Origin of the sequence: Paenibacillus hemerocallicola (genome assembly GCF_006265175.1) — a bacterium.
GTDB lineage: Bacteria > Bacillota > Bacilli > Paenibacillales > NBRC-103111 > Paenibacillus_AB > Paenibacillus_AB hemerocallicola.
Genome location: NZ_VDCQ01000015.1, coordinates 79051 through 136721, shown reverse-complemented (window position 1 = coordinate 136721; position 57671 = coordinate 79051). Strand labels below are relative to the sequence as shown.

At 53.4% G+C, this 57671-nt stretch carries 57 protein-coding genes, 1 pseudogene and 1 riboswitch (2 of these 59 only partly in view); of the genes and pseudogenes, 37 read left to right on the top strand and 21 right to left on the bottom strand.

Annotation, left to right across the window (positions count from 1 at the left end; all coding sequences use genetic code 11):
• From ctaG to FE784_RS13345, 7 genes are all read left to right on the top strand, one after another.
• A protein-coding gene (gene ctaG / locus FE784_RS13375) for a cytochrome c oxidase assembly factor CtaG (RefSeq protein WP_139602703.1) crosses the window boundary here: on the top strand, positions 1-462 show its 3' portion. It extends 444 nt beyond the left edge of the window; 462 of the gene's 906 nt are visible here — the last part of the coding sequence; the start codon falls outside the window, past its left edge; it ends in the stop codon at positions 460-462.
• Between the two features lie 21 nt (positions 463-483).
• Positions 484-936, top strand: coding sequence for a DUF420 domain-containing protein (locus tag FE784_RS13370; RefSeq protein WP_139602702.1), 453 nt, complete (start codon positions 484-486; stop codon positions 934-936).
• Between the two features lie 189 nt (positions 937-1125).
• Positions 1126-1848: a hypothetical protein gene (locus FE784_RS13365; protein WP_139602701.1), complete on the top strand. Its 723-nt coding sequence runs from the start codon at positions 1126-1128 to the stop codon at positions 1846-1848.
• Between the two features lie 35 nt (positions 1849-1883).
• A complete protein-coding gene (locus FE784_RS13360) occupies positions 1884-2312 on the top strand; it encodes a GntR family transcriptional regulator (RefSeq protein ID WP_139602700.1) in 429 nt (142 codons plus the stop codon).
• The gene (locus FE784_RS13355; RefSeq protein WP_139602699.1) at positions 2309-3196 is read left to right on the top strand and encodes an ABC transporter ATP-binding protein; all 888 of its coding nucleotides are present in this window, start codon (positions 2309-2311) and stop codon (positions 3194-3196) included. The genes FE784_RS13360 and FE784_RS13355 overlap by 4 nt, the downstream gene beginning before the upstream one ends.
• A 21-nt stretch (positions 3197-3217) precedes the next feature.
• Positions 3218-4117 (top strand): ABC transporter ATP-binding protein, encoded by a 900-nt coding sequence (locus tag FE784_RS13350; RefSeq protein ID WP_139602698.1) that lies wholly within the window; start codon positions 3218-3220, stop codon positions 4115-4117.
• A gap of 1 nt (position 4118) precedes the next feature.
• Positions 4119-5396, top strand: a complete 1278-nt coding sequence (locus FE784_RS13345) for an ABC transporter permease (protein ID WP_139602697.1) — start codon at positions 4119-4121, stop codon at positions 5394-5396.
• Positions 5397-5824: 428 nt separating this feature from the next.
• Here FE784_RS13345 and FE784_RS13340 read toward each other — a convergent pair whose 3' ends face one another.
• Positions 5825-6598, bottom strand: coding sequence for a phytanoyl-CoA dioxygenase family protein (locus FE784_RS13340; protein WP_176706191.1), 774 nt, complete (start codon positions 6596-6598; stop codon positions 5825-5827).
• 126 nt (positions 6599-6724) lie between these two features.
• Between FE784_RS13340 and FE784_RS13335 the strand changes: the two genes are divergently transcribed.
• Positions 6725-7636: an AraC family transcriptional regulator gene (locus tag FE784_RS13335; protein ID WP_139602695.1), complete on the top strand. Its 912-nt coding sequence runs from the start codon at positions 6725-6727 to the stop codon at positions 7634-7636.
• A 251-nt stretch (positions 7637-7887) separates the two neighbouring features.
• Here FE784_RS13335 and FE784_RS13330 read toward each other — a convergent pair whose 3' ends face one another.
• Positions 7888-8742 (bottom strand): AraC family transcriptional regulator, encoded by an 855-nt coding sequence (locus FE784_RS13330; protein WP_139602694.1) that lies wholly within the window; start codon positions 8740-8742, stop codon positions 7888-7890.
• A gap of 163 nt (positions 8743-8905) precedes the next feature.
• On the opposite strand from FE784_RS13330, the gene FE784_RS13325 reads away from it, so the two are divergent.
• Positions 8906-9616, top strand: a complete 711-nt coding sequence (locus FE784_RS13325; RefSeq protein ID WP_139602693.1) for a phytanoyl-CoA dioxygenase family protein — start codon at positions 8906-8908, stop codon at positions 9614-9616.
• Positions 9617-9892: 276 nt separating this feature from the next.
• Here the strand turns inward: FE784_RS13325 and FE784_RS13320 are convergent, their stop codons facing one another.
• From FE784_RS13320 to FE784_RS13295, 6 genes are all read right to left on the bottom strand, one after another.
• Positions 9893-11197: an ABC transporter substrate-binding protein gene (locus FE784_RS13320; protein ID WP_139602692.1), complete on the bottom strand. Its 1305-nt coding sequence runs from the start codon at positions 11195-11197 to the stop codon at positions 9893-9895.
• 88 nt (positions 11198-11285) lie between these two features.
• Positions 11286-11477 carry a hypothetical protein gene (locus FE784_RS13315; protein ID WP_139602691.1) on the bottom strand — a complete coding sequence of 64 codons (192 nt, stop codon included), beginning with the start codon at positions 11475-11477 and terminating at the stop codon, positions 11286-11288.
• Between the two features lie 122 nt (positions 11478-11599).
• On the bottom strand, positions 11600-13000 hold the full coding sequence (locus FE784_RS13310; RefSeq protein ID WP_139602690.1) for an ADP-ribosylglycohydrolase family protein: 1401 nt from the start codon (positions 12998-13000) through the stop codon (positions 11600-11602).
• A gap of 72 nt (positions 13001-13072) precedes the next feature.
• Positions 13073-13942 carry a helix-turn-helix domain-containing protein gene (locus FE784_RS13305; RefSeq protein WP_139602689.1) on the bottom strand — a complete coding sequence of 290 codons (870 nt, stop codon included), beginning with the start codon at positions 13940-13942 and terminating at the stop codon, positions 13073-13075.
• Between the two features lie 49 nt (positions 13943-13991).
• The gene (locus FE784_RS13300; RefSeq protein WP_176706190.1) at positions 13992-14888 is read right to left on the bottom strand and encodes an AraC family transcriptional regulator; all 897 of its coding nucleotides are present in this window, start codon (positions 14886-14888) and stop codon (positions 13992-13994) included.
• A 28-nt stretch (positions 14889-14916) separates the two neighbouring features.
• The gene (locus tag FE784_RS13295; RefSeq protein ID WP_139602687.1) at positions 14917-15660 is read right to left on the bottom strand and encodes a phytanoyl-CoA dioxygenase family protein; all 744 of its coding nucleotides are present in this window, start codon (positions 15658-15660) and stop codon (positions 14917-14919) included.
• Positions 15661-16016: 356 nt separating this feature from the next.
• Between FE784_RS13295 and FE784_RS13290 the strand changes: the two genes are divergently transcribed.
• Positions 16017-17111 (top strand): amidohydrolase family protein, encoded by a 1095-nt coding sequence (locus FE784_RS13290; protein ID WP_176706189.1) that lies wholly within the window; start codon positions 16017-16019, stop codon positions 17109-17111.
• Positions 17112-17146: 35 nt separating this feature from the next.
• Here FE784_RS13290 and FE784_RS40845 read toward each other — a convergent pair whose 3' ends face one another.
• On the bottom strand, positions 17147-18010 hold the full coding sequence (locus tag FE784_RS40845; RefSeq protein WP_176706188.1) for an AraC family transcriptional regulator: 864 nt from the start codon (positions 18008-18010) through the stop codon (positions 17147-17149).
• 123 nt (positions 18011-18133) lie between these two features.
• Here FE784_RS40845 and FE784_RS13280 point away from each other — a divergent pair, with 123 nt between their 5' ends.
• A complete protein-coding gene (locus FE784_RS13280; protein WP_246132014.1) occupies positions 18134-19426 on the top strand; it encodes an ABC transporter substrate-binding protein in 1293 nt (430 codons plus the stop codon).
• Positions 19427-19448: 22 nt separating this feature from the next.
• Positions 19449-19823: a Rieske (2Fe-2S) protein gene (locus FE784_RS13275; RefSeq protein WP_139602684.1), complete on the top strand. Its 375-nt coding sequence runs from the start codon at positions 19449-19451 to the stop codon at positions 19821-19823.
• A gap of 58 nt (positions 19824-19881) precedes the next feature.
• Here FE784_RS13275 and FE784_RS13270 read toward each other — a convergent pair.
• From FE784_RS13270 to FE784_RS13240, 7 genes and pseudogenes are all read right to left on the bottom strand, one after another.
• Positions 19882-19968, bottom strand: a pseudogene (locus FE784_RS13270) (hypothetical protein); the annotation flags it as partial.
• A gap of 105 nt (positions 19969-20073) precedes the next feature.
• Complete coding sequence (locus tag FE784_RS13265; RefSeq protein ID WP_139602683.1) at positions 20074-20454, bottom strand: Rieske (2Fe-2S) protein; 381 nt, start codon at positions 20452-20454, stop codon at positions 20074-20076.
• Complete coding sequence (locus FE784_RS13260; protein WP_139602682.1) at positions 20451-21581, bottom strand: amidohydrolase family protein; 1131 nt, start codon at positions 21579-21581, stop codon at positions 20451-20453. The genes FE784_RS13265 and FE784_RS13260 overlap by 4 nt, the downstream gene beginning before the upstream one ends.
• 432 nt (positions 21582-22013) lie before the next feature.
• A complete protein-coding gene (locus tag FE784_RS13255; RefSeq protein WP_139602681.1) occupies positions 22014-23420 on the bottom strand; it encodes an ADP-ribosylglycohydrolase family protein in 1407 nt (468 codons plus the stop codon).
• 85 nt (positions 23421-23505) lie between these two features.
• Entirely contained in the window at positions 23506-24360 is an 855-nt protein-coding gene (locus FE784_RS13250; protein ID WP_139602680.1) for a helix-turn-helix domain-containing protein, read from the bottom strand.
• A gap of 203 nt (positions 24361-24563) precedes the next feature.
• Positions 24564-25307 (bottom strand): PHP domain-containing protein, encoded by a 744-nt coding sequence (locus FE784_RS13245; RefSeq protein WP_139602679.1) that lies wholly within the window; start codon positions 25305-25307, stop codon positions 24564-24566.
• On the bottom strand, positions 25279-26352 hold the full coding sequence (locus FE784_RS13240; RefSeq protein WP_176706186.1) for an ATP-grasp domain-containing protein: 1074 nt from the start codon (positions 26350-26352) through the stop codon (positions 25279-25281). Before FE784_RS13240 ends, FE784_RS13245 begins: the two co-directional genes overlap by 29 nt.
• Before the next feature lie 206 nt (positions 26353-26558).
• Here FE784_RS13240 and FE784_RS13235 point away from each other — a divergent pair, with 206 nt between their 5' ends.
• From FE784_RS13235 to FE784_RS13225, 3 genes are read left to right on the top strand one after another with little or no spacing between them, the layout of a single operon-like run.
• A complete protein-coding gene (locus FE784_RS13235; RefSeq protein WP_139602677.1) occupies positions 26559-27227 on the top strand; it encodes a PIG-L deacetylase family protein in 669 nt (222 codons plus the stop codon).
• 36 nt (positions 27228-27263) lie between these two features.
• Positions 27264-27989, top strand: a complete 726-nt coding sequence (locus FE784_RS13230) for a glycosyltransferase family 2 protein (protein WP_139602676.1) — start codon at positions 27264-27266, stop codon at positions 27987-27989.
• A 14-nt stretch (positions 27990-28003) separates the two neighbouring features.
• Entirely contained in the window at positions 28004-28732 is a 729-nt protein-coding gene (locus FE784_RS13225; RefSeq protein ID WP_139602675.1) for a glycosyltransferase family 2 protein, read from the top strand.
• Positions 28733-28932: 200 nt separating this feature from the next.
• On the opposite strand, the gene FE784_RS41895 is transcribed toward FE784_RS13225, so the two are convergent.
• Entirely contained in the window at positions 28933-29349 is a 417-nt protein-coding gene (locus FE784_RS41895) for a hypothetical protein (RefSeq protein ID WP_246132010.1), read from the bottom strand.
• A gap of 160 nt (positions 29350-29509) precedes the next feature.
• On the opposite strand from FE784_RS41895, the gene FE784_RS13215 reads away from it, so the two are divergent.
• Genes FE784_RS13215 through FE784_RS13205 form a run of 3 tightly spaced genes read left to right on the top strand, consistent with a single transcriptional unit; the run spans position 29510 to position 34983 of the window.
• Positions 29510-31441, top strand: coding sequence for a putative thiazole-containing bacteriocin maturation protein (locus tag FE784_RS13215; protein ID WP_139602673.1), 1932 nt, complete (start codon positions 29510-29512; stop codon positions 31439-31441).
• The gene (locus tag FE784_RS13210; protein ID WP_139602672.1) at positions 31441-33384 is read left to right on the top strand and encodes a TOMM precursor leader peptide-binding protein; all 1944 of its coding nucleotides are present in this window, start codon (positions 31441-31443) and stop codon (positions 33382-33384) included. The genes FE784_RS13215 and FE784_RS13210 overlap by 1 nt, the downstream gene beginning before the upstream one ends.
• Positions 33385-33405: 21 nt before the next feature.
• On the top strand, positions 33406-34983 hold the full coding sequence (locus FE784_RS13205; RefSeq protein WP_139602671.1) for a SagB/ThcOx family dehydrogenase: 1578 nt from the start codon (positions 33406-33408) through the stop codon (positions 34981-34983).
• Between the two features lie 105 nt (positions 34984-35088).
• Here FE784_RS13205 and FE784_RS42620 read toward each other — a convergent pair whose 3' ends face one another.
• Positions 35089-35223, bottom strand: coding sequence for a sporulation protein YjcZ (locus tag FE784_RS42620; RefSeq protein WP_342779100.1), 135 nt, complete (start codon positions 35221-35223; stop codon positions 35089-35091).
• A 131-nt stretch (positions 35224-35354) separates the two neighbouring features.
• On the opposite strand from FE784_RS42620, the gene FE784_RS13200 reads away from it, so the two are divergent.
• The 7 genes from FE784_RS13200 (at position 35355) to FE784_RS13175 (ending at position 41700) form a co-directional block, all read left to right on the top strand.
• Positions 35355-37256, top strand: a complete 1902-nt coding sequence (locus FE784_RS13200) for a TOMM precursor leader peptide-binding protein (protein WP_139602670.1) — start codon at positions 35355-35357, stop codon at positions 37254-37256.
• A 419-nt stretch (positions 37257-37675) separates the two neighbouring features.
• The gene (locus tag FE784_RS13195; RefSeq protein ID WP_139602669.1) at positions 37676-38398 is read left to right on the top strand and encodes a LamG domain-containing protein; all 723 of its coding nucleotides are present in this window, start codon (positions 37676-37678) and stop codon (positions 38396-38398) included.
• 410 nt (positions 38399-38808) lie between these two features.
• Positions 38809-38931 (top strand): hypothetical protein, encoded by a 123-nt coding sequence (locus tag FE784_RS42390; protein ID WP_281287093.1) that lies wholly within the window; start codon positions 38809-38811, stop codon positions 38929-38931.
• Positions 38932-39017: 86 nt separating this feature from the next.
• Complete coding sequence (locus tag FE784_RS13190; RefSeq protein ID WP_139602668.1) at positions 39018-39599, top strand: sulfurtransferase TusA family protein; 582 nt, start codon at positions 39018-39020, stop codon at positions 39597-39599.
• A 72-nt stretch (positions 39600-39671) separates the two neighbouring features.
• Complete coding sequence (locus FE784_RS13185) at positions 39672-40820, top strand: MBL fold metallo-hydrolase (RefSeq protein WP_139602667.1); 1149 nt, start codon at positions 39672-39674, stop codon at positions 40818-40820.
• 57 nt (positions 40821-40877) lie between these two features.
• Positions 40878-41363, top strand: coding sequence for a DsrE/DsrF/DrsH-like family protein (locus tag FE784_RS13180; RefSeq protein WP_139602666.1), 486 nt, complete (start codon positions 40878-40880; stop codon positions 41361-41363).
• Between the two features lie 76 nt (positions 41364-41439).
• Positions 41440-41700 (top strand): metal-sensitive transcriptional regulator, encoded by a 261-nt coding sequence (locus FE784_RS13175; protein WP_176706185.1) that lies wholly within the window; start codon positions 41440-41442, stop codon positions 41698-41700.
• Between the two features lie 72 nt (positions 41701-41772).
• Here FE784_RS13175 and FE784_RS13170 read toward each other — a convergent pair whose 3' ends face one another.
• Entirely contained in the window at positions 41773-42312 is a 540-nt protein-coding gene (locus tag FE784_RS13170; protein WP_139602665.1) for a DUF420 domain-containing protein, read from the bottom strand.
• A gap of 173 nt (positions 42313-42485) precedes the next feature.
• A complete protein-coding gene (locus tag FE784_RS13165) occupies positions 42486-43364 on the bottom strand; it encodes a phytanoyl-CoA dioxygenase family protein (RefSeq protein ID WP_139602664.1) in 879 nt (292 codons plus the stop codon).
• Between the two features lie 199 nt (positions 43365-43563).
• Between FE784_RS13165 and FE784_RS13160 the strand changes: the two genes are divergently transcribed.
• Together FE784_RS13160 and FE784_RS13155 are read left to right on the top strand one after the other, a co-directional pair.
• Positions 43564-44448, top strand: coding sequence for an AraC family transcriptional regulator (locus FE784_RS13160; protein WP_176706184.1), 885 nt, complete (start codon positions 43564-43566; stop codon positions 44446-44448).
• A gap of 119 nt (positions 44449-44567) precedes the next feature.
• Positions 44568-44716: riboswitch (cyclic di-AMP (ydaO/yuaA leader) on the top strand.
• Between the two features lie 2 nt (positions 44717-44718).
• A complete protein-coding gene (locus FE784_RS13155) occupies positions 44719-45570 on the top strand; it encodes a C40 family peptidase (RefSeq protein ID WP_246132009.1) in 852 nt (283 codons plus the stop codon).
• A gap of 81 nt (positions 45571-45651) precedes the next feature.
• Here FE784_RS13155 and FE784_RS13150 read toward each other — a convergent pair whose 3' ends face one another.
• Entirely contained in the window at positions 45652-47256 is a 1605-nt protein-coding gene (locus FE784_RS13150) for an S-layer homology domain-containing protein (RefSeq protein WP_176706183.1), read from the bottom strand.
• Positions 47257-47453: 197 nt separating this feature from the next.
• Between FE784_RS13150 and FE784_RS13145 the strand changes: the two genes are divergently transcribed.
• The 10 genes from FE784_RS13145 to FE784_RS13100 all read left to right on the top strand — a co-directional run.
• Positions 47454-48863 (top strand): ATPase domain-containing protein, encoded by a 1410-nt coding sequence (locus FE784_RS13145; RefSeq protein ID WP_139602661.1) that lies wholly within the window; start codon positions 47454-47456, stop codon positions 48861-48863.
• Positions 48864-48897: 34 nt separating this feature from the next.
• Positions 48898-49149, top strand: a complete 252-nt coding sequence (locus tag FE784_RS13140; RefSeq protein WP_139602660.1) for a hypothetical protein — start codon at positions 48898-48900, stop codon at positions 49147-49149.
• Positions 49134-51278, top strand: coding sequence for a LuxR C-terminal-related transcriptional regulator (locus tag FE784_RS42385; protein ID WP_139602659.1), 2145 nt, complete (start codon positions 49134-49136; stop codon positions 51276-51278). Before FE784_RS13140 ends, FE784_RS42385 begins: the two co-directional genes overlap by 16 nt.
• Before the next feature lie 239 nt (positions 51279-51517).
• Positions 51518-52924, top strand: coding sequence for a peptidoglycan-binding domain-containing protein (locus tag FE784_RS13130; RefSeq protein WP_176706182.1), 1407 nt, complete (start codon positions 51518-51520; stop codon positions 52922-52924).
• A gap of 400 nt (positions 52925-53324) precedes the next feature.
• Positions 53325-53987 (top strand): HD-GYP domain-containing protein, encoded by a 663-nt coding sequence (locus FE784_RS13125; protein WP_139602657.1) that lies wholly within the window; start codon positions 53325-53327, stop codon positions 53985-53987.
• Complete coding sequence (locus FE784_RS13120) at positions 53953-54129, top strand: aspartyl-phosphate phosphatase Spo0E family protein (protein ID WP_139602656.1); 177 nt, start codon at positions 53953-53955, stop codon at positions 54127-54129. Before FE784_RS13125 ends, FE784_RS13120 begins: the two co-directional genes overlap by 35 nt.
• 125 nt (positions 54130-54254) lie before the next feature.
• Positions 54255-54953, top strand: coding sequence for an ABC transporter ATP-binding protein (locus tag FE784_RS13115; protein WP_139602655.1), 699 nt, complete (start codon positions 54255-54257; stop codon positions 54951-54953).
• Between the two features lie 14 nt (positions 54954-54967).
• The gene (locus tag FE784_RS13110; RefSeq protein ID WP_176706181.1) at positions 54968-56185 is read left to right on the top strand and encodes an ABC transporter permease; all 1218 of its coding nucleotides are present in this window, start codon (positions 54968-54970) and stop codon (positions 56183-56185) included.
• An 88-nt stretch (positions 56186-56273) separates the two neighbouring features.
• Positions 56274-56693, top strand: a complete 420-nt coding sequence (locus FE784_RS13105) for a hypothetical protein (RefSeq protein ID WP_139602653.1) — start codon at positions 56274-56276, stop codon at positions 56691-56693.
• Between the two features lie 559 nt (positions 56694-57252).
• Positions 57253-57671, top strand: partial view of an amidohydrolase family protein gene (locus tag FE784_RS13100; protein ID WP_176706180.1) — the start only. 640 nt of this gene lie beyond the right edge of the window; only the first 419 of its 1059 coding nucleotides appear in the window; the start codon lies at positions 57253-57255; its stop codon lies beyond the right edge, outside the window.

The window sequence follows — 57671 nt, the reverse complement described above, 5'->3', positions numbered from 1 at the left end:
TACACGATACATTCGATCTTTTTTATAGTTTTACTGGTGACGGCTTTCATGATGTGGTGGCCGATCGTGACGCCTGCGCCGGAAGTGAACGGCTTGAGCGAATTGAAGAAGATGGGTTATATTTTTGCCAACGGAGTATTGATTACTCCCGCATGCGCCCTGATCATCTTTGCTTCCACGCCGGTGTTCGCGACGTATAATGATCCTCAGATGTGGGCGCAAGCGATGGGGTATTGCGTCCCCGCCAATTCGCAGCTATTGCTGGAAAATTTCTCGGGTCCGGAATTTTTCGCGCTGCTCGATCCGCAGGAAGACCAGCAGCTGGGCGGCGTCATTATGAAAATTTTGCAGGAAATAACGTACGGTGCCGCACTCGCCTATATATTTTTCAATTGGTATATTCGCGAAAGGGCGAAGGACGATCAGGACCCCGATCCGATCTTGCCGAACCCGATCGCGTAGCGGAAGGGATGTCGAGAAGCCATGCATACCGTTTTACCCGCGTTCAGCACATCGTTCATCGTGATCAGCGCCATATTGGTAGCTCTCGGATGGGTGCAAATTGCCAAGCGCAATATTGCCAAGCACCGGAGACTGATGACATGGGCGGCGATATTCGCCACATTGTTCTTTATCGTATATATGTCGAGAACGATATTCGTCGGCAATACGGAATTCGGCGGACCGCACGATATTAAAATGTTTTATTTGATTTTCCTGCTCTGCCACATCTTGCTCGCCACGATCGGCGGCGTCATGGGAATCGTGACGTTGGTGTGGGGGTACAAAAATCAATTGGCCAAGCATCGCAAAATCGGACCGATCACTTCGATCGTATGGTTCATTACGGCCATTACGGGAACGACGGTCTATGTGCTCCTGTACTGGATATATCCGGGCGGGGAGACGAAGCCGCTGCTGGATGCGATTTTTTAGACGCTCCGAAGCAGTTGGTTCGATAGGGTTAAACAAAAGCGAAAGCCTTTCTTGACGGATGCTGTCAGGAAGGCTTTTTTTGTCTTTCTCCTTCTCAAGCGAAATACTACTTGAAAAGGAACGGTGCCATGTGTATACTGTTAATATAAATATACACAGTAAGCACACTGTGCGGAAAGGTGATGCCGGATGTGGCGCAACGCCTGGTTTATCGTAAAAGTCGATTTGAAAAGAACGAGATGGGGGCTAATCGTTTCTACTCTCATGTACGCTTACTTTAGCGTGTTCGGCTCCTTTATCGTGAACGAGCTGGTTCAGGATTCCGTCAAGCCGGGAAGCTTGCATACCAGTTTTTTGGCCGACATTATGTTTTTGTGCAGCTTGAGCTGCATCGGCTTTTTCATGACGGGGGAATATCGGAACTATTGGCGGAGCGACGTGTTCTCCAAGCGGCTTATGTATATGAGGTCGCTGCCGATCGGCACGAAGGAGCTTGTGCTGGCCCGCTACATGCAGATGGGGATCAATTTGTTGTATTTGTCTCTCATCTACTTCGTTCCGTTTTATTTCCTCTGCGTACTGGGAGAACGGTTTACGCTGACGGAATACTTCTCGTTTACGATATTTTGGCTTTGCTTCGGAGCATGCATGTCGATCGTGTTCGCCTATAAGGAAATGGGCGGCTCGGGCAGATCGTACTTCTTGTTCAGCATGGTATGGGTCGTCGTTTACTTCATCGCGAGCGGAGCGGCTTGGTATGGGGGCTTCGGCTTCGTGCTCCTTTCCGTCGAATGGGTGGAGCGCTTCGGATTGCTCGTACCTCTTGCGAGCTTGCTCGTGACGATCCTCTGGTTGCGGGTATGGGGCGGAATGACAATTAACAAAATATCCAGGCGGGATTACGCCAGATGACGATAGCGCATTTAGGACGGAAGGAGGCGAATACGGTGCGCATCCCGATACAGGTTTCGGCCGAATCGGCCGAACCGATGTACCATCAGATTGAAGTGCAGCTGCGCTCTCTCATATGGAGCGGAAGACTGCCGGAAGGCACGCTGCTCCCCTCGATTCGGGAGTTCGCTCAAGAGCTCGGCTGCAGTATCATTACGATCCGCAGAGTGTATCAAGATTTGGAGAACGAGGGGCTGCTCCGCACCCGGCAAGGAACGGGAACGTTCGTAGCCGCCGTCGGAGCGTCGGAGCGGGAGCGGTACCGGGTAGATGCCGTCATCGAGGCGTTTCGCGCCGCGATCGAAACGGCCAAGCAGGTGCAATGCTCGAGGGAAGAGACGATCGCGATATTCGAAAGGTGCCTGAACCAATGGATGCCGCGTGATGCCGCGAAAGACGGAGAAGAGGGAGGAGAACGGGAATGAGCGTATATGCGGTATCGATCGAAGGGGTCGAGAAGCGTTACGAACGATTTCAGCTGGGACCGATCCGTCTGACGGTCGAGCCGGGCGTTGTCGTGGCCATTGTCGGTTCGAACGGCTCCGGAAAAACGACGCTGTTCCATATGCTGATGAATACGGTGCAGCCCGATCGCGGGGACATTCGTCTGTTCGGGGAGAGCTACGCGGAACGCGAAGTGGAGATGAAGCGGAGAATCGGCTTTATGGCGGAATCCTCCTATGCCGAGGAAGCGGGCTGGCGAATCCGCGATATCGTATCGTTCACGTCGCATTGGTATCCGAACTGGGATGCCGGCAAATGGGAAGCATTGGCGGAACGGTTCGAGCTGGATCCGAAAGCGAAGGTGAACCTGCTATCCAAAGGGATGAAGCGCCGGCTTATGTTCAGCTTATGCATCGCGCAAAGTCCCGAGCTGCTGCTGCTGGACGAACCTTCTTCCGGTCTCGATCCTTCCGCCTGGCGAATCATGCTGGACGAGATCAAGAAGTTCATGACCGCCGGAGACCGTACGGTACTGATGGCGACCCATACGATGGAAGAGGTGCGACGCCTTGCCGATTATGTGGCGTTCGTCCACGACGGGAAGCTGCTGGAGTACAAAGACAAGGACACGCTCAGCTACGATTGGAAGACCTTATGGATCGGGGCGGCCATCGAGGAAGCCGAAGCGGTTCAATTGCCCGGCGTCGTCGATTGCGAACCGGGGGGGACGACGAGACTTACGACCCGCGACGTCTCGGCTACGGAGCAGGCGCTGGAACAAGCCGGAATCGAGATTGTGAACCGACAGCCGGTGGAGCTGGACGAGATGCTGCATCATCTGATCGCCATGAAGAAGCAGAAATAGAACGAAGGAGCTGACAGGACGATGAATCCTTTACGCATAGATCGCGTGACGAAAAACTACGGCGACAAAACCGCCGTCAATGGTATCGATTTCGAGGTCGGGCAGGGCGAAATATTCGGGCTGCTCGGAGCGAACGGCGCCGGGAAGACGACGACGATGAGGATGGTGCTCGGTCTCATTTATCCCGACGAAGGCGCGATTTACTGGAAAGGCAAAGGATATTCCGACGAGCTGCGCAGCCTGATGGGCTATTTGCCGGAGGAGAGGGGCTTGTATCCGAAGGTGAAGGTAAGCGATCAGGTGCTGTATTTGGCCGAGCTGCGCGGCATGAAACGGTCGGCTGCGGAAAAAAGCTTGCGCCGCTGGCTGGAGAGGTTCGAGGTGCCGGAGTACTATAACAAGAAGGTCGAGGAGCTGTCCAAAGGCAACCAGCAAAAAATCCAGTTTATCGCCGCGGTCATCCACGATCCGGATATCCTTATTCTCGACGAGGCGTTCAGCGGTCTCGACCCCGTCAACGTGGAGCTGCTGAAGGCGAACGTTCTCGAGCTGCGCCAGGACGGCAAGACGATTTTGTTCTCGAGTCACAGAATGGATCATGTCGAAGAGCTGTGCGAGAACATTTGCATGCTTCACAAATCGAATACGGTGCTGAAAGGGAATTTGAAGTCGATCAAGCGCTCGTTTCCGCGGGAGCGGGTGCTGCTCGATGCGGAACGCGACGTACAAGGGTTGGATCGGATTCCCGGCGTCAAGTCGGTGAAGAAGGGCGAAGCTTGGACGGAAATCCGCATCGACAAAGCGGAAGCCGCCCAGGAAGTACTGAAGACGGCCTTGGCCCAATCGGAAGTGTACCGTTTTCAGATTATGGAGCCGACTCTGAACGAAATATTCATTAAAACGGTAGGAGGTCAGGGCTAGCATGAATAAACTATCGACAGTTATCAAATTTACGTTTATGAATCGCGTCCGGGCGAAAGCATTTGTCGTGACGACGCTTATCTTCGCGATTATTTTGACGGCGATGATCAATTTGCCCGCCATCATCTCGAGATTTTCCTCATCGGACGGTCCGGCGAAGCTCGGTATCGTGGGCAAAGAGACGGAAGTAACGCGGGCGCTCAAGAGCTTCTATGACAATCAGAAGGAGCCGGAGCTGCAGATTGTCCTTCTCGGCGACGCCGGCTCGAAGGAAGCGAATGCGAAGCTGGGCAAGGAAAAGCTGGAGGCGAAAGAGGTTAAGGGTTATCTCGAGTTTACCGACGATGCCGCGGCCGGTTTCCCGAAGGCGACGTACAACGCGAAGAGCTCGATGGATTTTTCGATGGAATCGAAGCTGAAAAGCACGCTGCAGGCGATTAAAGCCGAATTGGTCGTCAAAGATATGGGTCTGACCGCCGACCAGCGCGCCAAGCTGAACAGCCCGGTGTCGATCCAGACGGTGCAGATCCAGGAAGGGACCTCAGGCAAGACCGAGTCGCAAATGGTACTCGCCTACGTGCTCGTCTATGTCCTGCTGTTCCTGCTCTATATGACGGTGATCGGCTACGGCAACATGGTGGCTACGGAAATTACGGCGGAGAAGAGCTCCCGCGTCATGGAGGTGCTCATCTCCAGCGTGTCCCCGCTGAAGCAAATGTTCGGCAAAATTATCGGCATCTGCCTGCTCGGACTCGTTCAGATCGTCGTATTCGTCGTTGTCGGCGCCGCCAACTTGCTCGTCCCGCAAAACTTGGATAAAATCAAAAGCTTCAACATCGATTTGGGCGATGTGCAGCTTTCGCTGCTTGGCTATTTCGTCATTTTCTACTTGCTCGGCTATTTCATCTATGCGACGATTTTCGCCGCCGTCGGCTCGCTCGTAAGCCGCACCGAGGAAGTCGGGCAAGCGATCATGCCGGTCACGTTCCTCATTATAGCCGGATTCATGATTGCCATGTTCGGGCTGCAAAACCCGAACGCCCCGTTCGTCGTGGCGATGTCGTTCGTACCTTTTTTCTCGCCGCTCATCATGTTTCTGCGTATCGGCATGAGCGACCCTGCATTATGGGAGATTTGGCTGTCGATCGGGATTACGGCGGTTACGATGTTCGCCCTCGGCTGGCTGGCCGCGAAAATTTACCGCGTCGGCGTGCTTATGTACGGCAAGCGGCCGTCGTTCGCGGAGCTGCGCAAGGCCATGAAGGCTTTTAAGGTGTAAGTGAGTGTTTTGTATTTGTTGTGAGTAATGGTTATAGTTGAGACTCATCAGGTTGATAACTGAGACATTCTAGGCGATATGTTTGAGACAATTTGAAGCCGGTAACAGCAAGATTTCTTGCTTTTACTGGCTTTTCAGTTGGAAGTTCAGGTAAAATACACCTCGCATTTGCGAGTAAGTAAAAGGTTTGAATTGATACGGCCATTATTGTTGCTGCAAAAGATAAAGGATGGCAATATTCAAGCAATTGCGCAATTTCATGATAAATGCAACGATCTTCTTCAATTATCGTCGAGCGGAATTGGAAGAAGAATCTCGCGGCCTAGTTGGATTGTTTTCGAATACACGAACAATTGTACATCATCAACTACATTGCGATGAACCGCTATCGGAACCTCCGCTTCAACCCGCTCGCCGCACCTGCTTCGTTACCGCTTGGCCAAAACCGGAAACATTCTCCCTTTCAGCAAATCGCCCTCGCGAAAAGCCGTGCCGGCCGTCACAATATGCTGGCGGCCCGAGAACGTGGTCCCGTCCGGCATGTAGATGACGGCAAGCACCCGTCTCGGCTTGTCGGTGCCGTTCGCGTGCGCGTAATGGAACGTCAATCCGTGATGGAAGGTCGCGCTGCCCGCCTTCATGCGCACGATAACCGGCTTCGTCTGATCGATGCCCGTTCCTTTCGCGTAATCGAACAAATTTTGCGGCTCCACCAGGTTGATGCCGGCCAGCTTGCCGACTTTGTGCGAGCCCGGCACGAACATCATGCAGCCGTTATTCTCGTCGACATCGTCAAGCGTCAGCCAAATCGACAGCGCCCCGGGCTTGTTCATCGGCCAGTACGGCATATCCTGATGCCACGGGGTCGGCTTGGAATCCCCCGGCATTTTCCATAACGCGTGGTCGTGGAACAGCCGGATGCCGTCCGCACCGCTCAACCGGCGGGCGATTTCCGCAAACCGCGAATGAAGCGTAAATTTCGCTACCGCGGCCGAATCCCGCCATGCGTTGACCTTTTGGTTCAGCACTTTATAATAGGCGCCGTTCGGCGATTGGCCTGTCGACCGTTCGCTGTCCGCCGCCATCACGTCGCCTACCGCTTCCCTCAGCTCCTCCAGCTCCTCGGGCGTCACGACGTCGTCGAATTGCACGAAGCCGTTCTCGCGGTAAAAGTCAATCTTGTCCTGGGGTACCTCAAACATGTTTACTTCAGCTCCTTTTTCTGTTATGACATTGATTATAAAAGACGGGGCGCGGCGAATCGTGGCTGATTTTGCCAACGCATTGAACGATCTTGCAAAGCGCGGCGGAAGGCGGGGCGAAGCGGAATGACGGAGCATGAAGTGAAAATAAGCCGGGGAGCGGGCTATTTCCGCGAAGAGTTTCCGTTTTTTACGAACAAGTACAATATAGTCGCCGGACAGACGATCGAGCGGCATGCGCACGATTTCGTCGAGCTCGTATACGTGCTGGAGGGCGGAGCGCTTCACGAAATGGGCGGCCACCTGTATACGCTGCGGCAGGGCGATTTGTTCGTCATCGAGCCCGGCGCGGCTCACAGCTACAAGGGGGCGCCCGACCACAGGACGGTCGTGTACAACGTGCTGTTCGACCGGAATTTGCTGTACCGCGAGCTGGCCACGATGGAAGACGTCGTGCCGATGCTGGAGTTTTTATACTTATCGCCTTTTTTGCGCAAATCGTCCGTATTCCGGCCCCACCTGCACGTCGAGGGCAAGCAGCGGCTGCAATTGGAAAATCATTTGGAGACGCTGCTGCAGGAGACGAAGCGGAAGGAGCCGGGCTACCAGCTTGTCGTAAAGGCGAGGATGATCGAATGCCTGGTCGTCTTAAGCCGGCAATGCGCGCCGGACACCGTCACTGTCGCGGAGCCGACCGACCGGCAGTGGATGGAAGCGGTTGTTCTGCTCATCAAGGAAAATTTCGACAAGCCGCTCGCGCTCGAGCAGATCAGCCGGCTGTGCGGCATGAGCGTCACCTCGTTCTCGCACAAGTTCAAAGCGCACACGGGCAAGACGTTTCTCGAGTTCAAGCACGAAGCGCAAATCGAAGCGGCCTGCGGCCTGCTGGCGCAAACCGATCATAAAACGATCGTCATCGCCCATGAGGTCGGCTTCGAGGACGTCAGCTTCTTTTATCGGGTGTTTCGCAAAAAGATGGGCACAACCCCGAGCGGCTATCGCGCCTCGCTGCGCGCAGGCTCCGGGCCGGGGCATTGACGGAAATAAAGGATATAAAAAGAAATTGCGTCCATGTACGATTCGATTTGTTTTTACTATTCTTCAGAAGGATTCAATAAACAGGGGGAGCATGAAGGAGATGGAGGGAACATCCAAACCCGGGCTGCCGGCTTTATCGAATTCCAGACATGTTCCACCCGAGCGAGGAACGCATCCGCGGAATTATTGAGGATCGAAAGTCGATCTAAACAACAAATAGCCAAGAGTGGAGCTGCCATCAAAGCAGTTCCTTATTCATTCGGTACTTTTAACTTGGCCCTATGTTCTCTCGGAGCTACGCCCCTAAACTGCTTGAATTGCTTATTGAAATAGCTTAAGGAGTGGAAGCCGCATTCATAAGCGATTTCGGTAATCGATTTGTCGGTATGATCCAAATAATAAAGGGCCGATTGCAGCCGAAGTCGACTAATAAACTCATTGGGAGAGAGACTTGTAAGCTCTTTAAATTGTTTGAAAAACATCGTTTTCCGCATATTCGACATGACGATCAGTTGATCCATTTCGATCTCTTCCGTAAAATGAGACAGAACGAATTCTATGACTCGAATCATCGCCTCGTTCGGCTTTCTCCCCAAAGAGGAAAGATCCCGAAAACCTTCTAAATAATAACGGAATATCGAAACGAGAATATCGACAAAGTACAAATATTGCTTGGCCTGCCATCCGGGAAGCTTCTGTTCCTCCTCAGCGACTGCTTGCTTTGCAGCAGCATGAATCAAGCCGGCAAATGGCGATTGTGCCGGTATTAACGGGGAGAAGCGGCCGGCGGCCGTATAAAACGGCTGGAGCAATTTACTTCCTTCCGGAATGAACTTGACGATTGACGGGGAAAACAGCAGCATAATCCATTTCACCGGTTTTTCCGTGCTTTGCGCAAGATTATAGTGCGGTTCAAAGGGACGGAACACAAAGACGTCTCCAGGCTTCCCGTAATAGTCGCGGTCAACAAGACGGTATTTTGCGTCGTTCTCCAGTAATATGCTCACTTCCAAAGCGTCGTGCAGGTGCATGTCATGCTCGGTTAAAGCTCCTATCTTTTGCACAAAGTTCAATTCACGTTCCAGTCGGACATCATCGTAATACATATAATCCTCCGTGAAATCCCATCATCGTTAGGTTACTAATATCGTCAACTAATTGTATCCTAGCTTCTTATGAACAAAAATACAATTTATTGGTTGCTTTCGAGCAGTTTTTCCGTCGGGCTTGCAGTACATTGAAATCATAACGAATAAGGAGGAGAAGCTGTTGACACAAGCCATTTCTAATTTTGTACTAACGGAGCAAATGATCGAAGAGTTTTATCGCGAGGGCTATTTCTATGCGCCGGGATTGATTACTCCCGAAACGGTAGAAAAAATCAACCTGGAGCAGGCGGATTTCGTGAGCAAATCCGAAAGCGGGGAATGGAAATCCAATGGCTTCATTCATTTTGACAAAAGCGCCGCGCAGTTCCCGGAAACGGCAAACATGCTTTCATCCGCAGCCTTGATCGATATTTATGAGAAAATACTTGGCGACGAAGTAAGGCTATGGATGGGGATGTATGCCGTAGTGCATCCGCATGGGGAAGGATTGGCTTGGCACCAAGACAACATGTATACGCACATTTTAGGTCATATGCTCAACGGGTTTATAGCTCTCGATACGATTACGCAAGAAAATGCAGGCTTGTGGCTTGCACCGCGTTCCCATCGCTTAGGCCGTCAAGCGAATATTGACGAGGCCGGCGCTAAGCATCGGCGAGCCGCAGACCCTGAGAATGGAATGCCATGCAAGCCGATGGCGCCCGGAGATGCCGTTATTTTTCATAGAGAGACGCTGCATCATAGCAAAACGAATAATACCGACAAGCCGAGAAGAGCCTATGCTTTCCAGGTTGCATCGTCTGCTTGCCGATATGCGGAAACGGGCAAACTGCTGACGGACCGCGAGCTGCTGTCTGCGCTGAAGAAATAATAATCTACGGCAATAGCCCGGTTTCGTCTGAGTTCTTCGCAGCGTCGCTACGATGATTCAACCCATCCAAGGACGAGAACATATATCCTTAAAAAGACAGTTGGTATACGTACTGCACGTATACCAACTGTCTTTTTCTTTATACATCTATATCGAATGGTTGGCTGGTTTCGACGCGCCGCGCTTCCAAACGGACGCGCATATACGAGCGGTTCGTTTTCGTAAAGCGCTTTCAAAACGTCTTGGAGAGGTTTATTTGCTACCGATGACTTTCGTTTATTGAGTTGCGATGTAGGTATTGATGCTTTCTTCGGCTTCGCGCAAAGCGGTGTTAATATCTTTTTGACCTTTAACCGTCGCATTCATGCCTTCGATCATGATCGTTTTGGCTTTGGCGTCATGCTTCGTTACAACGAAAGGTTTGGCAGGCTGGGCCAAGAAAGCGTTTTTCAGGTTTTTCCCTTTCGCGTAATCCAGATTTTTCCCGAACTCTTCCTCAATGTCTTTGCCGGTCATGACCGGGACGCGGCCGATGCGGGCAAGATCTTTTTGTACTTCTTCGGACAGCATGGTGGACAGCACTTGGAACGCCTGATCTTTATATTTGCTCTGCTTCGTAATGTGAATCACGTACTCGTCTACCTGCATGCCCGTATTCGGCAGCTCTTTGAACTGAGGATATTGTACGATATCCCAGTTCACTTGTTTTGCATCCTTCAAGTTGGACAGCAGGTTCAGCGAAGGATACATCGCCAAAATTCCGTCATTGGCGAATTGGCCGGCCGCGTTAAGCTTCACTTCTCCGTTTCCGGGGATGTCGTATATTTTCTTAAGCAAATCGAACACTTTTTTCCAGCCGTCAGTATTCACTACAGCCTTATTCGTTTTCGGATCGACGTAAGGAAGCGAAAATATCGATCCGATCCGGACCGGTCCATCCGGCTCAAGTCCGCGGTATTGAATGCCGCCATCGTTGCGGGTAAGCTTTTTGCCAAGCTCGTATGTTTCTTCCCAAGTCATGCCGTTGCGGGGATATTCCACGCCGAACTTATCGAAGATCGTTTTGTTATAATAGTTAGCGTAAAAGTGCATCGTCCACGGGAGTCCGATCAAATAATCCGTCTGACTGACGATTTTCACCCCATCCACCGCGACCTTATTCAATTTGGTAAGATCGAAACGGAATTTTTTGATCAACGGCTCGATGTTTTCGTCCAATCCTCTGCCCGTGTACCGTTCCATGAGGGGAGAAGCCGTCATCACCATATCGGGAACCGTGCCGGCAGCCAAGAGCTCATCCAGCGATTGGCCCTTAGCAGCCAGATTGTATACTTCAAACGAAATATTCGGATAACGTTTTTTGACCGGCTCCTCGATATATTGCTTGAACTCGGATTCCAGTACCCAATTGAAAGGGTACGCGAACCGTAGCGTTACCGGAGCGTTGCTAATCGCAAGAGCCTCCTTCTCTTTCTCCTTCTGCTCGGCCTCTCCGGCTATCTTACCGCTACAGCCGCTTGCTAGCAAGGACATTAACACAGCGCTAATCATAATGGTTTGAGTCTTGTTTATTTTAGCCAAATTTAACCCTCCCAGACAGTCAAAAGTTCTACAGTATTAAGAAACGAGCGAATCGGCGTCAAAAGCAGGCATTCCCTGCTTGGATTATTTACGTTATGGAACATTGCGGATTGCGAGCAAACAGGCGAAAAATCGAGGTGTGCAAATAAGCCATCACCGTGGCCTCGGAAACGACAGTCTTGGAGGGCGTTCTCAGGTAGCGAAAGAAAAAGCCCGGTACCCGGCTCGAATAGCGGACGGCGATCAGTTGCAGCAACCCCGTGGCGATGCAACTGTACATGACATAACCTTCAATCGCTTTCACCGTCTGCCGAACGTTAAAGGATCAAATCAAGTTTGCCGAGCGGCGTACGTTCCGTATCGCCGCAAGGCATGCTCATATTTTTGTGTGCTCTGCCGAAATTACGCGCCGCTGGCGGCCAAGGAAGCACGGATGCTGCGAAACACCTCATAAGTACGCTTGGCGCATTCCGAGATGGAGATCGGGTGGAAACCGATCAATTCCGCGTATAGTGTATCGTTCAACGGTTGCGTCCAGTTTGCAGGCAGCTTGCTTGCGCCAAGCGTAGCGCCCATAATGGAGCCTACGGTTGCTCCGTTGCAGTCGGTATCCCAGCCGCCGAGCACGGAAGTGGCGATGGCGGTCTCGAAGTCGCCCTTGGAGAAAATGATGGAGGCGGCTACAAGAGCGGCGTTGTTGTTCGTATGCACCGGGTGATAGTGCTTGAATGCTTCCCAAATGCGGTCGACAAGCTGTACTTGGTCCTTCGCTTCCTTCGCTATCGATATCGCTTGCTCGATATCGTGCGCAAGTCTGCAATTGCGCGGAATTTCGCTTAACCCGATGCGCACGATACGCTCCGGATCGCTTTCGACGAAAGCGGCTGCGATCATGGCCGCACAGAACATTTCACCGTATATGCCGTTCTTGACGTGCGAGAAGGAAGCGTCGCGCCAAGCAAGCTCGGCAGCGAGCTCAGGGTTGCCGGCTGCGCCGTAAGCGAAGCCGTCGGCGCGAATTTGCGCTCCGATCCATTCGCGGTATGGATTCAAATACGTGCGCACCCAATCTTTGCGGGTATCCCAGTTGTCCGGTCTTTGTCCCTTTTGATGAGAAGTCGCATGTGTGAAATTCATATAAGCTTGCGTCTCGGCCGTACAAACTTGTCTGTAGGCGAGCCGTCTGTGCCATAATTTCCCGATGTCGAACGAATCGAAGTTAAGCCCTTTCTCTTCCAGCATAATCAGTCCGAGTACGGTATAGCGTATATCGTCGTCCGTTTCCATAAAGCGGATCTTTTCCCTAGTGCTTTTCATACTCGCAGAGGCGAGCGACAAGCCATGCTCCTTCTCCGCGCGGGATTCGATCGGAGTATATCCGCGAATCGGCCAGGCATCGGCCCCTTCGAACCAAAGCTGTACGTTGCGCCATCCCGGATTGCTCTCTGTCCCGCCCATGTAGTGCCAAACCTCCAGAGGTTTGCCCAGGGCGCAGCCGGCGCTGCGGCCGAGCCATGCGCCATAAAATTTGTCCTGCCATTGCGCTTCATCCGGCGAATCGCTCAGCTTGCGCGGACCGTCAGGCCGCAGAGCGCGAATATCGGCCAGCTCCGAAGGCTCCTCATAAGGAAAATCGCTTCGAATCGGAAGCGCTATCATTTCGTTGTAGAGCGACATCAGCTGAGCTTCATCCGTTCCTGCCGCCGCGACCTTCTCTGCATAGCCGTCTACTTCGCAGCCTTCCTGACCTCTTTGCACGACTTCCTTTTTTAGCAGTTCATCTAGTGATGTCCACCCCGCCATATGAATGACCTCCATCGAATGAATTCGCTTCAGGTTCATTATAGCTGGGGCACAGGCGAGTCATCTACTCAGCTATTGTTTTGTATTCTCAATAATTGCGTGCACCGAAAATTTGTTGCGATAATCGAGTGGAGAAAGGCCTACGATGGATTTGAAAAGACGGTAGAAGGAAGGGATGCTCTGAAAGCCGCTCCCGAAACAAACGTCTGCAGCGCTAAGGCTCGTACTGATCAGCATCCGTTTCGCTTCGTTGATTCGCAGATGCAGCAAATAATCTTTAAAACTGCGCCCCAGCTCCTGTTGGAATAGATGGCTGGCCCGGGAAGGACTAAGGAGGAGAGCTTCCGCTATGTCCGTCAGCTCGAGCGGCTCCCGGAAGCGATCTTCAACCATCGTCAAAGCCGGACGCATCCGTCGAAACGTATCGGTCATCCGTTTCCACTCGAACTTCGACATACCGGTCGAATAATGACGCAGCAGCAGCACACACAGCTCAAGTAGGGCGCTTTTGGCCATACTTATGTAACCTTCCTGTCTGGCGTCGAGCTCGTTCCATATTTCCTCAATCAATGCCCCGAGCGGTTCGGCAAGGGGCGAAGCCGAAGTAATGCGATTGTCGAAATGATCCGAATTATAAGCGAATGGCAACAGCAACGATTCTTCCTCTTCGAGTAACAAACGCGGATCGAAATTGATAAATATATAGGTGCTGGGATTGCATTCATCCGATTTGGCAATATGGAGTTCGTTATTATTGACTATAAAAATATCGCCGATTGCGACCCGGTACTGCTTCTCACCGAAATAAAAAACGCCGCTACCGGAAATGCATAGGCCGATTTCCAGACTTGAATGATAATGAAGCGGTTCCAACTTTTTGTTGGGCGTCCAGCGGAAAGCGTTAATCGGAATGTTGTTCTCATAAGTAATAGTAAGCCTCATGGGAAACCTCGAATAACGAATTTTTTTCGAGAATCGAGAGGTCCGGCGCTTAGGGTTGATGCGGCCTTTGACCCTTCGCATTCCACGGTCCTTGCTGTTGGTACTGTCGGGGAGAACAGCCGTATTTGTTCCTGAACACCCGCTCGAAGTGGGTCAAGGTGCGGAAACCGGAAGCGTAGCAAATATCGGTTACCGGCCACTCGGAGGCAAGCAGGAGCGCGGCCCCGAATTCGATCCGCAAGTTTTGCAGGTAGTGCTGGAACGTAATGCCCGTCGTCTGCCGGAAGCATGTGCTAAAGTAGCCGGGAGCGAGATTGGCCTCGCGAGCGGCATCCTGCAAGCTCAGCGGTTCTCGGAAATGATGATGAATGAAAAGAAGGGCGCTTGCAACTGCGTCATGGCTCGATGTCGCAGCCGCATCCCCCAGTAAGCCCCTACCGACCGAACCGATCTCCCGCTGGCGCAGCAGCTCGATCAGAATGCGTTCCAACGCTCCTTTCACCATAAGCCGCTGGGCGGTCTTCGGTTCCCGCATTTCCCGGTCGATAACCAAATACTCCTGCTCCACTCGCAGAAGCGCCTCTTTATCCAGACGGATCATCCGACTTGCATTCCCGTAAAGCAGCAATTCGCGCAGCTCGCCGACCAGCATTTCTTCCGAGAAGATCACGTTGTACACATGCAGAACGGAATTCGGATCAGGGTATATTTCATGGAAATCCGCGGGGGTAAGCAGGAACAGACTACCTCTCTCCAGTGGATGGGCCACTCCGTTCAACACATTCATTCCTGTCCCTTCCGTTATGACGCACATCTCATAAAATTCGTGCCAATGAAGCGGAGACGGCTGCTTTAGCCGCTGCACAAAGAAGTTGAAGGAACGGTTAAGCTGCATATACTGCTCATTCAACAGACGCCTGGGCTGTGACCCGCTCTCTCGCTTCATCGGTTCATTCCTTTCCGCTTCCCGGTGTTTATACGTTCTCGAATCGGCTTCCCGCCACATCCCGACCTCGGGCAAGCCATACTTTGTGATTCTGATTGCGCTCCGGAATGACGCGCGCTTCCGTAGAGAAATAGCGCATCGTATAGCCGCACCTGCGGTGAGGGCTCGTATTGGCCTTCGCGCCGTGGATGATCCGGCTGTCGTGCAGCGAGCATTCGCCCCGCTCGAGTTCAAAATAGACGGCTTGCGAGTCGTCGATATTTTTCACTTGCGACCGGAACAAGTTCTTGCTCTTGTCCACTTCCTCATAATCGGAAAACCCGTTATTATGAGTGCCGGGGATGACGCGCATGCAGCCGTTCTCCTGATTGCTGCGGTCAATGGCCAGCCAGACCGTCACGATGCTGTCGAAGCTGCTCACGCGGCCTTTCCAGTAGGCCGAATCCTCGTGCCATGGCGTGGCGCGCCCCACCACCGGATCTTTGCAGATGAAGTGGCTCGACCACAACCCGATGTTCGGACCGAGGATTGGCTCCACCAGATCCAGCACCTCATCCGCGAGTAAAAACTCCAGCAGCCGTTCATCGCGGAAATGCGGGGTGTCCAGCTCGTCCGAAAGCTTCTGGCCCTTCAACGCCAGCTGCTCCTCGAAAATGTCCGTCAACCGATTCAACTTTTGTTCGGAAAAAAGCGGCTTTTTGTACAATAAATATCCGTTACGACTATAATAGGCCGTATCCTCCGGTGATAGCAAGCTTGTATTTTTCTGCATGAAAATTCGCCTCCAGCAATCGATTATAGGTACAGCTCTACTGTAGCAAATCGAGTGGCGAAGGCGCTCATCTTTCCATCTGGGAAACTTAGCATATCTTCAGATGTTCATTGCCAATTTGATAATGCCGATCTCATCCGGATATCACACAATCGCCTGATTGGGTCATTTTGCCATTCTACGATTTTCGACAAGAACTTTTCACTGTCCAGTACTATTGGAAGTAAAGGAAAAAAGCGATTCGCCTACCTGACAAATCAACAAAAGAAATACGACCGTTCAGCATTTGTTTCCCACCGCCCTCCCCCTATAATGAGAGTGCATGACCATACAGAAAGAAAGGGGGTATCATTCCATTGTCAACTGCCAGACGAACGATCATTGACGTAGATATCCATCATAATGCACCGAACGTAAAAGCCATATTTCCATACTTGCCGAAAGAATACTGCGACCGCATATCCGAGTGGGGGCTGCTGCTTCCCAGCTATCCGTATATGAACGGCGGCAAGGGAGGGCGCCGGGTGGACGCCAATCCGCCGAACGGCGGAGCGCCGGGGACGGATCTCGACTTTATGAGAGAGCATTACCTTGACCCGTTTCATGTCGAATATGGGATTTTAACCGGCGAGTTTTATTCGCTGGGCTCGCATCCCGACGCTCATTACGCCGCCGCGCTCGCTTCCGCTTACAACGACTACACGAGAGACCATTGGCTGGACAAGGAAGACCGTTTGCGCGGCTCGATCACCATCCCGAAGCAGCATCCGCTGCTCGCCGCCAAAGAAATCGACCGCGTGGGCGATGATCGGCGATTTGTGCAGGTGCTTGTGCCCGGAGGAAGCGAGAAGCCTTACGGCAATGCGATTTACGAGCCGATCTTCGAAGCATGCGTACGGCATAATCTGGTGTTCACGATTCATATCGGCAACGAAGGGCAGGGCATCAATCCGTCGCCGACCGGGGCGGGCCATGTCACCTATTATATCGAGTCGCGGGCGAGCCGGACGCAGACGATGATGGCGCATATGGCCAGCCTCCTATTCAGCGGAGTCTTCGAGAAATACCCGACGCTGAAGGTCGTGATGCAAGAAGCCGGCGTCATGTGGATCGCGCCGTATTTATGGAAGCTTGATCAAGACTGGAAAGGGCTGCGGGTGCAAACGCCTTGGGTGAAAAAGCCGCCAAGCGAGTATTACCGGTCCAATATGTACGTATCGTCCCAGCCGATTGAGCTGACACCCGATCCGGCCCTGTTTGTCCCGATGCTTGACGCGCTCTACGCCAAGGAGTGCCTCCTGTTCGCCAGCGATTACCCGCACTGGGACTTTGACTCGCCGCGCCTGGCGTTTCCGAAGCTGGACGCCTCGTACGCCGACCCTATCTTTTACCGGAACGCAGCCAATCTGTACGGGCTAAAGCCGCGCACTTCGTCGCCCGATCATACGTAACAGCCATCTACTTTACCCGCGTCGAACGCCGCTAGCTAGCTTTCCGACAGCTTGGCTGCATGCGTTCGACGCCATTTCCCAGGCGGTATGCCGTAATATTTGCTGAACGCATGTGTAAATGTGTAAGGATCGGAGTAGCCGATCATGACGGCTATATCTTGAATCGAATGCGTCGTAATATGCAGAAGCTCAAGTGCCTTATCCATTTTGAGTTTCTCCAAATAGCGCATTGGCGTCATGCCGACCTTTTCGGTGAACACTTTGGACAAATAAGCGCGATGAACGGACAGGTAGGCGGATACATCTTGTACCGTTATTCGCTCCATGTAATGGGTTTGCATATATTCGATGCTTTTCGGAATCCAGTGTGCCGGACCGTTCGCAGGTATAGCGCTTTCTTCATCTGGTGTCATCAAGCTGAATGCGCGATAGAGGACGGATTGCAGCTCCAGGCTGCGCCGGTAGCCTTCGCTGGGCGGAACGAACATTTGCTGCAGCGTATGGTGCAGTTCCTTGGTCATCACCTGTATCAAATAAGGCGCGCTTTCGGAAAAACCCGCTTTCGTCAGCAAGGTGTGCGACTGAGCGCCGTCAAAGGAGATCCAGAGCATTTTCAGCGGCTTCTCTCCGTTACCTTGTCCGTATTTGTAATGTATGCCGGGAAACATGCAAAATGCGTCTCCCTTGTTCAGCAGTACCTGCTTGTGGTCGTAATACATGTGCAGCTGCCCTTGCATAATGAAATGAATGTTATACCAAGCGATATTCCGGGGTTCTATACGGTATTCGGGCTTGGCGATATTATGTCCAACGCGCAGCAGCCAGACGCCGCCGCTTTTGGCAAACGCATCGGGAACAAAGTAAACGGTTTCATGAAATTCGAAAGCGGTTTCTCGCATGGATCGGCCTCCTCTTGCATCCTGCATCCTTTCACCGATTATACCATGAATAGACGACAAACTAACAAAATAATTGTAAATGTTTATCCAATTTCGAAAAGGGAGGAATTTCGATTGAACCGTATGAAATGGTATTCGTTTTCCTGTTTGGCATTGGCCGTCATCCTCAGCGCTGCCGGCTGCAGCAAGTCCGATTCGGCGGATTCCAAGGCGGCTCCTGCGGATAAAGGCGCACCCCCCGCCGCTGAAGCGCCTAAGGAGCCGATTACGCTCAAAGTATTCGAGACGCTGGGGATGACGCCGGAGCATTTCAAGCTGCTGATCGCCGATCCGGTCAAAGCGAAATATCCGTACATTACGATGGAACGCGTGCAAGGCTCGCCTAAAGCGATCGCCGAAGCGCTGGCAGCGAAAGAGCAGGTCGATCTGTTTACGTTTTTCAACGGCAACTGGGGCGACTACAAAGACCTGGGAATCGTGACCGACTTGAAGCCGATGCTGAACGCAGCCAAGGCCGATCTGAACCGGTTCGATCAAGGCGCTCTGAAAACGTTGACCGATTTATCCAAATCGGGCGAGCTGTACGGGCTTCCCTATCATATGCAATTCAACGCCCTCTATTATAATAAAGATTTGTTTGACAAGTTCGGGGTGGCCTATCCGGGAGACGGCATGACTTGGGAGGATGCGATGGAGCTCGCCAAAAAAATGTCGCGCCAAGAAGGCGAAACGCAATATTCCGGGCTGACGATGGACGTTTGGACGCGCTTGACGCTGCAGCTCGGTATTCTTCCGGTCAACGCGGCGACGAACAAGTCGAATTTGACGACCGATACGTTCAAAAAAGCGCTGGAAATCGCCAAGCAAATCTATTCGATTCCGGGCAATCCGCCGAAGTTAGGCGGCGATCCGTTTCTTAAAAACAAAACGACGGCGATGTTCGCCTCGATCTCGCTGCTCGATGTGCTGCCGACGTCCGGACTGAACTGGGACGTGGCGCAATATCCGAGCTATAAGGACAAGCCGAACATCTTCACGCAATACGATCTGCACATCATGGCGATCAGCAGCACGAGCAAATACAAGGATGACGCGTTGAAATCGATGCAGGTGTTTTTGTCCGACGATGTGTCCCGTATCAGTACGAGCCAGACCGGCCGTGTGCCGCTGCTCGTCGACCCGAAGTTCAAGGAATATTTCGGTTCGGAAAATCCGGGATTGAAAGGTAAAAAGCTGTCTAGCATTTTCAAAAGCAAGCCGAATCCGAATGCCGCCGCCTTCACCAAATGGCACTCCAAAAGCTATGAGATCGCCAACAAGCATGTGACCGAATATTTAAATGATAAGATCGACTTGAACACGGCAACCCGCAACGCCGATGAAGAGATTAACAAGTGGATTCAGGACAACCCGTAAGGCGAAAAGCGAGGTATCGAATATGAGGCAAAAATATGCGGTGGCCAAGACGTCGGAAATCCCGCCGGGTACGCACAAGCTGGTGGAGGCGGGCGGACGGTCCATCGGCGTCTACAATGTGGACGGAACGTTTTACGCGCTTCGCAACGTTTGCCCCCATCAAGGCGCGGAGCTGTGCAAAGGATTGGTACGACCGCTGATCGTGTCGGACGAAGCGGGCGTCTACGAACAGACACGGCAAGGCGAAATCATCCGCTGTCCCTGGCATCAGTGGGAGTTTGACATCAAGACGGGCTGCATGATCGTTGATCCCGACATGCGGACGCGCTCTTACGAAGTAACGGTGGAAACGTTCGGCGTTACCGTCGAGGAAGAGCATGTCTTCATTCATATGTAGCCCGAGCGGCACACAGCTTGTGTTGCAAACTAAATAGGGCCTCAGCGGCGTCCGTTTGCTTCGAGGGCCGACCGAGCGGCGGGCCGTTGAGCCGGATGCCTCGTTCCTTGCAATACGCACGGCTCTCCCGATTCCGGTAGTACTTCTATTGTTGCAAATGGTGAAGATGATTGAACATGAGTAGAAGCGAAAGAAAAACCTCTCTCTTTGGCAGCTGCATCCGGCCCGTTTGAGAGAGGTTTTTACTTTCTTACATATGAACCAGAATAAGATCGTTATCGACGGAGACACCGAATTTCTCCACCGTGACATCATACGTTTTGGTGCGCATGGCCGCATCTACGATCATGCAGCCTGTAGAAATGTCAAATTCCCACTGATGCCAGGGGCAACGCACAATTTCACCCTCTCTTTCAAACCGAAAGTCACCCGAGCCTCTAGAAGAAACATAGGCTGTCACCAGTCCTTTGCACAGCTCTGCCCCTTGATGAGGGCATATATTGCGCAGAGCATGAAAGACTCCGTTAATATTATAGATACCTACACTCCGGCCCTCAACCTCCACAATTTTATGGGTGCCAGGCGGAATCTCCCCTACCGTCCCTACGATGTGCCGCGAGCTTCGCTTCATTTCATCTCCTCCGTTTGACGTTGAGGCAGACCATACAGCTTGGCTGCATTCTGATAGTAGATGCTGTCCCATAGCTCATGATCCAGTTTGGGCAGCGCTTGACTCGGTGAATCGTAATCCCAATGCGGATAATCGCTGCAAAACATCAGCGTTTCTTTGGCATAGATGCTCTCTAACAAATGATCGAAAATCTCGCGGTTTGGCGTCTCCTCGAACGGCTGTGTGGTAACGCGGATATGCTCCCGGAAATATTCGCTCGGCTTCTTGCGGACCCAAGGCGTTTGTACACGCAGCCCTTTCCATTCTTGGTCGAGCTTCCACAGGAACGGGGCAAGCCACAGTACGCCGGCTTCCTGCAATACAACCTTCAAAGCAGGGAAGCGCTCGAATACCCCATCGAAAATAAAGCTGGCCAAATGGGCGGCCATTACCGCGGGACGTGCGCACCGTTGCTCAATGTAGTGAGTGACATACCCAGCCCCGGTATGCGGGCTATTAATACCTTCGCCTTCTAATCCAACGTGGATGGTGAATGGCAAGTTATGGCGAACACAAGCCTCGTAAATAGGATCATAAAACCTGTTTCCATAAGGAAGCGAGGCTCCGCTTGAAACAATGACCTGAACCATATCGGGCCGGCCTCCGACACGATCAATTTCTTGCGATGCAAGCTTCGGCTCTTGCTTCGAGATAAATACGGAGCCCCTCAACCTGCTTTCCCGCGAAAGCCAATGCTCAATCGTATATTCATTAATCGCCCGGCAAATTGCGGCAGCATAATCATAATTGGGAGTAGCATGCATCGCATAACCTTCCCCGGTCAGAATGCCGTATTCGACATTGTAGCGATCCAGATGCTGCTTTTTCATCAATTCCAAATCACTGCCGGCAGAGCCGCCGCCTTCGGGATACGCATCGGCCATTCGACCGCCCACGCCTCCATTAAAGTGCATGCCTCCTGGCAGCGCAGGACCATATTGCTTCACCAGCTCTTGATAGGCTCGCGGCAAATAGGGTTTTATGGCATTCATCCCCGTCGCATGATGAATGTCGCAATCAATAATGGATCGTTTCAGCTTCGGACGCTGGTCCGCCGGTACCTTTTTGTCGGTATTCGAAGTCTGCATATCTTTTGCCCCTCCAGCAGTTTACATTAGATAGCAGGATGCGAGGTCGTATATACGAACCATCCTTGCTTCTTGACCCTCATATTACGTTTCCAGCGGCCAAACAACAATGCTGTCGTGTCTTCTGTCTTTTGCGATTTTGTAAGGTTGTTATGTTCTTTAACATTTTGCCGCCTTCGTGTTATCCACATTAAACCCCACAAAAATAGTGAATAGCTCGATATAAAACGTTTTCAATTTTGTTATTTTGTAATCTGAAATATAAGAAATGCTTCTGATCGAAGCCTTTTCGATGAAGTACATCCGAGCTGTATGAGTTGCTTTTCTTGGTAAAGAAAGTCGCACTTCGCTTTACCGCTTTAGCGAAGTTAAACTTTTCTTTAACGTAAAAAACCAGCCCATCGGGCCGGTCTTTGATTATATCGCTTGAATTTATGAAGGCTTCTGTCCAGCGGAATATTGTGCAGATATCTTCTTAAACACCTCATAGCTGCGTTGGGCGCATTCCGAAATCGCGATCGGATGAAATCCTGTCACCATGGCGTATAACGTATCGTGAAGGGGCTCGACCCAATAGGCCGGAAGCTTGTCGGCTCCGAGCTTAGCGCCCATAATCGATCCAACGGTAGCTCCGTTGCAATCGGTATCCCAACCGCCTAGCACTGCCGTCGTAACGGCCAGTTCGAAATCGTCCTTAGCAAAGATGAGCGACGCGGCAACTAAGGCTGCATTATTGTTGGTGTGGACGCAATGATAGTGCTTGAACGCTTCCCAGATCCGATCGACTACATCCAATTGGTCAACAGCACTGTGCGCAATTTTTACCGCTTTGCGAATATCATGAGCCAATCGGCAGTTGCTGGGAATTTCACTAAGTCCAATTTCTACAATGCGTTCATTATCCGTTTCATTAAAAGCGGCTGCAATCATGGCGGCCACAAACATTTCCCCATAGATACCGTTCTTCACATGGGAAAAGGAAGCATCCCGCCAAGCCAATTCGGCTGCCAGCTCCGGATTTCCTGCCGCGCCGTAAGCAAAGCCATCGGCTCTGATTTGAGCTCCAATCCATTCCCGATACGGATTTAACCAGGTTCGCACCCATTCACTTTTCTGTGCCCAGTCCTCCGTTTTTTCGCCTTGCATATGGGAGGTCACCTGAGCGAAATTCAAATAAGCTTGCGTCTCCGCTGTACACACTTGCTGATAGCTAAGATACTTATGCCACAGCTTGCCAATATCCCAAGCATCGAAATCCAATCCTTTTTCCTCTAAAAGAATTAAGCCTAACACGGTATAACGAATATCATCGTCGGATTCCATAAACTGAATATGTTCTTTCCAGCTTTTCCGGCACCAGTCATTCACCTTCAAGTCATACTCGACGGACGCCCGTGAACTCCCTGGGGTATATCCGCGAATTGGCCAGGCATCTGCTCCTTTGAACCATAGCTCAATATTTTTCCATCCGGCTCTTCCCCCGCTGCCCGACATAAATTGACGGTTCTCAAACGGTTTCCCCAAGGCGCACCCTATACTTCGACCGAGCCAAGCACCTTGAAATTGATTAAGCCATTCGGCTTCAGATTTATCTGTCGTTAGTTTTCGCGCTCCTTCTGGCCGCATCGCAAGAATGCCAGGCAAATCTGAAGGCTCTTGATAGGGGAAATCAGCACTAATTTCAAGCTCCATCAACTGACGATACACCACCATCAACTTCGCTTCGTCATCTCCAGCAGCTGCCCATTTGTCCTGAAACCCGCTTACATCGCAGCCTTCTTCTCCCCTTTGTATGATTTCCAAATGTACAATTTCCCTTAATCTTTCCCAGCCAGCCATCGTAAAACCACCTTTTTAATCAGAGATTTTAAGCTGATTATACTGATTTGGCTTTAGCGAATCCTCTCAATTTCCTTCACGCTTCTCAAAATAATTGCTTAACGCCATATTGTTTACGGTATTCTTGAGGCGACATGCCGACAGCGGAGTTAAAGGCTCGATAGAAGGACGCCAAGCTCTGAAACCCGCTGGAAAAACTAATGTCTGCGATACTATCAAGGTTCGTGACAAGTTGTTTTTTAGCTTCACTAATCCGCAGCTGTGTCATATAAGCGATAAAGCTGCTGCCTATATGCTCCTTAAAAAAGCGGCTTGTCCGAGCGGTGCCCCAGCCTAGATGGGCAGCAACATCCGTAAGTTGAAGGGGCTCTTGGAACCGTTCTTTCACAAATAGCATCATTTCTTTGATCTCACGCTGCGAATTGGACATCTTTACCCATTGCTCATTGCTGAACGCGCTTCTGTAATGGCGAAGCAAGATAACGCCCAGCTCCAGCAATTTGCAACGAGCAATCGTTAGATAACCCTCGGCTTTTGCGTTAAGCTCCTCATAAATCTGTTGAATGAGTACCCCGATTTGCTGGGCAAGCGGTGTTCCAGCTGCAATATGATTTTCAAATCTCTCCGATCGATAAGCAAATGGCAGTAATAATTTATCATCTTCTTCAAGAAAGAGACTGGGATCAAAATTCAAAAAAATATATCGGCTTGGATCGTGCTGGGCAGATTGAGCAATATGAAGCTCCGTATTATTGACAATAAAGATATCGCCTTTGCGTACTTCATAAAGCTTACTTTCAAAAATAAATTGCCCTCTGCCCTCCCGGCAATAGCCGATTTCCAGGCTTGAATGGAAATGAAGGGGCTCCGGATAAGGTTTTGGACACCAAAGATAAGCATTAATTGGGATGGGATTGTCATATTTTATTTTTTGCTTCATTGGGTTTCCATCCACCTTTTGAAAAGATATAAAACAATCAACCATCGCGAACGATTCGGGGTATCCAGCTAATTCTCAGTTTAACACTATAGTTCGCCTTTAGCTTAGCTCAACGCAAGTTGTATGCCCATTACGCACCTCGTCGATCAAAGCAAGCGTAAAAATAGTCCCCGCCTTGTGAAAGGACGGGGACTAAGCGAGCTTCAGGATCCGCTTATTGGGGGAGGGCAGTTTTTCTTCTCCCTTACATACCGGTCGATATCGACCAGCCGGAACCCGCCGCCGGTGAACTCCTTGACCAGCCTGCTGTTTAAGACCAAATCCCGAACGGTGTGGCTGTCGGAAGAGATCAGGAACGCGGTTCCTTTCTGCGCCGATAACCGAATGACGGATTGGTCGGGGGTATTGTATCTAACGTTCAATTCCAGGATTTTGCCTGAAGCCGCAATCCGATCCGTGATTTCCGCCATAGGAAGCTCTTCTTCCCGTATCCCGAACTTCTTCAGCTCCGACAGCGGATGGGCGATAATGTCCACACGCGGATTTTCGAGCATCCGGCAGAAAGCCTCGAGCCAGTGCTCGATGATCGCTCTTCTGGGCAATCGGTCGCCGTCCGCCGTGGAATAGTAGCCGTCCGGCTTCGGAATGCGATGAATGGACCCGAGAATGAGATCTACGAGCGCATCAAAGGAGGGATCGGCATCAATATCGCCATCCAGCGACACGACCTTCGCTTCGATACCGGAATAAAGCCGGATTCGATGCCGATATTTCCGCTTCAGCGTCTGAAGATGCGCGGCGTACGCCGGTACCCAGGGGCTTGATTTCCATACATGATCGGTGATAGCCATCGCTTCGTAGCCGATGCCGATAGCGGCTTCGATCATTTCTTCCGGTGTATGTTTGCCGTCCGAGTAATTAGAGTGCATATGAAGATCCATGAACATCGTAGAAAACCTCCTCCCAATAACGCGTCATCCGGGTTCCCCACCTGATCTCCAGTTCATCTTTGCTTGGCGGGATATCAAGCGCTTGTTTTACGGCTAGCGCCGGAAGGTTGATCCCGGCCGCCGTGCAGTGTACGATCGTCCCCTGGATTCTCGGGTTAATTTCCACGATTTTCGGCTGTCGCAGCCGGTCTCGGCGGACTTGCACGCCGATGTTCCCATTCAATTGCATGGACTCGACGACCGCAACTGCGTAATCGACAATATCCCGCTCCTTCGCAATCGAGCTCTTTGTCGTAATTCCCCCTACCGTAACCTCCCTCAGCCTTGGAACCGCAACGACGGCCTCACCGTGCTTGACCAGAAGATCCACGCTATACTCCTCATGCGGCAAATATTCCATAACCAGGGTTTCCGGGATTATGGTATGTCCATGGAGAATCCGCAGCAGCTCTTCTTCGCTGATGTGGGCGGAGCTAGGCTTCTCCTGGAAAAGCATGCGAAACCTGTCCGCGCCGTTGTCCACGATATGAAACCCTCTGCTGCCGTCCGAGACGACCGGCTTAAAGCATACCGGCCGAGCCGGGTAGCCAAGCTCATACAACGCGGAGATCAGACCTTCCGGAGAGTTGACCATCCGGAACTCGGGCACGGCCATTCCCATAGTTTGGAGCGCCTGATACAATCGCCCTTTGTGAATCACTTTTCGCAGCGAATCCGCAGAGGAAATCGACAATCGGGTCCCGATCCGCAGCAGCTCCTCTTCCGCTTCCGCAAGCTTGATCAATTCATCCGTGACGAGAGAAAAGAGCAGCCCCACTTTCTCCTCGGCGCACAGACTCAGGACAAAGGGTATGAACGATTCCTCCGATGCTCGGGGGCCGACGACATGCTTGTTCGACATATGAAATCCGACGGCTTCCGGATTGCAATCCATGCCTATAATTTCAACATCGATATCCCGGTTTAAGCGGAGAGACCGAATTACGCCGGAAGCGGCCGGAGATCCTGCCCCGGTAAGAAGAATGCGCACGAACGGTTTCACGATGAATTCATCACCAACCTCTATTTTCTTCCCACTATACTCGCTCCGAGTCGTTTAAGCGCCTGACAGGCGACCAATTTCGCAAGGAATAGGTTGCAGCACAGGAGGTACTTATGATCATTTCATAGGTTAAGGTAGTCAAATCGATATATCATGACGAAGGTGTGATTCTATTGGGTGCTCTCCTCTACTCAGAGCAACGTGCAATGGTTTTGGCCCCCCATGCGGATGATGAGACACTCGGTTGCGCCGGTGTCATTCAGAAATATATTCGCCACGGCAGCCCGGTTCGAATCGTTATAGCTTCTTTCACCCTAAGCGATTCCAAGCGTTACAGGAAGGAAGAAAAAGGCTACGGCATCTATAGCGGAAAGACGCGAATTATTGAATTGAAGGAAGCGATGAGCCTGCTCGGGGTTACGGATTATCATATCCTTTACCCGGACCAAACCGGCAAGCAGCTTTACGACAGCAGGCTGGACCGTATCCCGCGGGTGGAGCTGGTCTCCAGACTCGAGCGCCACATAGAGGAATTTCGTCCGACTGTCCTGTACATTCCGTCCATTACGAAGCATCAGGATCACGAAGCTCTTCATCAAGCTGCCATGGCGGCGGCGCGACCTTATTTTTGGAATGGCACCATCCTGGTCTATGAGACCGACGGAGAGCTTGCGTTTCAGCCGAATCTATATATTCCCCTTACGGAAGAAGCAATGAACTTAAAAATGAAAACGTTGGAAGCCTATCAGACCCAGATCGGGTCATTGCGGCACCCGGTTCATCCGGATAGCCTTCTGCATAAAGCCAAATTCCGCGGCAGTCAAATTTTCGAGGAATACGCCGAAGCGTTTCAAATCATCCGGCTGCACGGGTAACGTCCCGCTATGTTGCAGTTATAAGGAGAGACTTGCATGCATACGGCTCCGAATCGAGCGAAAGCCCGCATACCGGGCATCAGCGTAGTGACCTGCACGAACAAACCAAGCTTCTTGCGGACTATGTTCGAGAATTACAACAGGCAGAGATGGGGGAATAAAGAGTGGATCATTGTCGTGAACAGCGATCGGGCTGATCTGGGCCGATACAAGCAAATGGCGGCGCAGCTCAAGCATGTCCGTGTATATCGGCTTCCCGCCCGGCGCACATTGGGAGCGTGCCTGAACTTTGCCTCGGCCCTTGCTAAACATGCCTATATCGCCAAGATGGATGACGACGAGTACTACGCACCCGGTTATTTGCCCGATATGATGCGGGCATTCCGAAAATCGGGGGCCGATGTCGTAGGGAAAAGGGCCTATTTCATTCACTTAAGCGGCAAGCGTCTGCTCATTCAACGCTTCCATGCACAGAACCGATTCGTTCCTATTCTTGCCGGGGGCACCTTGGTCTACAAAAAAACGGTATGGAGGCAAGCGAGGTTCGCCAATCGCTCGCTGGGGGAGGACGTTCGGTTCTGCAGAGCCTGTCGAAGAAGAGGCTTTAAGCTATATGCCGGAGATCGTTATAATTTCTGCGCGTTGCGGCGAAAGCGGCCGAACAGCCACACTTGGAAGAAGAGCGATCAACAGTTTTTAGCCCATTCTCAAACGAGAATCATCGCGCATGGCGACAATTACAGGAAATATGTCGTTCGATAATGGGAGGGAGCTAAGTGAGTCTGAAAGCGAACCGGCCCCAGGGAGTGTCGGTCATCACTTGCACGAATCGCCCGCAGTTCTTCGGCATGCTGATCGCCAACTACAGAAGGCAGCGATTTGAACGCAGGGAACTTATCGTCGTCTTGAACAAGGATAGCATGGATTTGTCGGAATATCGCCGGAAGGTTTCTTCTTATCGCCATATATCGGTCTATAAGGTTCCTGAAAAGTTTACTCTGGGTAGCTGCCTGAATTATGGAATCGGCAAAGCGAAATTTCCGATCATCGCCAAGTTTGACGACGACGATTACTACGCGCCCAATTACCTTGTGGAACAAGTAAGGGCTCTACGCCGAACAGGCGCCGACATTGTCGGGAAAGGAGCTCATTTAAAATTTTTCGAAGGGAAGCGCCTGCTTGCCATCACAACTCCCTCTCAGAGAAATAAATACGTGAAGGATGTGGCGGGAGGCACGCTTCTGTTCAGGAGGCGGCTGCACAACCACGTTCGTTTTGCCGATCGGACGCTCGGTGAGGATACCAACTTTTTGCAAAGAAGCCGGTCTAAGGGATATAGGCTGTACGCCACCTCTCCTTATAATTTTGTCGGTATTCGGAGGGCAAATAAAAAGAGCCACACGTGGACCTTGAGTGACAACATCGTGATGAAGGGAAGCTTGTTTGTAGCAAGGACAACTCGCTACCGCAAGTGGGCGAATCGACCGGTTGCCAATAAAGGATAGTTGGGGTCGAGGATCGGATTAATGTTGGGCAAATACAATAGCCCCGACTCGTTTATTGCGCATACTTTCAAAATCATAAGGGTTATCCTCCAAGCGGTCGGTTCATTCGACTGCTTGGCGGATAACCCTGTTTTTATCGGTCAGCCTCGCAGCCCGTATAGCGTGCTTTGGTACAAAGGCCCAAAAAATGGGCGTTTGCATCAGTAACAAAAGCGGATCCTGCTCCATAAATTGAGATCATCATCCGATACCGTTAAAACTTTCTTTACGCCAGTAACCGAAATCACACAAAAAAAACGGAGGTTATAACAATGAGTGAATTCAAAAATGAACTCGAGCAGTTGAGCGTTTCCCAATTTCAGGCCGGCCAGATGACGCCTTGGAATCAACAAAGCCAGTATCAGGCGGCGGCCCAATATCCGGTGGGTCAAAATGTGACAGATCCGTCTCGGCTCTGTGTCGGTTTCGGCGGATTTTGCGCCGGGTTTTGCGCAGGATTTTGTGGCGGGTTCTGTGCCGGGTTCTGCGGAGGATTTTGCCAGCATCAATGCGGAGGGTTTTGCCATCATCAGTGCGGGGGATTTTGTCATCACCACTGCGGTCGTTGACTCCGCCATTTCAAACTTTATCGCCGCTGCTGGAAAAGAAGTGTTCGCCCCTGTACAGACATTGTGCTTACAGGGGTTTTTCTATGACATTAGGGACAAATACGTATACATATGATAACGATGAACGGATAACACAGGTCGCCGGATAGCTCACCAGAGGAGGAAGGAAATGAATAATTTGACACCGGCCGCGCGTTTGAAAGTAAACGGGGATACGTTTTCTCTCCCGGTTCCCGACAAGGGCGTTTATTTCCGGAATAACGTAGGTACGTTTCGATTGGAAGGCGAAATGATCGATCGGTGGATTGAAAAATTGATCCCTATGTTCAACGGGGAAAACACACTCGCGCAGTTGACGGACGGATTGTCGCCCCCATACCGGGAACGGGTGTATGAAATCGCGGAGGTGCTGCTCGACAAGGGCTTCGTAAGGGATGTGAGCCAAGATATGCCGCATCAGTTGCGGGACGATATTATACATAAATTTGGCTCGCAGATAGCCTTTTTGGACAGCTTCGGTCATTCCGGGGCCTATCGGTTTCAAAGCTATCGCAAGACCGGCGTATTAGCGGTAGGTTCAGGCCCTTTTTTCGTTTCGTTGGTTTCTGCTCTGCTGGAGTCCGGACTCCCCAAGCTCAGCATGCTGATTACGGACTCGATGCCAACCAACCGGAAGCGGCTGGCGGAGCTGGCAGAGCATGCCGGAAAGTCGGATGTCGAGGTGGAGGTGCGGGAAGCGTCTTTGCCGGACAAAGGATCGATTGATTGGCGGGAGCTTGTTCGGCCCTTTCAGTCCATTCTGTATGTATCTCATGATGGAAATATCGAGGAGCTGCGTATGCTTGAAGCGGTATGCAAAGAGGAGAGGAAGACGCTCCTCCCTGCTATGCTCCTGCACCAGACAGGAATGGCAGGCCCGCTCGTACAACCGGAATCCCGATCGAGCTGGGAATCGGCGTGGCGCCGCCTGCACCGGACCGAGGTATTTAAAGACCCGACGCTGCATGTGTTCTCGTCCACAGCGGGCGCGATGCTCTCGAATGTTATCGTGTTCGAACTATTTAAGTCGGTTACGGGGGTGATTGAACCGGAGCTGAGGGACTCCGTATACTTGCTGGACTTGGAGACGTTGGAGGGAAGCTGGCACAAGCTCATGCCGCATCCTCCGGCAAGGGATAGTGCGGGTATTCCAGTCGAGTGGATTCAAGATTTGGAAGCGCGGCTTGAAGGCGGCCTCGAGGCGAGCGTATCGAACGGACTGTTCCCCTATTTTAACCGGCTGACGTCAAAGCAGACAGGAATCTTCCATATTTGGGAGGAAGGGGATTTGAGGCAGCTCCCGCTCTCTCAATGCCGAGTTCAAGCGGCCGATCCGCAGAGTGAAGGGCCTGCCGATTTGCTGCCGGAGATAGTATGCAACGGCTTCACGCACGAGGAGGCGCGACGGGAAGCGGGACTGACCGGGATCGAAGCGTATGTGTCGCGATTGGATGGTGCGCTCGTTGGCTTTGGCTTGAAGCGTCCTATCGCCATCGGAGTAGGGGAGACGGTCGCTGAAGCCGTTGTACGCGGACTCCAGGCAAATTTGGCCGGCGAATTGACTGTGCGGTATGCAGCTGTGAAACCTACCGTGACCCCGGTGCAGTTGGGTCCGGTGGAGGATGATCGATGCCGGTTTTATTTGCAGGCGTTGACCCGGATGCAGGGAGCGCCGATTATCGGCATGGGAGAGGAAGTATCGGGGTTCCCCGTTGCGTGGGTCGGTTCTCGCGATCGCTGGTACGGCTGTGTCGGACTGAATCATACAACAGCACTCAGGAAAGCGCTGCAAGCGGCATTGCTTAGAGTGCAGAATCAATCGGACTGCCGCGCGACCCAAACGGTGGAGGTTTCGTCGGTCCTGCAAGGAAAAGGGGCGCCTCTTCGCATTGTACTTCCGCCCAGTGAAGGGATAGTTCGACCTGCAGCTTTGCGCGATGCTTTACATGTACTGAAAAGAAACAACCGGCATCTTTGGATTGCGGATATGGCGATAGAGCCGTTTTTGAAAGAAATACCGGGCGCGGTAATCGGCGTAGTGCTGAGAGAGGGGGAAGCTTGATGCTTGGTGTCGTGGCCGTTGTCGGAGAAGGGATCTTGGCGGATCTGGTGTGCAAGGAGCTTTTCGACGTATGCGAGCTCGTACGCGTGCCCGATCTCGGGGCAGAAAAACTGAAAACAACGGACCTGGCATTGGTTCTGCACGATGCCTGGCACCCCTCCGTTCACCGCGAGGCGGAAGACGTTTTACAGAAAGCGGGCATTCCATGGTTGCGGGGCTTTCTTGCATTCGGCGAAGGGATTGTCGGGCCGCTGGTTCGTCCGGGAGCGGCGGGATGCTCCCAATGTGCGGACATTCGCAGCCATATGGCGGGTCGCGATCGCAAGGAGATGTGGAGACTGCGGCAGCAGCTGGCAGAGGCCGGGGGAATCCCAAGTGACGCTTGGGCGTCGCGCACAGGGCTGTTGCAAATGACGCACCTGATCGTTGCGGAGTCGCAAAAGGTGTTGCAAGGCATTCGATCTCGTTACGAAGAACGGGTGTATTATTTCGACATGAAGACACTGAGAGGCACAAGCCACTACTTTCTGCCGGCCCCGCAGTGTCCGGTTTGCGGAAGGCTGCCGGCCGATTCGCGAGAGGCTGCCCGGATTGTCTTGGGGCCAAGTCCGAAGATCGGCGGGAACAGCTACCGCAGCCGTTCGCTGGAAGACTTGAAGAAGGCTTTGACAGAGCAGTATTTGGATTACCGGATCGGTTTCTTGAATGGAAAAATGATGGATCTCATGTCGCCTTTTGCCGATGTGAGCGTAAATCTTCCTTTGTTCGGAAGCGACGAGGCGACGGCGGGCCGAACGCACTCCTATGCGGACAGCGAGCTTACCGCCATAATGGAAGGGTTGGAACGGTACTGCGGAATCGCGCCCCGCAGCAAGCGGACGGTGATCCGGGACAGCTACCGCAACTTGGCGGATCATGCGCTCAATCCGGTCGCGGCAGGGCTGTACGCGAAGGAACAATATGAGCGGCCCGGTTTTCCGTTCACTCCGTTCGATCCCGACCAGCCGATCGATTGGGTATGGGGCTATTCGTTTTTGCAGGAAAGTCCGATTATGGTGCCTCAGCAGCTCGCTTATTACAGTTCGAGCTGCGGACAAGGATTCGTCTATGAAACGTCCAACGGCTGCGCATTGGGCGGCAGCTTGGAGGAGGCCATTTTTTACGGCATTATGGAAGTCGTGGAGCGGGACTCCTTCCTGTTGACCTGGTATGCGCAGCTGCCGCTTCCGCGTCTCGACCCTTTCTCCGCGGGAGACCGGGAATTGGAGCTGATGATCGGCCGTTTACAGGCCGTGGCGGGATTCGATCTGTTCTTATATAACGCTACTATGGAGAACGGGATACCCAGCGTTTGGGCATTGGCGAAGAACACGAAACCGAAGGGGGTAAATCTCGTCTGCGTAGCGGGAGCGCATCCGGATCCGGTACGGGCTGCGAAGAGCGCGGTTCATGAATTGTCGGGGATGACACTGACGCTTGACGACAAATTCGAAGCGAACCGTGCGGAGTATGAACGTATGTTTCACGACCCGATGCTGGTGCGGGATATGGAGGACCATTCCTTGTTGTACAGCTTGCCGCAGGCTCAGGAACGGCTCCGATTTTTGCTCGAGGAAAACCGGCCTCTGCGTACGTTCGAAGAAGAATTCAAGCGGCGGCCCAAGCATTCCGACCTGACCGACGACCTGAAGGACATTCTTCGATCGTTTCGCAAGCTCAACCTCGATGTGATCGTAGTGGACCAGACAACTCCGGAATTGAAACGAAACGCGCTGCATTGCGTGAAGGTGCTGATTCCGGGGATGCTGCCTATGACGTTCGGTCATCATCTCATCCGAGTGGAAGGACTGGAGAGGGTGCTGAGGGTTCCTGCGGAGCTCGGCTATTTGAAGCAGCCGCTGCTAAGGGAGCAGCTCAATCCGCATCCGCATCCGTTCCCATAACTTGCCCAAGGAGGGAAAAGGATGAGTCTGGAATCGTTTCTGCATAATCTCCATGCGAAGCCCTCCCAGTCCAGACCGCCCGACTGGGAGGTCGATTGGGCGGATGCACCGCTTAAATATAAGCTGTATCGCGGCTTGCCGACGGTTTCGTTATCCCCTGAAGTGCCTCTTGCGCTGGGAAGCCGGAATATGTCCGGCAAACCCGATTTAACCGGTATCGGTCATATGCTGTGGTACATTTACGGGTTGACGCAAATGAGCCATTCATGCGCTGCCGATCCCATGCACCAAACAGCGAGTCCATTGCAAATGCATCGGCGTTTCGTACCTTCGGGCGGGGGGCTGTATCCGAACGAAATCTATGTGTATTTGAAGACAAAGGATGCTCCTGACGGAATTTATCATTATGATGCGGCGCATCACCGTCTGATACTGCTTCGTCAAGGCGACTTTGACTCCTTTCTCGCCCGCGCTCTTGGAAACCGCTGCAAGGTGTCGGCTTGCTTCGGCACTATTTTCGTATCGACCGTATTTTGGAGAAATTATTATAAATACAATGACTTCTCCTATCGGCTGCAAGGGCTGGATGCCGGCGTGCTGATCGGACAATCGCTTGAAGTGGCGGAACGGTTCGGGTTTGCGGCAAGGGTGTATTTTCAATTTCTTGATCGGGCGGTTAACCATCTGCTCGGGCTATCCGATCGGGAGGAGAGCGTGTATGCGGTAATTCCGCTTTCCATGGAAGCCGCGACAACCTGGTTTTCCGATAGGAGCGGCGGAATAGGGGATGTCCGTGCAGCTGAGCTGTGCCGGGAGTTGGAAGCCGTCCGGCATAATCATTACGTGCGATCTCGGAAAATCAAGCCTTACCCGATGCTGATCCAAATGAACGAAGCGTCCATGATAGAATTCCCGGAGGCTTTCCGGCAGATCGGAACGGTGCCGGACGCCGACAGCGGGGTTCGGGCGACATACTTGCCCCGGGCAGACAGTCTGATGTACGATTTGGCCGCTATTTGCCGAAAACGATATTCACCCGAGTCGGAGTTCGTTTTGAACCCAATAACGTCAGCGCAAGTAGGGGCACTGCTGCACGATGCCACGGCTTCCTGCAAGTATCGCAATGATTTGGACGGACCCCATGAAAATTTTATTTCGCGCGTCCTGCTGTATGTTTGTACGTCTAAGGTTGAGGGCGTACCGGACGGATCATACCGCTATGACGCAGTCACGCATGCGTTAAGGCGGATATACTCCGGAGATCACAGAGCGAGGCTTCAGCAGGGAATGTATCTGGACAACGTCAATCTATTCCAAGTACCGCTTTGTCTGCATGTGACGGGTAATAAAGATTTCTTCAAGCCCGAATTAGGGTACAGGGGATACCGCATCCAGCAGATGGAGGCGGGTATACTCGTGCAGCGGCTGCTATTGGCGGCGTCCGCCGTAGGATGGGGAGGACGCCCGCTGCTCGGATTTAATGCCGATAACTGCGATGAGATCTACAAAATCGCGCCTCAAAGGAAAACTAGTCTGATCCAGATTCCGATCGGTCCTTATCGTTCTTGCTCTCGATTAGAGGGAGGCTTGCATGCATAACGGCGAGTTTTATGCATCGGTGGCGATATGTAAAGCAAAGCAAGCTGACGCCGTATAGACCGACGCCAGCTTGTTGCTTTGTGAGTATCCTGGTACAGGAAGTAATTAAATAAATGCTCTCGAAACGATTACCAGCAGGATGAAAAGAACGAGGATCACACCTGTGCTGGTCCCCAATCCGAAACCTCCACAGCTAAAGCCGCCACAGCTAAAGCCGCCTATTCCACCGATACCAGACATTTTGCCACCACCTTGCCTTCATTTTCGACTACACAGACATTGTATGAACTTGAATCCAAATGGATTGGACGAATGCCCTGAAGCGATACTTATCTTGAAACGTATCGGTCATTGCGACTGGAGGCTTGCCCGTGAAAAAAACCGTGTCGGTAATTGGTGAAGGCATACTGGCCGATCTTGTTGGCCAAGAGCTGTCCGGCATGTTTGAGGTCGTCGCTCAGTCCGATTTCTCCCCGGATATACCGAAATCGGCACAACTGATCGTAATCGTCTACGATGGTGAACGCTCTTCCGATTATCTGGATGCGGAGGAATTGTTAGTGCAGACCGGGATCCCTTGGCTGCGCGGTATTACTCGGTTCGATGAAGGTATCGTGGGACCATTGGTTCGGCCCGGAATAGCGGGATGCTCCCTGTGTGCGGATAATCGTCGTCAACTGGCAGGACGCGACCCCTCCCGGGGATTGAGTACGTCGATTTCGGGACTTCGGCATGTAGCGCATTTGCTTATGTCGGAGGCGCAAAGAGCGCTGCAGGGCTCCCGGGCCCGTTTGCAAGAGCATATGTTCATCATCAATCTGAATACGCTGGAGAGCACGCTCCACTTTGTTCTGCCTGACCCGTTATGTCCGGCGTGCGGCATATTGCCCGATGATTCATCGAAAGATGCCCGGGTTTCTTTGCAGCCGAGACCGAAGACGGCCGTGGGCAGTTTCCGCTGTCGTCCGCTGGAGGACATGAAGTCATCCGTCAGGCACTATGTGGATTCACGGACGGGTCTGATTAACGAAAACATGCATGACCTCGCAGCGCCGTTTGCTTCCGTAGCCATGAATCTGCCGTCCTTCGCATTTGGGAATGAGGTGACGGCCGGTAGAAGCCACATTTATGCTGACAGTGAATTAACCGCTCTGCTGGAGGGCTTGGAGCGGTACTGCGGTCAGGTTCCGCGAGGAAAAAAGACCGTAATTTGCGAAAGCTTCAATAATGTAGCCAATGAAGCGCTCGACCCCGTCAAGGTAGGGTTATATTCAAACGAACAGTATGCGCAGCCTGATTTTCCGTTCGAACCGTTCGAACCTGACGCCCGGATCGATTGGGTATGGGGTTATTCGTTTTTGCAGGAACGCCCGATTCTGGTTCCGGAGACTCTCGCGTATTACAGTTCGGGCTTCGGGGGAGGATTTGTACAAGAAGGCTCCAACGGGTGTGCGATAGGCGGTAGTTTGGAGGAAGCGATCGTATATGGAATTTTGGAGGTAGCAGAACGTGACGCTTTTCTGATGACCTGGTATGCCAAGCTTCCGCTCCCTCGTCTGGACCCCGGTTCCTCCGACGATTTGGAGCTACAGCTGATGATAGAAAGACTGCGCGCAGTGGCCGGTTATGATGTGCATTTGTACAACATGACAATGGAGAATACGATTCCTGGCATTTGGGCGCTGGCCAAAAGCGGCAACCCGGGGAAACTGAACCTTATATGTGCCGCCGGAGCCCATATAGACCCGGTACGGGCAGCGAAAAGCGCCGTTCATGAGTTGGCGGGCATGTTGTTCATGCTTCAAGAAACTTTTGAGGAGACCCGTAAGGAGACGGAGCAAATGTACGACGATCCGTCATTGGTACGGCAAATGAAGGACCATGCCATGTTGTACGGTTTGCCGCAATCGGAAGAACGACTGCAGTTTCTGATAGGTACGGATCGTCCGGTACAGACGTTCCAAGAAGGGTTTGGGAGGCACGCAGCTGCTGCCCATGCCGACTTGACCAATGATTTAAAGGACCTTTTGCACGTATTTCGCCAATTGAAGCTCGATGTGATCGTGGTGGATCAGTCTTCGCCGGAAATCGTACGAAACGGCCTTCGTTGTGTAAAAGTATTGATACCCGGGATGCTGCCGATGACGTTCGGACATCATCTTACCCGATTAACCGGGCTGGAGAGAGTTTATAGAGTACCGATGGAACTGGGGTATACGCAGCGGCCTATGACGGATGCGCAGCTAAATCCGTATCCTCATCCTTTTTTATGAGGACCGGTTTACGGGAAAAAGGGATGAGAAACCGCTGAAGAAGCTAAATCCGATGAGCCTTTCGGTATTCCGAAGGGCTTATTTTCATCGCTTTGACGAAGACGCGAATGGCGCAGAGACCGAGTGGAGATGACGGGCCTGCTCGAGTCCATGTGGCGCCCTCCTATCGCAAAAAAGTATATGAATTAATATAATCTTGTGCATGGGTTTTGCCGAGGAGGAGCGATAAGATTAAAACATGGAACCTGATCATTTCCCGGTTTCATACACTTTGTTTAACCCTATCAAGGGGACGGCAGGAAAGGCGTCAAAGCGGGGATGACGCGGATGAAACAGAAGTCTGTTCGCAAAAATAGGCAGGCTGGCGAGCCGGGAGAGCGTTCTAAAGTCGGCATTTCTAGCACATAGGAGGCGAGCGCATGAATCCAGAAGGATTGATTTGCTTTTGGGATTTTCAGGAGGAAGCGGGACAGGACCGCGTCTCGCGCGGAAGCTGCAAGTACGGGCTGCGGGAGAACAATGGACCGATCGTCCGGGTGGAGGATGGCGTGTTCGGTCCCTATGCGGCTCGACTGGACTTCGGCCAATGGTTCAGCATCCCTCGGGCGCTATGCCCCGCCTTGAACATGCACGGAACGGGGGGGCAAGTAACCGTGGCCGCCTGGGTCAAGTGGAGCCGCTCGCATTTCTCCCGCTGCGAAGCGATCGCCGGGATGTGGGACGAGACGCGGGCGAAGAGGCAGTATTGCCTCTTCTTGAATTTGCAAATCTGGAACAGCGGGGAGCAGGTGTGCGGCCATGTATCTTCCGTCGGCGGACCGACCCCCGGCTATAAGTACTGTATGGACGCAGCGATCGGAGCAACGCCGGTTTCGCCGGATGCTTGGCATTTCGTGGCATTCACCTACGACGGTACATATGCGCGCGCGTATCTGGACGGACGGCTGGACGAACGCGAGACGTTCAATCCGTATCGTTATGAAGGCGGACTTTTCGACGGCGGCCCGGACGGGGCCGACTTCACGGTGGGCGCGGTAGACCGATCGGGGGAGCCGGGCAACTTCTTTACCGGCCTGCTCGGCGGGCTGGCCGTATACGATCGCGCCTTGACAGCCGACGAAATCGCGCAATTAATGCGTTGAAGGCACATCTCCATCCCCGCTTCGAGTGTTGAGCACCCGAAGTGGGGGATTCTAAAGTTCAGTAACAAAGAAATTTGGCTCATTATTTGCCGAATTCGTGCATCCGGCAAGCGATTAGCGCAATGATTTTCTCATTTGCTAAGAAGCAGGTTGACAGCAGATATAAAAAAGCCTATCATAATACCCATAGGGGTATATGTATTAAACGGGTGCGCAAAAATAAAACGGACAGGGACAGCATGGCGTAGTGAAGCTGCCCTTCCCTGAGGCCCCGGTAAAACGTCGTCCTAGTCATTAGTAGGAGTAGGACTGAGACTCGGCATACGGCCAAGTGGAGAAAGAAAGGGAGCAACCTGGCGACCGTTGTGTAATAAGGATCGATATTTTGACTTGACAAGGAGAGATATACGATGGCAGGCCCATTTTCAAAAGCGATAACTGCGGAAGAAGTAAAGGAGCGTCTGGAGCAGGGGGTGGCCAATATGACAGGGGGCATGTCCCAGTGGGGCGGCCAGGTGAAATACGGAAGCTGAGCACGAATTTTTTTTACCTTTTTTAATACCTATACGGGTATGGGTAATTGAGCAAGTATCATAAACCTAAGTTGGAGGTAATGAACATGACCGCACCCGAGATTAAAACCGATTTGATGCTGGATTGCAAAGGGCTGGCCTGTCCGATGCCGATTGTCCAAACGAGAAAAGCGATCGAGCGGCTTGAGGCCGGCCAAGTCATGGAGATACAGGCAACGGATAAGGGATCGCTCGCCGATCTTCGGGCATGGGCCGCAAAAACGGGGCACCAGTATTTGGGTACGATTCAGGAAGGCGACGTACTGAAGCATTATCTTAGGAAGGCGAGCCCGGGCGACGCGAAGGAGCAAACTATATTCCCGCATATCGTGGCGAATGAGGCGCTGCGACATATGCTCGGCCAGGGCGAGGCGATTGTCGTTCTGGATGTCCGGGAACCGGCGGAATACGCGTTCGGCCACATCCCCGGCGCTATGTCCATTCCGCTTGGGGAGTTGGAAAGCCGACTAACGGAATTGGATCCGGAACAGGTGGTTCACGTCATTTGCCGAACAGGGATGCGAAGCGATCTTGCCTGCCAACTGCTCGCCGACAAGAGCTTCGGGCGCGTAAGCAACGTTGTCCCCGGCATGTCGGGCTGGAACGGTGCGGTGGAGCGAAGTGTTTAAGAAAGCTCAAAAAGCTCAAACAAATATGCCGCATACGGCGGCTTAACTTTTTTAGCGAAGGGGATTTTGCACATGGCTGCGGGAGCACATTTGAGAGGAATGACGGCCCGACAGGTCGCGCGGATCGTTTTGGATAGGGAACCGTTGTTTATACTCGACGTTCGCAATGAGGGCGATTATAGCGATTGGAAGATAGAAGGGGAGCGCGTCGCTTCGATTAATATTCCGTACTTTGACCTGTTGGACGGGGTAGAAGTCGCGCTCGGGAAAATTCCGACAGAGGATAGAGTGCTGGTCGCTTGCGCTAAGGAAGGCTCGTCCAAGTTCGTCGCCGAACAGCTTATCAAAGCCGGTAGGGGCGATGTCTACTATTTGGAGGGCGGCATGAAGTCGTGGAGCGAGCATTTGGAACCGGTCAAAATCGGCGACTTGAAGCAGGGCGGCGCCTTATATCAATTCGTCCGTCTCGGAAAAGGCTGCCTTTCTTACATGATTGTCAGCGGCGGCGAAGCGGCCGTCGTGGATACGGTCAGATTGACCGAGGTATACTGCAGCTTCGCTGCACAAAAAGGGGCACGGATCAGGCACGCCATCGATACGCATCTGCACGCCGACCATATTTCCGGAGGCAGGAAATTAGCCGAGCAAGTCGGGGCAACGTATTGGCTGCCGCCAAAAGACGCCGATGAAGTCGTATTTGATTACGCAAAATTGGAGGACGGAGCCGAGATTGCGGTCGGCGATGCCAGAATCAAGATTGAAGCGGTATACTCGCCGGGGCATACGATAGGAAGCACCTCATTTGTCGTAGACGATCAATATTTGCTGACAGGCGACATCTTGTTCCTCGAATCGATAGGTCGTCCCGATTTGGCGGGAAAAGCCGACGATTGGATCGAAAATCTCCGGAATACGTTATACAAACGATATACAGAGCTGCCGGAGGAGTTGCTTGTACTGCCGGCTCACTTCGGGAAGATTACCGAGCTTGGCGAGGACGGGAGCGTACGCGCTCGGCTGGGCGACCTGTACGCCAAAAATCCGGGCTTGAACATGCCGGATGAAGCCGAATTCCGCCGTGCCGTAAAGGAGCATCCGCCTCAATATCCGAATTCGTACCAAGAGATTCGCCAGACCAATATGGGCATCATTCAACCGGCCGAGGAGCGGCAGCGCGAAATGGAAATCGGTCCAAACCGCTGCGCCGTCCACGATAAATAAGGGGAAACGACATGGGAACACGTCTCATTGTAAAAACATTATTCGGGGGGGAGCTTCATGACGGAAATACATGCACAACAGTCGACGATCGTATTGTTCAGCGGTGATTTGGATAAAGCGATCGCCGCTTTTATTATTGCGAACGGAGCCGCGGCTTACGATCACGAGGTTACCATGTTCTTTACATTTTGGGGCTTGAACACGCTTCGCAAGGATAAAGCGGTGAAAACCGATAAGGGGCTCCTCGAGAAGGCGTTCGGATGGATGATGCCGCGCGGAGCGGATAAGCTCGGATTGTCCAAAATGAATATGGCCGGCATGGGGCCGAAGATGATAAAGCATGTCATGAAAAAGCATCGTGCACTGAGCCTGCCCCAGCTCATTGAGCTGGCTCGGGAGCAAGGCGTAAAGCTGGTGGCGTGTACGATGACCATGGATCTTCTCGGATTGAAGCAGGAAGAGCTGATTGACGGGCTGGAGTATGCCGGCGTGGCCGGTTATTTGGGAGATGCCTCGGATGCGAAAGTTAATTTGTTCATTTAACCTTCTAAATATTTAACGGTGGGAAGCCTCTCCAAATCGGCTATAATATACCCATACGAGTATGGAGGGGATCGCGATGCAATATGACGACGATATGAAGAGAAGGCTGCGCCGGGTGGAAGGACAAGTTCGCGGCATTCTGAAAATGATGGAGGAAGAGAAAAATTGCAAGGATGTAGTCAGCCAGCTGTCGGCCGTACGCAGCGCCGTCGACAAGACGATGGCCCACATCGTCGCGGTCAACTTGGAGAAATGCATCGTGGAAGAGAGAGAAGCGGGGAAGGATACCGGCAAGCTGGTTCAGGAAGCGGTTGAGCTGCTGATCAAGAGCCGGTAATGTCCGCTGATAGTAACTGCATGTTTTACAGTTATGGCGTGGAGAGCCGGCTTTCATTGTCCGGCGTCAGGCTCAATAATAGGGAGATATCATCACGTACACGATAACTCCGGTCAAGCTGACATACAGCCACAGAGGCATCGTCCAGCGGGCCAGCTTGCGGTGGGCGGGAACTTTCATCTGCAGCCCTCTGGCAAGCGTAAACAAGGCGAGCGGCACGATGACCGCGGCCAGCACGATATGGGTGATCAGGATGAAATAGTACACTCCGGCCAACCAGCCGTCGCCGCCGTATGAAGTGGATTCCGACAAGGCGTGGTACGTCAAGTAGGTGACGAGGAACAGGGCGGTCGTAGTAAAGGCGGCGAAAATGAACCGGCGATGCCAAGTAATATTTTTGCGCAAAATCAGGAACAGGGCCAGGCTCAAAAATACGAATGTAAATCCGTTCAAAATGGCGTTGAACAACGGCAGATACGTATAGTCCTTCTGGCTGTCGCCCATTTGCGGCACAAACAGCAAGGCAAGGATGACGCCGTTAATGATCACGGTTAAAGCGACGATGCTCAGTGTAATCAAACGCTCCTGGGCAGGAGTCTTCGCACGGTTCATTTCGTTATCTCCTTTCAACTCATTTTAAACTTACCTTTACGCTCGGCCGCTGTCAACGAAGCTTCTGTGAACGTTTCGGCACGTATTTCGTAACGAAGCGGTAGCGCACATGTGGGAAAAAGGCCCCGACGTCGCCAAGGGCGAAGTTCGGGGCCTTTCAGTGCTCTCGCCGCCTATACCCGGTGCGCTTTCTGCGACGGCCTGGCGAGCGCATCTTGCCACAATTTGCGCCACTCCTCGTAATCGCTTAGCACACTCGCCGGATTGCTGCGGCTGCGGGCTACGAACGAGGGGTGAAACGCCCGGCCGGAGGCGGCGCCGGTTTTATGGTAGCGCAGGTCGAGCGACCAACGCACATGGTCGGAACGGTTGGACGTTCCCCGGTGCGGCGTATATTTGTTCATAATGACGATGCCGCCCTTGCGGCATTCCGCCGAAATGGGCTTCGCGGCGGGCAGAAGCTCCGGGACGATGGTCGTGCCGCCCTCCGCCTGATGCTTCAGATAGCCGCCCTTGAACGCATGCGGGATGATTTCCATGCAGCCGGTTTCTTTGGTCGCATGGACAAGCGGCAGCCAAAACGTAATGATTTCGGAAGCGTCGGAGTCGTCGGACGTGACTGCTGCATCCTGGTGCCAAGGTACGTTGTTCATGCTGACGGCTTGCTCGCCATCTCCTTTCCACGGCATTTTGGAGCGCAGATGCTGGATCGGATTGCAGGAAAGCTCGCTCCCGAGCAGGCATTCGACGACGTCGAGCAGCCGCTCGTTGGTCAGAAACCGAAACATGGCCGGACCGAGCAAATGCATGATGTCGAATTTCCGGTTGATTTCAGGACATTGCTCGTACAGCAGGGCAAAGCGCCTTTCGAACGGCTCGTTCGGATAAAGCTCGGCAATCCGGCCTTCCTCATGGAAAGCTTGCGCCCGCTCGTCGATGAACCTTTCAATTTCCGCGATAACCGGCTGCAGGTCCTTCTCGGTCAACACGTCCTCCGCTATCAAATACCCGTTCGTCTGAAACTCGATTATTTGCTCCACGGACAATGCCATTGCGGCTCTCCTCCTGCTTCGTAAATGATTTCTTCTTCAGTATAGAAAACCGGAGGATGGGCGCGTAGGAACAATTTATCCCGGAATCCGTACGATTTTTACTTGTATGGACGACATGCGAAATTCAGGCAGGAGATCGGGAGCCGCTATCGAACTATACCTACGTCACAATAGACCGGGGACACGGGAGGGGTGCCGAATGGACGTCCGGCTCGAAACAGGAGGGCGCTCCTACACGATCGACCATATTACGACCAATTTGATGACCGGACGCAATGACATCCGGGGGGTGCGCCATTCCCATCCCGTATTCCATATCATGTACATATTGGAGGGGAACGGCTTGTTCACGGTGGGCCGTACCGCTTCCGAGGTCGGACCGGGCATGCTGCACATTATTAATCCGAACGAGCCGCACCAATTCCATTTCGGGACGAACGGGCCGCTCGTGAATTTGGAGAGCACATTCGTGCTGCGAGATCGTAGCGGCGAGCCCGCCGAGATCAATTTGTTCGACATGATCGAGGAGAACCGCTCGATCCGCATCGCCGAGCCGCTTCGCGTTGCGCCTTTATCCGTTCCTCACCGGTTCCGCCCGATGCTGGCCGAAGGGTATCGCCGCATTCTCGATTTATACGACATCCCGCTGCTGAAGTCCCATTTTGCGGTTACGGTCGTCGATCTGCTGACGCGAGTGGAAACGATATTTTCCAGTATCGTCCAATCGGAGGGAGAGCCTCATACGGCGGAGGAAACGGTCGAGCGCGCCAAGCGCTTCCTGCTGTCTAACCGCCATCGCCCCGTTACGCTCGGGGAAACGGCGCAATCGGTGCATGTGACGCCCAACTATTTATGCCGGCTGTTCAAGGAGCATACCGGCGATAGCCCGATGGGCTATCTGCAATCGGCGCGGATGCGGGAAGCCGGCAGCCTGCTCGCCTTTACCGATCTTCCCGTTTATACGATCGCGGAGAAGCTCGGCTACGAGGAGCCTTCTTATTTCGCGAGACTGTTTCGTCGCGCATACGGTCAGTCTCCGCAAACATACCGGCGACACCGGCTGTCGGCCGACAAGCCCGAATGATGACGATTATGGCCGACGATATCCGGGATTTTCCTCTGTAAAGGGCGCGTCGCCCGCTAGAACTGGGATAATTTGTGGGTTGACTTGGCGAAAAACGGTATGCTACCCTAAAACCCGACTTACAAAACAGGCCGAATCCGGAATATTCCGAATATCCGGTACGGGGGACTTCTTTAAATTGGGGTGAATGTTCGCGCTTTTCGGCGGACAAGGGAACAACCTCTTCCCTAACCCGTCAACTAACCTCGGAGGCAGCAGGAGGGAACCTGTTTGAACCGTTTTTGGAAAACCGTTGTGTTGTCGTGCGCCGTATGGATGTCCGCTTCCGCCGTACATACCGTACACGCTTCGGCCTATCCGGCCGAGCAGGGCGTCAAAATCCAGGTGAACGATCAGCTCGTCCAATTTCCGGAGGCGCGTCCGTTCATCGACAGCGACGGTCAGACGCTCGTGCCGATGCGCCCCGTGTTCGAGGCCATGGGATACCATCTCGACTGGAGCTTGGATAACGGGCAGACGACCATTTCCGCCCAAGATGTCAAGAAGCGGACGATGGTAGTGAAAACCGGCGCCGCCGAGGCGCAGCTGGACGGCAAGCCGGTCAAGCTGCAAAGCGGAGCGCAGATGCGCCAAGGGACCGTATACGTGCCTTTGCGGCTAGTCTCGGAAACGCTAGGTTATATCGTCCAATGGGACAACGACAACGGGATCGCGATCATCGGCCAAGACGGCAATTACCATGCGCCGGCCTGGTATGCGCAGACCCAAGCGGACAAAATCGCGGAAACGGCCAAGAGCTTGACCGGCATCCGTTACGTTTGGGGAGGTACGACATTAAGCGGCTTCGATTGCTCGGGCTTCGTCAATTTCGTATTCGAGCAATACGGCATCGATCTGCCGCGGACGTCCCGTTCCATGTACGACACGGTAGGGCAGTCGGTAATCGGCCTGCAGACCGGAGACCTCGTATTTTTCAATATCGGCAAAGTGACGACGCATGTAGGCATTTACTTGGGAGACGGGCAGTTCGTATCCGCCACGACATCCCGCGGGACGAAAATCGATTCGATCTATAGCTCCTATTGGAGCTCGAAGTTTATTGGCGCGAAGCGCATTCTGTAAGCCGGAATACCGTCAAGCCCAAATAAAACCTCCAAAACCGCCTTTTTCATAGCGGATTTGGAGGTTCTTTTCTGCCATTCGTCAATTCGCCGGAAGGCTGGAGGCGAGCCGGTCCATAAGAGCCGCCATTTCGGAACGCTGAATAGGGTAGTCCGGCCGAAACATGCCGGGCTCGTACCCTTGCAGAGCTCCTTGCACGGCTAATGCTTGGATGAACGGATATGCCCAGTAGTCCGAATGGACATCGGAAAAGGCGGCTTTCGCCGAAAGCGGGGCATCCGGCTTCAGCGCTCTGGCGAGCATCGCCGCCATTTGCGCGCGCGTGACGGCGGCATCCGGCTCGAATTTGCCGGCGGCAACGCCATCCACGATGCCCGCTTGCCGGGCGGCGGCGATCTCCCCGCTCGCCCAATGCGAGGCGGGAACGTCGGAGAAGCCGGACGCGATTCCGGTTCCCGCCTGTTGTCCCGGTAGTATCGCCCGGGTCAGGATCGCGGCCGCCTGAGCCCGCGTCAGCGATAAGGTGGGACCGAACAGCCGCGGGGAGGTCCCGGTCATCCACCCTTTCGAGAATACGGACGCGATCTCGCTCCGGGCCCAGTGCCCTTCGGCATCCTCGAAGTAAGCCCCGTTTACCCACAACGACATGTAGCTCCATACGTCGCCGCTTTCCTGCCCGAGGCTCCAGCTCCCCGTCCCTTTCAGTCCGTATTGCTCGACGAGCTCCAGCTTGCGCTTCATCGATTGCTCGTTCTCATGCCAGATGACGTAGGTCCCGGGAGTTAGCGTCTTGTAATTGACGACGGGGGGCGTCTGGTCGGGGCCGACCGTGAAGGTGCTTACGGCCGATTCGCTCTTCGTATCGTACGCGGTCGTCCCGCCGTATCGCGACACGAGGGCGTCGACGGCGCTGTTCGCGATGCCGTCCCCGCTTATCGTTCCGTCCGTCTTCCAGAATCGGCCGTAGAACGGGAGGCCGAGTACGATCTTATCCGCGGACGTATAGTTCAGAGCGTACCGGATCGATTGCTCGACATAGCCGATACTCGCCACCGGACCGGGAACGGAATCGCCGATCGACGTTTCATCGTAAGCCATGAGCATCAAATAGTCGCTGCTGCCGGCGAGAGCGGCGTAATCGTAGGAGCCCGGCCAGCCTTTCGTCCAGCCCGTCGGATTGGCGCCGACCGCCACGGATACTTCTTTGCCGGCCGGCAGCCGCTCCCGCAGCATTCTCACCAAGTCCGAATAGTCGTCGCGAGACGTCTCCGTTACGTTCTCGATATCTACGTTGACGCCGTCCAAGTTGTATCGTTTTACCGCTTCGACGATTTGCGCGGCGAGCGCATCGCGCTGCTTCAACGCTTGCAGCCCGACGTTGCGGTCCCAGTGGTTGCTTAAGAACGGTACAACCTTGATGCCTTGCTCGTGCATGTCGTTCACGAATGCAGTATCCAGCTTGTCGGTAATTTGCAGGCTTCCGTCCGCCTTCAGATCGAAATAGCTGGGCGATACGACCTGAAGAGCGCCGCCCGCCCGGTCGACATACTGCGCGTAGTCGGACGTACGTCCGTTATAAAGGTAAGACATTTGAAAGCGGGAGGCGTTCGCCTCGGAAACCGCGCTTATCGATAAAAAAGTGGCGGCAAGCGCCGCTGCAACGCGTACTCGTCTGAAAAAAGCCATAGGTGCAAATTTCCTTTCTATTAAGATTACTTCCATTTTGCAAAAAAGAAGGGAGTGCGAACAAGGCGTAAATATTGTCAATAGGACTCCGCTTCCGCAAGAGAAACGCATGAAAACGTTTGCCTTTATCGCCGCTGCCGCCGATTGTATGGTAGAATGATAGACAGCAAAACTAAAATGACGCGCAGGTGATAGAAATGGGCACAGTACCAACAGGCGTTCGCGGATTGGACGTATTGATGGAAGGCGGCTTTCCACGAGGCTCGACGATCATGGTCGAAGGTGCTCCCGGAACCGGCAAGACGACTCTGGGCATGCAGTTTCTATATCACGGGGCGGCTATGGACGGCGAAGCCGGAATTTACGTTACGTTCGAGGAATTTCCGGATCAGCTATACCGCGATATGCTCGCTCTCGGCTGGGATCTGCGGAAGCTGGAGGCGGAAGGCTTGCTTCGGGTCATCAGTATGTCGCCGGACATCTTTCTGGAACAGATCATCGATCCGGGAGGGCTTGTCGAGAAGCTGATCCGGGAGATCGATTGCAAGCGGGTCGTCATCGACAGCATCAGCCTGTTCCGCTACGGTGCGGCCGACGAAGAGGGGCACCGCCGGATGCTGTACCGGCTGCGCAACATTCTCCGCAGAATGGACTTGACTTCGCTGCTGATCAAAGAGCGGGGGACGACGAGAGAGGAGACCGGATTCGAGGCGTACATCGCGGACGGCTTTATCCAATTGCAGTTGAAGCAGCAAATGGACAAGTACCGGGTTCGTACGCTGGAAATATTGAAAATGCGCGGAAGACGCATTCGCGAAGGCGAGCACGTGTACCGGTTGACGGACGACGGCATCCGGCTCATCCCGGCCCGATCGATGATCGAGGACTTGGCACTCCTGAACGGCCAGGAGAAGGTGCCGACCGGCATCGGGGTGCTGGACGAGCTGCTGGAGGGCGGATTTGCCCAGGAAAGCGTCTATTTGCTGGATACGAACAGCAAGGCCAACTACAAGTATTTGATCGCTTCGGTGCTGGCCAACCGCGTGCGCGCGGGAGACAAGGTGCTGGCGCTGCTGTCGAGCTTCCTGACGCCGCAGGATCTGAACAAAATGTTAGCGCTTCAAGGGCTTTCGATGAGCGAGATGGCCCAGGAGGATCGAATCTTTTTTATCGAGCATTACACGCGCCCGTATCCCAAAGATTGCGAACCGAACGTGATGGATGTAAGCGGGTTGGATAACTTGGCGTACCGCAGAATCGTTCAGGAGAAAATCGGAACTTTGGTTGAAGGCAGCGGCAATTGGTTTATTTATTACGATTTGAACACGGTAATAGCCGAACGCGGCAAAGATTATGCGACGAAATATTTCGCCGAGGATTCCGCCGGCGTGAAAGCGCTCGGCATGACGATGATGGTACTGTGCAATTTCAGCGAAATCGGACCTGAAGTTTCCGCTTTTTTGGAGAGAACATGCAACGGCGTCATCCGCACCTGGGTTGACGGCGCTTATCAATATATGCAAGTGATCAAATCGCCGAACGGCGTTATTTCCGAGCCCTATGTGGTGGAGACGACTGCTCAGGCTCCGTTCATGAGATTGATTTGAAGTCCGCGCGCGGACTTAAGCGGGAGGACGAACGATGAACGAGGAAGACTTATGGCAACTGCAAATGGAATGCACCCGTTTTTTTCAAAACAATCCGTACAGCATGGAGACGGTGGAAGGCATATCGCTTCGGCTCGGACGCAAGACGGAGATTCTCGATCCGGTGCTCGGCAGACTCGTTTCGCTGTCTATCTTGGAGAAGACCGGTAATGGGTCGCGTTCCATATACCGTTATATCGAGCCGAGCTATTCCGGCGATTTGGAAGTGCAATGGAACATCAACTGAGCCAAGTGCAAAGCCTGCTGGATTTGTATGCGCTTGAAAGCGGCTTGTCCGTCCTGCTGACGAACGATCGTGGGGAATGGTTAACGCGACCGTCCGGTGCGATCGTGCCGCCAAATTCGGAGACCGGGGCTTTGCGGGCCGGAATCGAATCGCATCTCCAACAATTGATTCAAGTCTTTTCCTCGGTACGGAACGGCATCGTGTGCGATATTTCGCCGGGAGTCCGTCTTTTTATGGCTCCGGCGCGTCCGAATAAGCGGCAAACGTATTACTTATGGGCAGGATGTCTGGTGGACGAAAGGGCGGCGTCCCGCACGCAGGGGCAAGCCACGCCCGGACAGGCGCATTTTCCGTGGAGTGAGGCATGGCCGTCTGTCCGGCAAAATTCCGCTGCGGATACCGAGAAGGCGCTCGCCCAGACAGGCAGGCTCGCCGCAATCGCGGAAGGACTGCTCGAGCAGGAGTATGTTCAGGAATCGCATTTCCGGCGCACCGAGCTGCTGCGCCGATTGACTACGGGCGGGGGAGCGTTCGGGGAGTGGGTCGCCGCGATGGCCGAGACGGTCGATGAGGCCGATTTCGTCGGCTTTGCCGCGAAGACGGAAGGACAGCGGTTCGTGATCCGAGAATACGCCGGACCGGCGGCCGAAGCGCTGCAGGGGCTGTCGTTTTCGCTCGGGGAAGGCTTCGTGGGCCAAGTCGCCACCGCTCGCAAGGCTGCGTTCTGGGACTATGTCGCCCAGGACCCGCGAACGTTTGTATTTACCGGACGGGGTCTTTACCCGACGTCGCTTTTTTGCGTGCCGGTCATGAGGGAGCGCGAGCTGGCCGGCGTATTGTTCGGCGGCAGCGTCACGGAGCCGTCGATCGGCAGGGAAACGCAATCGTTCGTGCAGACGTTCGCCGCAAATTGGACGATGGGCATTACGCTCGAGGCGGTCCGCGCGGACCGCGACACGAACTTCACCCGGCTGTCCACGTTCGTGGAAACGTGCGGGTCGATCAACCATGCCCAGGACGCGAAGCGGCTATCCTACATATTGGTGGACATGAGCCTGAACTTGGTGGAAGGACCATTCTCCTGCGTCGTGCTGAAGCAGTCCGACCATAAGGTGCAGCTCGTATCGAGAGGGCTAGCGCAGCAGCAAGCGGAACGTTACGTGAAAGAGGTGGCGGCACGCTGGTCGAAGCCCGACGGAGGCGCGGCGGGGCTGGAAGCCGAGCTTTGCGAGCAGCCGGGCATGCCACCTGTGCTCGAATGCCCGTTGTACTACCAGAACGAGCTGCTCGGGGTATGGTGCATCGCTTTGAAGCATGCGGGCCAATTCGCCCTGTACCGCGACTATATGATCATCGTGGCGCAAGCGGGAGCTTCGGTCATTTACGGGCTGTGGGAGAAAGGGAAGGTCGGTCGGGGCGATGCGGTGCAGCTATTGAACAGGGCGCTGGGCTATTGGGACTCGTACGCGCATGAGATGACGCATGAAGCGCAGGAGCTTGCCTTGCCGTTCGCCCGCTCCCTGAAGCTGCCCGACAGCGAGATCAAGCATATCGGCGAAGCTTGTCTCATCTACCCGTACTCGCCGGCCTTCTTGACCGGCCTTCTGCCGAGTCCGGAGCAAATGGAGATTATCGGGGATTTCCATGCCATTACCCGTCTCCTCGAGGAAGGCAAAGCCCGAGGCTCCGCTCCGGCCTTCGGCGTAGGGGGGCAATTGATCGCGCTTATTTATTTTTACTTGCAGTTCAACCGGGACCTGCAGGCGCTCGATCAGTTGTGGGCGGTAACCCCCGAGCTGAGGACGGCGTTCCGCTCGTTCTGCGATTCGAGAGAGGTCGTCGAGAGCGAAATTGTGATTGGCGGCGAAGAGGCGGCGGCATCTCGGGACAATTCCGCTTCGGACCTTCCCGATATACGCAATTTGAAGGACCTCCCGCCGCTCTCCGCACGAGAGAGAGAGGTGCTTGGGCAAGTGCTGCAAGGCAAGAGCAACCGCGAAATTGCCGAGCAGCTCATCATTAGCGAGCACACGGTCAAAAACCACATGACCAACATATTCCAAAAGCTGGGCGTGACCGACCGGGCTCAGGCCATCGCTATGGTGTACAAGGCAGGTTGGAACCGTTGAGCCGGCCGCAATGTTCTTAATTAATGCGGCTAACCGTTAATGGCTTGTAATATGAAGCGTGTGTAAGGTGCAACACGTAAAGCCCCCGCTGAGAATAAGCAGCGAGGGCTTTTGCTCTGTAAGCTTTCATGATGTCAAATTCCTCCTGGTTTGCTTAACGTGCCTAAAGTTATCGGACGAGCTCGTCCATGTTTTACCAAAAATCAAAATATCTTGTGCAGTCAGGGAGGAAAATGTTGGTGCAGCTTAGCGTTCGGCATACAAAGCTTATTGTTGCATGTATTGCAATAGCTACTTTCATTAGCGGTTGTTCGGGTTCGGACAACAATGCGGATACGGCCGGGAATCCGGAACCGGTAGACAAGCCTTCCGCCTCTGTCGCCCGGCAAAACATGGATCCCGGGAAGGAAGCGCTCGGGCAGAAGGTGATCGCGTTCGAGCATCGGCTGTACGACATCGAACGGCAGGCTATCGGGATTTCGAAAAAAGCGGGGGAAGAAATTTTGGCATCGGTTAAAGGGCAGCCCGATTTCGCGATTTTGCGGGAAGCGGAGCGCACTTATCTTCAGATTGCCGACGATTACAAGAAGCTGCCGATTCCGGAGGGGCTGTCCCCGGCAGACTCGACGGTTTTGAAAACGGCGAAGGAGGACTACGCTGCCGCTTTTGAAGCGAAGGCGAAGGCGCTGGAGGCGGTAATGCTTTATGCCGTTAACAAGCAGGATAGTGCGGCCTACAAAGCGGCGGACGAAACGAATCTGGGCGAGAAGCTGATCCATAAGGCGGTTGCATCGGTCATCGCACTGCAGCTTAAATTGGGTGTCGATTTTACGCGAAAAAAGGATTATCCGATCGACGATTCGACAGGGCAATCGCAGATTGCGGCGAAGGGGAAAGAACAAGCGCAGACCCAGGCGCCAGTGGAAACCTCCGCCCCCGTGCAGGCCAAAAACGAAACGCCGCCCTCCCCGCCAAAGGCCCAAAACGCGAATGCTTCGGCAACGCCGGGTGCTTCATTGCCGGAAACCGTGTTGAAGAAGGGCGCCAAGGGCGATGCGGTAAAGGCGCTTCAAGAAGCGCTGATCCAGGTCGGCGAGTCTTTGCCTGCGGGCGGTGCCGACGGGTTGTTCGGCGACGGCACGGCGGAAGCTATAAAATCGTTCCAGCGCAAAAACGGCCTTTCGGCCGACGGGGTTTACGGTGCGGCGACGCAGCGGGTGCTGCAGTCCAAGCTGGGCAGCGTGCTGTCTATCACGAACGGACATATCGCGCTCAAGGGCGTCCACCGGGGCATGACGGAGGATGAAGTTACCCGTTTGTTCGGCAAGCCGCGCAGCATCGAACGCGACGGTTATTACGATGCGTCGTTCGAATACAGCTTGCTGTCGGTCGGATTTTATGACAAGACAGCGGAGGGCGTTACCTACTTGGCCGATCCGAGTATATTGCAAGACCCTTTCCTGACGAACTTCCCCGGAGAAAAATATGCTGGAAAGGACGGCAAAATAGCCGTGTACTATTTGCCGCAGTCGAAGGAACAGCTTTTTTTCAAAGAAGATGGCGGTGCATTGCGCACATACATTAAGCAGGATGACGACAATTTCAAATTCCAAATCAACAAGGGAACCTATAGGAAGGTAGAGTAGGCCAACGGTGCAGCCGCCTCCATGGGGGGAGTCGTCTTACCAATCATTAAGTGCCGTCAATTGCGTCTGCAAGTCGCAGTTGGGCGGTGCTTTCTTTATGCGTAATGGGGAATCGCTCGAAAGCCATGTTTCGGCGATGCCTAACAAGTTTAGTTTACTGTAAGGGGAAAAACCTACTCTGTTTCCAATTTTATATATATCGGGAAGGTATGAGAGCTAAGGTAGGAAGCGTCTTGACCATAAACGGATATGAATAGGAAAGGAGTGGGACAAACCGTCATCCCTTCCGAAGGAAAAGATAAGAATAGCCGGGGATACCTTTTTCGTCGCGAAAATCGGAAAATGGAACTAACAACAAGAGCGGCAGAAAAAGTCGGAAGGATCGAAGGAGTGGATCGATATGAAACTGGAACTGATCGAACAACAAGTCGCGGCACTGGAGCGTCGCGAGCCTCAGACGTCATTTTTGCTCAGAAGATTGAAACGGCATCATGCCCCCACATACCGTCAAAGCTTGCTCACCGCCCACTACGCGCTGCAATTGGCCATGGCGCTTGGTTATACGGAAGAAGAACAACTGGTGCTGTTCCGGACCGCACTGCTGCACGATATAGGCAAGCTGCACACCGCGCGCGACGTTCTGGACAACCGGCATCGCCTGTACGAAGGAGCTTTGCTGCAGCTGCAGGAGCATCCGAAGCACGGAGCTTCCATTTTGGAGTCCTATATTGCGAGCGGGAAGGTCGACGGGGAAGCGGTTTTGCATCATCACGAGAATTTGGACGGAACGGGATATCCATTCGGGCTCACGTGGAAGTCGATATCCTTGAATGCCCGCATTCTGAGAATCGCGAGCAACTTTACGACTCTGACCGACGACCGGACGTCGATCGGGCTATCGAGCCAAGAGGCGCTGGAGGAATTGTACTGCTGGAGCGACGTTCTGTTCGACGCCGAGCTGGTCGAGCTGATGAACCATCTGTACCGCGAGCAAGCCCAAACGAAGCGGGAGAAGGAGGATGCAGGCTATGATGTCTCTGTTAAACGAAATCGAAATTCTTAAACGGAAGCTGCACCGCGAGGCCGATCGGCACGGCGATTTGACTCACTGGTATGTCGTGCGTATCAGCCAGCAGTTGGACCAGAAGCTGAACGAATACGAGCGCACTCGGCGCCATTGCGGACCGAAAGCCGGAATCCGGTAGGAGGACTATGAACGGGTACTTTTTTTCTAAACCGTCCTGATTGTGTTATCGTTGGAAGTAACGATATGCGGTCAAGACGGTTTTTCATTTTTACCTGATTCATGGGGCAAAGGAGTAATGCGAATATGGAGCTGCTGCATGTACATATCGAGCAAGCCGGCTATGAGGAGCGGGACAATGTGATCCGCAACGTGGCGTTTACGTTGGGGTCGGGTCAGCTTGTCGGTCTGATCGGCCCGAACGGAGCAGGCAAAAGCACGACGATCAAAGCGATATTGGGTCTGATCAAGAAGACGAAGGGGGAGGTCCGATTTTCCGGCCCCCAAGGCAATTACGCCTACATTCCCGAGCATCCGATCTTGTATGAGGAGCTCACGTTGTGGGAGCATTTGGAGCTGGCCGCTGCTGCATATGGGCTCAAGGCTGACGAGTTCAGGGAGCGGGCGGAGGAGTTGCTGGCCCAGTTCAAGCTCGGCGATGTGCGTCATCATTTGACTACGTCGTTCTCCAAAGGGATGCAGCAGAAGGTAATGCTCATTATCGGCTTCCTGACCAAGCCGGACGTCTATATCGTGGACGAGCCGTTCATCGGACTCGACCCGAAGGCGACCAAGGAGCTGCTCGATACGTTGAATGCGGAAAGACGGCGCGGCGCGGCCATATTGATGTCCACCCACGTGCTGGATACGGCGGAACGCATCTGCGATTCGTTCGTACTGCTGAATGCCGGCGAGACGGTTGCGCAGGGCGATCTGGATCAAATCCGGAGCGACTGCGGGATGCCGGGCGCTTCGTTGTTCGAATGCTTTCATACGTTGACTTGAGCGGGAGGAACGGCATGATTGATGCAAAACGGCTGTTTGGGCGAAGGCTGAGATCGGAATGGAAGTTTCAGTACCGGGTATGGAAAATGGCCGTCGACTGGACGGTGGCGCTGTATATCGTCATTCCCGCGCTGCTGGTCGCGGGTTATCAATACGTCTCGTGGTGGCGGGATATGCCGGGATGGGGTCAAGCCGTGCCGGAGCTCGCCTGGCTGGCGGGGCTGTACATCGCGTGCGGCTTCGGTGCGGTGCGGCTGTTCGTGGAGGAAGCGGATCAATTGTTTCTGATCCGCAACGCGGAATGGATGAGGCGGCTGAAGCTTGGCGGCATCGTCTACTCGTTGTCGCTCCGGGCGCTGGCATCGATAACGGCCGTTTGTCTCGTTGCGCCTTTCCTCATCCTGGTGCACGGCTACGATATACCCCGTCTGCTGCTACTGGCGGGGCTGGCGGCGGCTGCCGGAACGCATGCCATGCTGGCCGGCCGTATTCTGACACTAAGACTGCCGCGCTTCCTGGGCTGGCTGGCCAAAGCGGCGGCTTCCGTCGTGCTTGGAGCCCTCTTCGTAACCGCCGCCGGGCATGAGGCGGCTCCGGTTTGGATGGGGGGCTTGACGGTGCTGCTCGCCGTGTCTACGGTACTGCTCGCCCGGATCCGGCTGAATATCGCGTACGCTTTCTACCAAGACGCGGCGTACGAATCCGATCAGCGGATGAAATTCGCCGCTCTGCTGCTGGGCCAGCTCGTCCCGAAGCCGTCGAAAATATTGAAGCGGTCCAAGCCGCTCGTCCTGCGGAATTCGCGGACCGTATTCCGCAAACGTACGCCCGATCGGGTATTGGCCGAATCGATTTTCAAATCTTTTTTTCGCAGCGGCACCCAGGTGAGGCTTTATGTGCAGTTTACGCTCGCTTGCAGCTTCGGGCTGCTGCTGATGCCGGTTATGGTCAAATGGCTGTTCTGGTTGGCCATATCGCTTCCGCTCGCTTACTGGGTCAAGATGTACGGCAAGGAAGTACTGGGTTCCTCGTTCGTGAAGCTGTTTCCGTGGAAGGAAGAGGATCGCGTGAAAGCGATCCGCAAGGCGACGCCGTTGCTGTTCGTCCCGGCTTACGTACCTGTCGGCTTTGCGCTCGGCTGGACGGCCTACGGGTTATGGGCGGGGCTGCTGCTCATTCCGGCTGGCTGGATAATCGGATACGCAATGGGGGAATTGTTGAACGGCTGGTAGTTGATCCTTCGGAGGGTGAATAAGGAAACGATAGGAGGAATATCCTAAAGGCTGATACCTATTCCATCACGACGAAAGAGGGGCTCCCATGAGTCAGGCACCGATTTATTTCGAGTTCCCGGATTCCGCCGCCGCGGCGATTGCGCTCGACACGCTGACCGAGCTCGGCTATCACGCGCATGCGACAGGCCAGGAGGGCAAAGCGGGCGTCCAACTGTATATCGACCATAACGATTTGACCTCGGCTCTCGAGATCGCACAGGCGAACGGAGGCAATTTGCTGGATACGGACACGACGCCCGCGGAGACCGAATCGTACAGCATGGCGTACGATCTCGATTCCGTTCCGATTCCGGCGCATGTCGTCAACGAGGATTGGCCGGAATCGTACTATACGTCAGCCGGGGGCGGTACGATCGGCTCGGCGGACGAGAATGGAGCCGATCCCGATCTGTTCGATCCGTCGGGTGACGATTACGACCGTTTTTCGGCGGGAGTGCGGCTGTAGAAGGCACGCCATGGGTCTCCCATTAACGCCCCGTGATTCTTTTGGCAGACTTCCTTGATAGCTGGAATCAATCTGAGCACCCTTGACGGTGCTCTTTTTGTTTTCTTGTGGGAGAGAAGAGGCTAGGCGGATGCATAACGGAACGGAAGTACGTTATTCGCTTGGAAACGAAAAGTGGCAGCGCAACAGAGGAACGGAGTTCCTCTATTTACCTTCGCTGCTCTATTTTTTACCGGATTATCACTAATAACGGAAACAGGTTCCTCTATTCTCGGGAACTGCCCTGAAAACGATCCGATAGCGGAGCGGAGTTCCGTTAATAGGCGGAGCATGCTTTTAGCTTGAATTCACGATAGAAGTCAAAACGGTCATGGAAGGAATAAATCGCAGTCATTTCGTATGGAGGCGCGATGACAGTCGGTGTTTCCTTTTTAACTTTTTAATGATGAATGATTGAATCGTTCAATAATGGTTTCATATGTTCATGGCCCCGATCCCTTTATTTTAATAAAATAACATTGGATTAAGAATTTATACGGAACAACGAGGGGGATTGAAAATGATTGAAAAGTTTAAAATCATCGATTGCGATATTCACAATGCGCTGGGCAGCACTAGCGACTTGCTTCCGTATTTGGCGGAGCCGTGGAAGAGCCGGGTCGCGAGAGCGGGCCTCGGTCTGCTGTACTCCGGGTATTATAGTCCGGTCGGCGTGGGGCGGAAGGATGCCGTGCCGCCCGGAGGAGGGGCGGAAGGCTCGGATCCCGGATTCGTCGCCCGGCAGCTGATGGATCCGTATAATGTGGAGTTCGGCATTCTGACCGGCAATTTATTCAGCGTATCCGTCGGACACGATCCGGATTATGCGGCCGCTCTCGCGAGCGCCTATAACGATTTCATGATCGAGCATTGGCTTGGCGCGGATAGCCGCTACCGAGGCTCGCTGCTCGTTTCTTTCCTCGACCCGCTGCTCGCGGC

Bases quoted from the DNA above. Each gene is read 5' to 3' on its own strand.
- FE784_RS13370 (WP_139602702.1), top strand. From the start codon at position 484: ATGCATACCGTTTTACCCGCGTTCAGCACATCGTTCATCGTGATCAGC.
- FE784_RS13365 (WP_139602701.1), top strand. From the start codon at position 1,126: ATGTGGCGCAACGCCTGGTTTATCGTAAAAGTCGATTTGAAAAGAACG.
- FE784_RS13355 (WP_139602699.1), top strand. From the start codon at position 2,309: ATGAGCGTATATGCGGTATCGATCGAAGGGGTCGAGAAGCGTTACGAA.
- FE784_RS13350 (WP_139602698.1), top strand. From the start codon at position 3,218: ATGAATCCTTTACGCATAGATCGCGTGACGAAAAACTACGGCGACAAA.
- FE784_RS13345 (WP_139602697.1), top strand. From the start codon at position 4,119: ATGAATAAACTATCGACAGTTATCAAATTTACGTTTATGAATCGCGTC.
- FE784_RS13340 (WP_176706191.1), bottom strand. From the start codon at position 6,598: ATGTTTGAGGTACCCCAGGACAAGATTGACTTTTACCGCGAGAACGGC.
- FE784_RS13335 (WP_139602695.1), top strand. From the start codon at position 6,725: ATGACGGAGCATGAAGTGAAAATAAGCCGGGGAGCGGGCTATTTCCGC.
- FE784_RS13330 (WP_139602694.1), bottom strand. From the start codon at position 8,742: ATGTATTACGATGATGTCCGACTGGAACGTGAATTGAACTTTGTGCAA.
- FE784_RS13315 (WP_139602691.1), bottom strand. From the start codon at position 11,477: ATGTACAGTTGCATCGCCACGGGGTTGCTGCAACTGATCGCCGTCCGC.
- FE784_RS13310 (WP_139602690.1), bottom strand. From the start codon at position 13,000: ATGGCGGGGTGGACATCACTAGATGAACTGCTAAAAAAGGAAGTCGTG.
- FE784_RS13305 (WP_139602689.1), bottom strand. From the start codon at position 13,942: ATGAGGCTTACTATTACTTATGAGAACAACATTCCGATTAACGCTTTC.
- FE784_RS13300 (WP_176706190.1), bottom strand. From the start codon at position 14,888: ATGAAGCGAGAGAGCGGGTCACAGCCCAGGCGTCTGTTGAATGAGCAG.
- FE784_RS13295 (WP_139602687.1), bottom strand. From the start codon at position 15,660: ATGCAGAAAAATACAAGCTTGCTATCACCGGAGGATACGGCCTATTAT.
- FE784_RS40845 (WP_176706188.1), bottom strand. From the start codon at position 18,010: ATGCGAGAAACCGCTTTCGAATTTCATGAAACCGTTTACTTTGTTCCC.
- FE784_RS13280 (WP_246132014.1), top strand. From the start codon at position 18,134: ATGAAATGGTATTCGTTTTCCTGTTTGGCATTGGCCGTCATCCTCAGC.
- FE784_RS13275 (WP_139602684.1), top strand. From the start codon at position 19,449: ATGAGGCAAAAATATGCGGTGGCCAAGACGTCGGAAATCCCGCCGGGT.
- FE784_RS13265 (WP_139602683.1), bottom strand. From the start codon at position 20,454: ATGAAGCGAAGCTCGCGGCACATCGTAGGGACGGTAGGGGAGATTCCG.
- FE784_RS13260 (WP_139602682.1), bottom strand. From the start codon at position 21,581: ATGCAGACTTCGAATACCGACAAAAAGGTACCGGCGGACCAGCGTCCG.
- FE784_RS13255 (WP_139602681.1), bottom strand. From the start codon at position 23,420: ATGGCTGGCTGGGAAAGATTAAGGGAAATTGTACATTTGGAAATCATA.
- FE784_RS13250 (WP_139602680.1), bottom strand. From the start codon at position 24,360: ATGAAGCAAAAAATAAAATATGACAATCCCATCCCAATTAATGCTTAT.
- FE784_RS13245 (WP_139602679.1), bottom strand. From the start codon at position 25,307: ATGTTCATGGATCTTCATATGCACTCTAATTACTCGGACGGCAAACAT.
- FE784_RS13235 (WP_139602677.1), top strand. From the start codon at position 26,559: ATGGTTTTGGCCCCCCATGCGGATGATGAGACACTCGGTTGCGCCGGT.
- FE784_RS13230 (WP_139602676.1), top strand. From the start codon at position 27,264: ATGCATACGGCTCCGAATCGAGCGAAAGCCCGCATACCGGGCATCAGC.
- FE784_RS41895 (WP_246132010.1), bottom strand. From the start codon at position 29,349: ATGGCGGAGTCAACGACCGCAGTGGTGATGACAAAATCCCCCGCACTG.
- FE784_RS13215 (WP_139602673.1), top strand. From the start codon at position 29,510: ATGAATAATTTGACACCGGCCGCGCGTTTGAAAGTAAACGGGGATACG.
- FE784_RS13210 (WP_139602672.1), top strand. From the start codon at position 31,441: ATGCTTGGTGTCGTGGCCGTTGTCGGAGAAGGGATCTTGGCGGATCTG.
- FE784_RS13205 (WP_139602671.1), top strand. From the start codon at position 33,406: ATGAGTCTGGAATCGTTTCTGCATAATCTCCATGCGAAGCCCTCCCAG.
- FE784_RS42620 (WP_342779100.1), bottom strand. From the start codon at position 35,223: ATGTCTGGTATCGGTGGAATAGGCGGCTTTAGCTGTGGCGGCTTTAGC.
- FE784_RS13195 (WP_139602669.1), top strand. From the start codon at position 37,676: ATGAATCCAGAAGGATTGATTTGCTTTTGGGATTTTCAGGAGGAAGCG.
- FE784_RS42390 (WP_281287093.1), top strand. From the start codon at position 38,809: ATGGCAGGCCCATTTTCAAAAGCGATAACTGCGGAAGAAGTAAAGGAG.
- FE784_RS13190 (WP_139602668.1), top strand. From the start codon at position 39,018: ATGACCGCACCCGAGATTAAAACCGATTTGATGCTGGATTGCAAAGGG.
- FE784_RS13185 (WP_139602667.1), top strand. From the start codon at position 39,672: ATGGCTGCGGGAGCACATTTGAGAGGAATGACGGCCCGACAGGTCGCG.
- FE784_RS13180 (WP_139602666.1), top strand. From the start codon at position 40,878: ATGACGGAAATACATGCACAACAGTCGACGATCGTATTGTTCAGCGGT.
- FE784_RS13175 (WP_176706185.1), top strand. From the start codon at position 41,440: ATGCAATATGACGACGATATGAAGAGAAGGCTGCGCCGGGTGGAAGGA.
- FE784_RS13170 (WP_139602665.1), bottom strand. From the start codon at position 42,312: ATGAACCGTGCGAAGACTCCTGCCCAGGAGCGTTTGATTACACTGAGC.
- FE784_RS13165 (WP_139602664.1), bottom strand. From the start codon at position 43,364: ATGGCATTGTCCGTGGAGCAAATAATCGAGTTTCAGACGAACGGGTAT.
- FE784_RS13160 (WP_176706184.1), top strand. From the start codon at position 43,564: ATGGACGTCCGGCTCGAAACAGGAGGGCGCTCCTACACGATCGACCAT.
- FE784_RS13150 (WP_176706183.1), bottom strand. From the start codon at position 47,256: ATGGCTTTTTTCAGACGAGTACGCGTTGCAGCGGCGCTTGCCGCCACT.
- FE784_RS13145 (WP_139602661.1), top strand. From the start codon at position 47,454: ATGGGCACAGTACCAACAGGCGTTCGCGGATTGGACGTATTGATGGAA.
- FE784_RS13140 (WP_139602660.1), top strand. From the start codon at position 48,898: ATGAACGAGGAAGACTTATGGCAACTGCAAATGGAATGCACCCGTTTT.
- FE784_RS42385 (WP_139602659.1), top strand. From the start codon at position 49,134: ATGGAACATCAACTGAGCCAAGTGCAAAGCCTGCTGGATTTGTATGCG.
- FE784_RS13125 (WP_139602657.1), top strand. From the start codon at position 53,325: ATGAAACTGGAACTGATCGAACAACAAGTCGCGGCACTGGAGCGTCGC.
- FE784_RS13120 (WP_139602656.1), top strand. From the start codon at position 53,953: ATGATGTCTCTGTTAAACGAAATCGAAATTCTTAAACGGAAGCTGCAC.
- FE784_RS13115 (WP_139602655.1), top strand. From the start codon at position 54,255: ATGGAGCTGCTGCATGTACATATCGAGCAAGCCGGCTATGAGGAGCGG.
- FE784_RS13110 (WP_176706181.1), top strand. From the start codon at position 54,968: ATGATTGATGCAAAACGGCTGTTTGGGCGAAGGCTGAGATCGGAATGG.
- FE784_RS13105 (WP_139602653.1), top strand. From the start codon at position 56,274: ATGAGTCAGGCACCGATTTATTTCGAGTTCCCGGATTCCGCCGCCGCG.